Here is a 55,629-nt window from a genome sequence, read left to right as displayed (position 1 = left end):
CTACCTGCACCCGCTCGGCTACGGCGTGCCGCTCAACCCGTACGACCTCGGGGTGCCGGCGCCCTCCGAGGAGGCGCAGAAGATGTTGGAGCGCACGGCGGCCGACCTGGCCGACCGCTGGCCCGGCCTCGACGTCGAGGTACGCCAGGTCGCCGGCGGTCCCGGCGCCACCATGGTCGAGGCGTCCCGGCGTGCCGAACTCGTCGTGGTGGGCAGTCGAGGGCTGGGCGGGTTCGTCGGGCTGCTGCTCGGCTCGGTCGGCGGGCAGGTGGCCGCGCACGCGCACTGCCCGGTGCTGGTGGTCCGCCCCGACGAGCAGCCGATCCCGGTGAACGAGCCGGTGCTGGTCGGCGTGGACGGATCCGAGTCGTCCCGGCTCGCCGCCCAGTACGGCGCCGACGAGGCGGCGCTCCGCGACGTCCCGCTGGTGCTGGTGCATGTCGGCCCGCCGGACGGCGACCGGCCGGTCCCGGACGAGGTCGAGGAGTCACAGGCCGCGTACCACGCGGAGGCGGTGCGGCTGCTGGCCGACGCGTCCACCGCCGTCCGGGCCGACCATCCCGGCCTGGTGGTGCGGGAGCATCCGGTCCGGGCGGCCGGCACGGCCCAGGGGCTCATCGAGGCGAGCGGCGGAGCGTCGCTGCTGGTCGTGGGCACCCGGGGCCGGCGCGGATTCACCGGGCTGTTGCTCGGCTCGGTCAGCCAGGCGGCGATCCAGCACGCGCACTGCCCGGTGCTGGTCGCTCATCCGTACGACCGGGAGGGCTGACCTGGTCGTCGTCGCCCCGGCCGAGCATCTGCAGGAAGTCGGTGGTGAGGGCGAACGGGTCGGCAGGGCCGCTGACCGGCAGCCGACGCTCGACCTGGTCGGCCAACTCCCCGGCGGCGCGCCTGATCCGACCCCGCAACGCGCCGTCCGCGGTGCCACCGGACCAGTCCTCCGGGGCCGCGAAGACCGTGGTGGGGACCACCACCGCCCGCAGGTAGCTGAACATCGGGCGGACGGCGTGCTCCAGGGCCAGCGAGTGTCGGGCGGTGCCCCCGGTGGCGGCGATCAGCACCGGCCGGTCGACCAGCGACTCGGACTCCACCACGTCGAAGAAGGACTTGAACAGCCCGCTGTACGACGCGTTGAAGATCGGGGTGACGGCGATGATCCCGTCGGCCCCGGTCACCGCGTCGAGGGCCCCGCGCAGGGCGGCCGGCGGGAACCCGGTGAGCAGGTTGTTCATGACGTCGTGGGCGTACTCGCGCAGGTCGACGACGCGCAGCTCCACCTCGGCGCCGCGCCGGACCAGCTCGTCGCGGGTCGCCGCGGCGAGCTGGTCGGCGAGCAGCCGGGTGGACGAGGGCTGGCTGAGGCCGGCCGAGATCACGGCGAGGGTGCGGCGGGTCACCGGGCCACCTCGGGCGCCTTACCCGTCACGTCGTCGACGGCGTGGACGGTGCTGTCCTTGGCGCCGCCGGCATTGGCCACCAGCGAGGCGTGCGTGGGCGCCTCCGGCACGTGCGCCGGGCGCAGTGCGGCGAACTCCTTACGCAGCACCGGCACGACCTCCTCGCCGAGCAGGTCGAGCTGCTCGAGCACCGTCTTCAGGGGCAGCCCGGCGTGGTCCATCAGGAACAACTGCCGCTGGTAGTCACCGACGTAGTCGCGGAAGCTGAGCGTCCGGTCGATGACCTGCTGCGGGCTGCCCACGGTCAGCGGGGTCTCCCGGCTGAACTCCTCCAGCGACGGCCCGTGCCCGTAGACCGGCGCGTTGTCGAAGTAGGGCCGGAACTCCCGGACCGCGTCCTGCGAGTTGCGCCGCATGAACACCTGCCCGCCGAGGCCGACGATGGCCTGGTCGGCGGAGCCGTGGCCGTAGTGCGCGTACCGCTCCCGGTAGAGCCCGACCATCCGCTGGGTGTGCTCCTTCGGCCAGAAGATGTGGTTGGCGAAGAAGCCGTCACCGTAGTACGCGGCCTGCTCGGCGATCTCCGGGCTGCGGATCGAGCCGTGCCAGACGAACGGGGGAACCCCGTCGAGCGGGCGCGGCGTCGAGGTGAACGACTGCAGCGGGGTGCGGTGGCGGCCCTTCCAGTCGACCACGTCCTCGCGCCAGAGCCGGCGCAGCAGGTCGTAGTTCTCGATGGCCAGGGGGATGCCGGCGCGGATGTCCTTGCCGAACCACGGGTACACCGGGCCGGTGTTACCCCGGCCCATCATCAGGTCCACCCGGCCGTCGGCCAGGTGCTGGAGCATTGCGTAGTCCTCGGCGATCTTCACCGGATCGTTGGTGGTGATCAGCGTGGTCGCGGTGGACAGCAGCAGCCGCTCGGTACGCGCCGCGATGTAGCCGAGCATCGTGGTCGGCGACGAGGGAACGAACGGCGGGTTGTGGTGCTCGCCGGTGGCGAAGACGTCCAGGCCGACCTCTTCGGCCTTGAGCGCGATGGTGACCATCGCCTTGATCCGCTCATGCTCGGTCGGCTCCCGACCGGTGGTCGGGTCGACCGTGACGTCGCCGACGGTGAAGACTCCGAACTGCATGACCAGCTCCTCAAGTGTCGAACGGGTCCGTGGTATCCGGACACTGCGCCCAACATATTTGACGAGTCAACTATTCCGTCGGCGGTACGCCCCTCGGTGGCGCCGGTCACCCGACAACGGACGTGGGGTGCCGGCTCAGCCCCCCGCGACCGAGGGCAGCACCTGCACCTCGGCACCGTCACCCACCGGGGTGGCCAGCCCGCCGGAATGCCGGCAATCCTCCCCGTCGACGAAGACGTTGACATAACGGCGCAACTCGCCACGCTCGTCGCGGATCCGCCGGGCCAGCCGCGGATGATCGGCGGCCACCTCGTCGAGAACCGCCCGCAGCGTCCCGGCCGCGGTGACGCTCAGCCGACTGGCGCCGCCGGCCTCGCCGCGCAGCGGGCCGGGCAGCAGCACAGTGACCACCTCACACCGCCGCAGCGCGGACGCAGAGCACGTCGGGCAGGTGCGCGGCCACCAACGACCAGGAGTCGCCCTCGTCGCGACTGGCGTAGACCTCGCCGGAGCGGGTGCCGAAGTAGACCCCGCCCGGGGTGGCGTCGTCGGCGCACATCGCGTCGCGCAGCACCGCCGGGTAGAACGGCCCTTCAGGCAGCCCCACCGACAACGGCTCCCACTTGCCGCCGGCGTCAGCCGAGCGGAACACCCGGCAGCGGTGGTCGGTCGGGAACCGCTCGCTGTCGGCCACCAGCGGGAAGGTCCACACCATGCCGGCCCGCGCCGGGTGGGACACCATGGCGAAGCCGAAGTCGCTGGGCAGCCCATCGGCGATCGAGGACCAGGTGCGGCCGTCGTCGTCGGAGCGGTAGACGCCGTGGTGGTTCTGCGCGTACAGCCGCTCGGGGTTGCTGGCGTCCCGGGCGACCTTGTGCACGCACTGGCCGAACTCCGGCCACTCGTCGGGCATGAAGTAGGCACGGATGCCGGTGTTGCCCGGCGCCCAGCTCGCCCCGGCGTCCTCCGAGCGGTAGACCCCGCCGGTCGACATGGCGACCAGCAGCCGAGCCGGGTCACGCGGGTGCGGCAGCACGGTGTGCACGGCCTGACCGCCGAACCCGGCCCCCCACTCGGGCCGGTGCGGGTGGTCCCACAGCGACCGGACCAGCTCGAAGCTGCGACCGCCGTCGGTGGAGCGGAACAGCGCCGAGGGCTCGGTGCCGGCCCAGACCACGTCCGGCTCGTCGGGGCCGGCCGGCATCAGCTGCCAGACCCGCCCCAGCGTCGCGCCGGTGTCGGCCGGGAAGGCGACCGGGGCCTGGTCGGGCTCGTCCCACGAGGCGCCGAGGTCGTCGCTGGTGGCCACGCTGGGCCCGAAGTGTGAGCTGGTCACCCCGGCGAGCAGCCGCGGGGTGGGGCGGCGGGTATCGACCGCGACCGAGTAGACGCCGGTCATCGAAAAATGCGGGCCGGTGATCTCCCAGTTGCGCCGGTCGTCGGCGCTGGTGGCGAGAAACAACCCCTTGGCCGTGCCGATCGCGAGCAGCGTTGTCATGACGTCCTCCGAACCGTCGGCGTGCAGGTGCGGTGATTATGGCCACACCCACCGACAGTTTCACCAGGGCACACGCCGGGGCCGGGCGCTCAGCCCCGGGCGCGGGGCACGTGCCGCCGGTACGCGCTGACCGTCGGGTCGCCGTCGAGCCAGAACCGCCACGGCACGTCGTGCGCGCCGGTCACGCCGACCCGCGGCCCGGCGAGCACCGCCTGGGCCGGCACCGGACGCTCCGGCGGACGCAACCGGACCGGCCCGTCGCCGAGCAGGTACCCGCCGTACGCCGCCCGGTCGATCCCGAGCGCGGCGCAGAGCCGGGCCGGACCACGGGCCAGGTCCACGTCCCGACGTACCGCCGGTCGACGAGCCCGCGCCGTGGCCAGGCCGTCGACCACCTCCCCGGCGCGCAGCAGCACCGCGGCGGCCTCCCCCTCGACCCCGGTGACCACGTTCATGCACCAGTGCATCCCGTAGGTGAAGTAGACGTAGGCGTGCCCGGCCGGCCCGAACATCACCGCGTTGCGCGGGGTGCGCCCCCGATACGCGTGCGAGGCCGGGTCACCGGCCGTCCCGGCGTACGCCTCGACCTCGGTGATCCGGACGGTGACCCCGCCGGCGTCCAGCCGACAGCCCAGCAGCCCGCGGGCGGCCGGCAGCAGCGGGCCGGCGAGCAGGTCCCCCAGCATCGCCAGGTCGGCGTCGACGGCGCGGTCCTCCGGCAGCAGGTCCATAACCCCGACAGTACTGTCGGTTCTCAGTGACGATTTCAGCTGGCCGATAAAGCACCGACCGCATACCGCTACGACGACGTGTCGCGGGGCGCGACCGCACGGGTCATTCACCCGCTGCTGGTGACGACGCTACTCGGCATCGCTCCCGGCCACCGTCGATCGGCTACGCCGCGCTGGCGCTTCTGCACAAGCCTCGATGAGGTGTCGGATCCTCTTGACGCTCCCATCGCTTCGCGTCAAGGCACGAGTTCGCGCGGCAGGATCTGACGGCCGACCGGCGTGCTGTCGAGTCAACGGAACGCGCTTATTTACGGGTCGCTGGTGCCTCGCGGCCGAGGCGGGCCCGGGCTCGGGCCATACGAATGGCGGCGGTCAAGGCCGTGATGTCGTAGGCGCCGTAGTGGCGACGGCCGTTGATGAAGAACGTCGGGGTGCCGGACACTCCGCTGTTGTCGGCCGAGTCGATGTCGCTTTCGATGCGGCCGGCGTGGGCCTGGCTTATCAGATCGTCGTGGAAGCGTTTCTGATCCAGACCGAGGTCGCCGGCGTATTTGATTAGATCAGTGATGTTCAGCTTGTCCTGGTGTTCGAGCAGCAGGTCGTGCATCTGCCAGAACTTGCCCTGAGCGGCCGCTGCTTCGGCGGCCTCGGCTGCTAGCCGGGCTTGCGGGTGCACGTCTGACAGAGGCAGGTGACGCCACACGAAACGCAGGTCGGCGTGGCCCAGCAACTGCCGGACGACTGGCTCGGCCTTCCCGCAGTACGGGCACTGGAAGTCGCCGTACTGCACCAGCGTTACCGACGCACCGGCTGGGCCGCGGACGTGGTCCTGCTTCTCGTCGACTCCTGGGATGAGGTCGATCAGCTCCGTCATGTCGCCGAAGAGCGCCCGGGTGCGCTTGTCCCTGGGCAACATGTTGGTGACGCGGAACGCGTTCCAGGTCAGCGCTGAGGATACGATCGCGGCGCTGAGCACCCCGACTTTGGCCTCGGCCAGTTGGTCGCCGGTGAAGGCCAGGCTGGCGATCAGCAGCGACACCGTGAAGCTGACACCGGCGATCGTGCCGCTGCCGAGCACGCCCGCCCAGCCCACGGCCGGACGGATGCGGCCGTGTGAGATCCAGGTGAGCCCGGCCGAGGTGCCGATCACGGCGAGCGGCTTGCCGACGACATACCCGAGCAGCACGCCCCAGGTGACAGGCGACGTGAACGCCTGGGCCAGGAACGGACCGTCGATGCTGATGCCAGCGTTGGCCAGGCCGAACAGCGGCACGATGGCGTAGCTGGACCAAGGGTGGTAGATGCGCTGAAGGCGGTCGTTGGGCGATAGCGTATTCGCGAGGCCGATCGAAGCCGTACGCGCGAGCGTGGGCGTCGGCTGCTCACGGAACGACCGGAACAGCCCGCTGACCTGCTCGAGCTCAACTCGGCCGGGAGAGTAGGCGAACGCGGTCAACCCGATGGCCAGTCCGGCCACCACCGGGTCGACTCCGCTGACCAGCAGCGCGCCCCACATCACGATGGCGACCGGCACGTACGCCGAGCCACGTCGGACGCCGGCTGCGCGGATGGCCAGCATGACCGCGAACGCCGCTACGGCCACCACGATTGGCATCATCTTGATGTCGTCGCTGTAGACCAGGGCGATGACGATGAGTGCGATCAAGTCGTCGACCACGAACACGGTGAGCAGGAAGATCCGGACCCGGTCGGGCACGCCCCGGCCGAGCAGTGCCAGCAGGCCCAACGCGAGGGCGGTGTCGGTCGACATAGCCACGCCCCAGCCATGCGCGCCCGGCCCGCCGTGGTTGATCACCAGGAAGATCAGCACCGGGATCAGCATGCCGATCACGCCGGCCACGCTGGGCAGCACGAAACGTCGCCGGTCGCGTAGGTCGCCGAGGTCGAACTCGCGCCGCGCCTCAAGGCCGACGACCAGGAAGAACAGAGTCATCAAGCCGCTGTTGATCCAGGTGTGCAGGTCGCGGGAGAGCTCGAGGTGCCCGAGGCGCAGGGACAGTTGGGTGCGCCAGACGGCTTCGTAGGAGCCGAGGTCGATGTTGGCCCAGAGCAGTGCGGCGACGATGGCGGCCACGAGCACGCGGGCGCTGCCGGACTCAGTTCGCAGAAAGGCTCGCAGCGGTGCCGCTAGATTCCGCTTCGAGATCGTTCGGTCGCTCATCTTGGTTTCGGTCACACGTCACCTTCCGACGCGCTGGCCGGGCCAGCATGGATAGCTAGATCACGTGCCGCAAATGCGGGCATGCGACCCCTCGGTTCAGTACTGATCGCGCTGCCCCAGCTGTGGCCGACTGCGCAGAGAGCGACGAGGCCCGCCGATGCCCCTGCAGGATGCGGGCGACTATCAGTGAGTTCATGGTCGGGACGACCGCGCACATGATCGACGCGATGGTGAACCCGGCGATACCCACGAGGAGGATTCGCCTGTGGCCGTAGCGGTCGCCGAGCGCGCCGGCCAGCAGGATCAGCGCGGCCAGGCAGCGACCTGGATCAGCTCGCTGTCGCAGCTCAGCGCGTCAACGTCGAGCTCGGCATGTCCACCGCCTTCCTCGACGAGGCACTGCAACGCTCGCTCGAACCCGGCGCACCGTCCACCATGGCCCGGCCGATCACTGCGAGCCATGCGCGACGCCGGCCTCACCCCATCGTGTTCGTCGCGCCGATCCTGCCCGAACTGACACACAGCACCGAGCAGATCGACGAGTTGATCGGCACCCTGGCCGACGCAGGGGCAGGCAACTTCTCCCGACACCGCTGTACCTGATGCGCGGCGTCACAGACCTGTTCTTCGCCTGGCTGCGCCGCCAGCATCCCGAACTGCTCTCCATGTACGCCGACCTCTACGCGCACGGCTCGTGCACGGCCCGTCATTACCGCGACCTCGTCCGGGCACGCGTGAACCAGGCATTGCAGCGCCACGGGCTGCCGACCCCCGACGAGTTCGCCCTGCTCGGCCGTCACCGAGCTGACCGCACCGACTCAGTCCTGAGCTGCCGGCACGAGTCACCGGCCATCCGCCAGGACCAGGACCTGCGCCGCATGCAAGGCGCCGCATCGCGTTCAAGCTGTCGCGGTCGACGGAAACACTGTCGCCGCCTGGGGCGGAACGACAACCGGTTGATGCTCGGCCGTGATCGCCGAGCAGCAAGCGGCCTGATTTCAGCGCGGCCCGACGAACTCTGTCCTCACGCTCCATGCGAACTGAATCAGCAGGGTCACTGGGGACTTCTCGGCAATGTCATGCATCACCTTCAAGTCGTCGGGGTCAGGTTCTTCACTCAGTGTGATCGTGCGCTGCAGGTAACGCTCTGCGCCTTCCTGGTCGGGTTCGTGGTAGTCGATCTCGACGGTGATGTCACCGGCGGTGTCGTACTTATAGTCGACATACTGCCGCAGCGTCTGAGCAGTGCACGACGCGAGCGCCATCAACAGGTACTCCGTCGGCGTCGGGCCTTCGCCGAGTGCGCCGTTGTGCGGTTCATCGGCGACGAACGTGAAGCCGCGGGTGGTCATGTCCGTGCGCCGGCGCTCAGTGGCCGGAAGGACAGCTCGGGCGGATGCGACGACACGATCCCGATCGGTTTCCATCAGCCGTGCCTTCCTGTAGATCCTGGTAGTGACGGTCCAGATACGCGGGTCCAGCAGCCGAGCCGCAGTCTGAGCGGGGGCTGTGGCCGGGCGTATCACCCCGTGACCGGGTACCTCCGCAGGCTAACCTTCGCGGACTAGATAGTCCAGTTGATCGCTCGTGGCCAGAACCGCTCGGCCCTCGTGAACCATCACCTCGGGGTGCCTTAAGCTGCACTGAGAGGCGATTCGGACCAAGACGCCCCCAGCTGAACTCGCTCGATGCCAAACCCAGATATGGACTCGTCAGTCCGCTAAGGCTAGGATATGCCGTCGTTCACGCATCAGGGCGGCGACCGTCGGCGCCTCCCGCGACTCGGGCCGACTCAAATCCGGACAACATGAGGAACATCGATACTCAGTGATCCGCAGTCGCAGCACGAGGCGATCCAACGACGCGAGGAACGACTCGATGGCAGCTTTCTCACCGCGCCGCTGCGGCGAGTAGAGCGACAGCTTCACGGACGTAGCGCCAGGCGGTGGCGACGCCGATGCCGAACCCGCTGCGAGGCGGGCGTAGGTGTCGCCGTTGCGCAGATGGGCGAGGGTGAGTAGGGCTTGCCGGGCGGGGTCCAGGCGCCGCCACCGGGATCGACGCTGCTGGCGGTGGTTACGGAGGCACTCAGCGAGGTGGTTCAGGGTTCGGCCGGACAGCGGGATCGTGGCGGGGTGAGACAGCACGGCGAGGCTCCCGGTCGGGGCATCGTGGTTCGACTGCTGCCTGACCTGGAGCCTCGCCCTCATCGATCGCCGGGCTGCTCGCACCCGCCGTGACCAGCCTGATCACGATGAAAAGGGCTCAACTAACGGGTCGGCTCGCCGGACGGCTCCAAGAGGAACGATCTGATGTTTTCCAGCGCCATGTCCAGAGCAACTTCCATGGGTGCGACGTTGTGCGCGGCGTTCGCCAGCAAGTAGCCGCCTTGCAAAGCTGCCATCAACCCCGTGGCCAACTTCTCCGGGTCGGCGTCCTGGCGCAGTGCACCGCTGTCCCGCATCCGGTGCAGACCATCACTGATCAGCTTTTCCCATGCCGCAAACGTCTCCGACAGCAGAGATCGAGCCTGCTCATCCTGATCGGACAGCTCGACAGCCATCGACCCAAGGCCGCACCCGTATTTGCCGTTGTTCAGCGAGTTGGCCTGGACCAGCGCGTTACGCCACCGGACCAGCCCTGAGAACGATCTCAGTCGTTCGAGCCCTCCGCGCTCGCGCTGAAGCACAAGCGCGCCTCGATATTTGACCAACGCGCGCACGAGCTCCTGCTTGTCGGCGAAGTGGCGGTAGAGCTGAGACTTGCTCGTCTGGCTGGCCTCGCGGACGTCGTCAAGGGTCGTCGCGTTCACTCCACGCACGAACATTAGCCGGTTCGCCGCCTCGAGGATCCGCTCTCGCGTCGCGATGCCCCGTTGACTGATCCTCCGCTGATTCGTCGGCGCAGCCAGCTGCTCGTCGCTCATCGGTCAAGTGTATCCAGCGCGCCAGATAGCCCATGGAGAATGGGACCTTGGAGTCCATCCGGCGTCATGTCGCATTCGCGTGATGGTGAAGAACGAACGCATGCGCCGACGGCTTGATTGAACGGGTGTCCGTCCGCGAGATCATCGATAGGGCGGGTCTTTTCCTGGACTGCTTGGTCCTCGCTGTGGCAAGTTGCTGCTGCTCAGGAGTTGCTCGGCCGATGCATCGTGCGCGGCGCGCCGCAGGTCAGCGTGTGTCAACCTCTTTGACATGCGTCTGCACGTCACACGCATCACCCGCAGCTGATCCAGGCTGCGGGTGATGAAACAACAAGAGGGAATCACTGTCGCGTGTCCCGCTCCCGGCAGACGAAGACATCCCTGGCCGGCGCGCAGACCCGGGGTCCGCGCGCCGGAGGTGTCAGGCCGCCGCCCGCTTCGGGAGCTTCCACCCGGGGCGGGGGAAGTGGCAGGTGTAACCGTTGGGGTAGGTCTGCAGGTAGTTCTGGTGCTCGGGCTCAGCCTCCCAGAAGTCGCCCGCCGGGGTCACCTCGGTGACGACCTTGCCGGGCCACAGGCCCGAGGCGTCGACGTCGGCGATCGTGTCCTCGGCGACCCGCTTCTGCTCGTCGCTGGCGTAGAAGATCGCCGAGCGGTAGCTGATGCCGATGTCGTTGCCCTGGCGGTTCTTCGTCGAGGGGTCGTGCACCTGGAAGAAGAACTCGAGCAGCGCGCGGAAGTCGGTCTTCTCGGTGTCGTAGACGACCTCGATGGACTCCGCGTGGGTGCCGTGGTCGCGGTAGGTGGCGTTCGGGACGTCGCCACCGCTGTAGCCGACGCGCGTGGACACGACGCCGGGCTGGCGGCGGAACAACTCCTCCATGCCCCAGAAGCAGCCGCCGGCGAGGATCGCCTTTTCGGTGGTCACGTCGTCTCCCTACTTGTCGTCGGTGTCAGTTTTGGTGTCACTCCTGAACAGGGTGCGGTATTCGCCGTACCCTGCGTTCTCCAGGTGGTCGAGGTGGATGAACCGCAACGACGCGGAGTTGATGCAGTAGCGCAGCCCACCCTTGTCGGGGGGACCGTCGTTGAAGACGTGGCCGAGGTGGCTGTCCCCGTGCCGCGAGCGGGCCTCAGTCCGGATCATCCCGTGGCCGGAGTCTTCGCGCTCGACGACGTTCGTCTTGGCGACCGGCTTCGTGAAGCTCGGCCAGCCAGAGTTGCTGTCGTACTTGTCGACCGATGCGAACAGCGGCTCGCCGGACACGACGTCGACGTAGATGCCGGGCTCGTGGTTGTCCCAGTAGGCGTTGGCGAACGCGCGCTCGGTGCCGTCCTGCTGGGTCACGCGGTACTGCTCCGGGTCGAGCCGCGAAACGGCCTCCGGGTTCTTGTGGTACTGGGTCTGCTGGGGCACAGCTCTCCCTTCCCGGCCTTTCGGCGTGAAGCTGAGGAACCAGGCGAAACGCACCTGGACGCGCGAAGGTACAGACACCCTACGGACCGGTTGTATTCCCGCAGCCCTCACCTTTTGTGGACCATAGAGTCCGGACAGAATGCCGGACGTGGCCGACTGGGTGCCGTCGGTACGGTGGTTGACCTGGGGCGCTTCGCCATCACAGTAGCATCCGCTTGACCCAAGAGTGGACTTGACCGACCAGTTCTACCGCGACTAGGTTCGGGGCGTCCGGCTGTGTGCCTCCGCTGGCGACGAACGGTCCGACTTGCCCACCGGCGCCGAGTTCTACGGACGTCGCACCACTCCCGGGGAACCGGTTGCTGCCAAACACAAATCGCCATTCAGTGGGTAAGGAACAACTGTCATGAGTGAGAGTTTCGAGGGCCGTAAGGCCGTGATCGTCGGCGGCAGCAGCGGCATGGGCCTCGCCACGGCCCACCAAGTCGTCGCCGGGGGCGGCACCGGCGTGATCACGGGCCGAGACCAGGACAAGGTCGGGGCCGCGGTCGACGCCTTGTCGCAGAACGGAAAGGCATGGGGCATCACAGCCGAGCTGACCGACCGCGACCAGGTCGACACGTAACGCCGGGATCGCGCCGGCGGGGCCTCGACCCCGACGCCGTCCTACCGACGACTTCGCTGTCGCGCTCGTTCCTCGACACCCTCGCGCCACAACCGCTACCGATCAGCGTGGTAAGACGCCGAGGCCTAGCGCCGCTAATGCTGTTAAAACGAAATTTGCTCCTCGTGACCGTGCAAACGAGGACTGGACAAAAGGAGGTACCAGATGAAGGCGATTGTGGTGACGGACGAGGCTGCGGGAACGGCCGGGATGACGCTGGTGGAGCGGCCCGAGCCGGAACCGGCGCTGAACGACGTCGTCGTTCAGGTCCATGCGTCGGGATTCGTCCCGACTGAGATGGCGTGGCCCTCGACCTGGACCGATCGCCTCGGCCGTGACCGGACGCCGTCGATCCCTGGGCACGAGCTGGCCGGAGTGGTCACCGCTCTCGGCTATGGCACGACGGGACTGTCTGTGGGACAGCGGGTGTTCGGCCTCACGGACTGGACTCGCGACGGCACCCTGGCGGAGTATGTGGCCGTCGAGGCGCGTAACCTCGCGCCGCTGCCCGCCGACGTCGACTTCACGGTGGGCGCGAGCCTGCCGATCTCGGGCCTGACCGCGTGGCAGGGACTGTTCGAGCACGGCCGCCTTCAGGCGGGGCAGAGCGTCCTCGTGCACGGCGCGGCCGGCGCAGTCGGTTCGATGGTGACGCAGCTCGCACGTGAGTTCGGCGCCTACGTCATCGGCACCGGACGCGCTGCCGACCGTCAGACCGCGCTCGACTTCGGCGCGCAGGAGTTCGTCGACCTCGGCAACGACGCCCTGGAAGACGTCGGCGGAGTCGATCTGGTTTTCGATGTCATCGGCGGTGACATCGGGAAGCGGTCCGCAGGCCTGATTCGAGCCGGAGGAACGCTGGTGTCTGCCGTCGGGCCGCCCGAGGCGCGGCCCGCGGACGGCCTGGCGGTCGATTTCGTCGTCGTGTCCGATCGCGCCCAACTGGGCGAGATCGTCCGGCGGGTGCGGGACGGACGACTGCGGACGAACATCGGCAACGTCGCGACCCTCGACGACGCCGTCGCCGCCTTCAACCCGACCGAGCGGATCAAGGGAAAGACGATCATCCGCGTTCGCTCGTAAGGACTCGGCACACCCAAGCACGAGAACGACCCCCGCAGGAGCGAGAAGTACGTCGATGGCTGGGCCTTCACCTCCCGTCGACGACATGCGGCTGGGCGAGTACGACTACCGCCACGACCCGGGAGTGATCTGATGACCATCAACGAAGGCACACCCCGATGACCGACCCAACCGAGCCGACCCGCTACGCCGTCGAGTACCCCGACGAGGCCGGATACCCCGACGAGAAAGGCACCCTCAGCCAGGACCAGGCCGTCCTCATCGACGAGGTAATCGACGATCCCTACGCCCCCGCGTTCGACTTCCAAGTCGTCAACGACGAGAAACTCGGCATCTACGACGCCATCGTCGGGGACCGAGAGGTGGCCGGGCTGACCTACAACGTCGCCGGAGACGACCGACTCGTGCTGGTGGCCACCTCGGTGTTCCCTGAGTTCCGCAAACAGGGCATCGCCACCGAGCTGATCCGACGCGTCCTGGACGACGTGCGTGTGCAAGGCAAGACGGTCACCATCAGGTGCCCGATCGTGCGCACCTTCATCGAGCACAACCCCGAGTACGCCGACCTCATCGACCCCGAGCACCCGGGAGTGACCCAGGGTCACACCCAATTGTCCTAAACCCACCTATTAGCTCCCCCAAGAGAAGTGTGACAATGACGATCAATCTCGAGGCCGAGGCGGCCACCCGGGAAGAGAACAACGCGGCGCTCATCGCTGCTCTGAACGAGACAAGTCTCAGCGAGGTGGAATCCAGCTGGGAGCTCGATGTCATCAACGACGCGGAGCGCGGTCGCTGGATCGCCGCCCTCGGCGCCGAAGCGATCGCCGAGCTCCCGTACCGGTTCGTGGGCGGCCGTGTCGTGTTGCTAACGACCTGGGTCGACCCCGCCTACCGACGCAATCGGGTGGCCACGGAGCTCATCGCTCGCGTGCTGGACGAGATCCGCGAGAGCGGGAAGAAGATCACCGTCATCTGCCTGGTCGTAGGTGAGTTCATTGCCCGCAACCCGGAATACCTCGATCTCATCGACAAGGTCCATCCCGGCGCCGGCGCCTACCCCCAGCACGAACCCGCGGAAGGCGACCACGACGAGGAGCTCACCGCGTTCGAGAACGACATGACGTAGCCGTCCGGCGTTCAGACGTCGTTCGAGTCGTCCAGCGGGTCCGGGATGGGCGACTGCGGACGAACATCGGCCACGTCGCGACCCTCGACGACGCCGTTGCCGCCTTCAACCCGACCGGGCCGGTCAAGGGCAAGACCATCCGGCCGTCGGCGCCGTCGGGGCGTCTTTCAACATTCTGTTGACAAGACTGCGTTGATGAGCTGTGATCGGACCATGACGATCGACGACCCGTTCACCGCGCCGAACCCGGCTCGTGTCCGCGCCCACCGCACCCACGAGGCGCTGCAACGGATCAGCGAGCGACACGCCGGCACCGACGCTCAGCGAGGGCGCTGGGCGCATCCGTACGTGCTGGACCCGTGGGAGGCGGTGGCCCTGGTCACCGCCCTGGCCGCGGGTGGAGCCGAGCGGGAGCCCACGGAGGAGCCGGTCGACGGCGCCGACCTCACGGCCGCGCTGACCCTGCTGCCGCACGTCCGCGCGGAGCTGGACGCCCTGGAAGCCGGGCTGTTGACGCTGGCCCGCGACCGAGGGCTGACCTGGCAGGCCATCGCGTACGGGCTGGGCCTGGGCAGCGCGCAGGCCGCCCGACAGCGCTACGAGCGGGTCGCCGCCCGCTCGGCCGAGCAGACACGCTGACGGCGTGGCGACCCGCCCGGCCGACTGGCATGCCGCACGCCGGCCGGGCGCGCAGACTGTGCGCACGACGATTCCGGGAGGCACCCATGGAGCGCGCGGAGATGCTGGCGTACTGCCTGGCCAAGCCGGGGGCGTGGCTGGACCGGCCATGGGAGGGCGACGAGGTGGTGAAGGTCGGCGGCCGGATCTTCGCCTTCCTCGGCAACGGCGAGGGAAACCCGACGGTCGGGGTGAAGTGCGGCCAGACCCGTGAGGTCGCCGACGAGTGGCTGCACCGCCACCCCGACGACGCCCGGGTGATGGCCTACATCGGCCGGTCCGGGTGGAACACCCTGCGCCTGGACGGCGGGATCGACGAGGACGAGCTCACCGAGGCGGTCGACGCGTCGTACGACATGGTGGTGGCCAAGCTCCCGAAGCGGGAGCGCCCGACGGCCTGAACGGACCGCGGCGCCGGCGGCGAGTCGCGCCGGCGCCACGGTGGGATCAGCGGGGTACGACCCGCTCGGTGGCCCACTCCCGCCAGCCGACCAGCCGGTCCGCGGCGGCGGCCAGTTGGTCGGCGACCGGGCCGGGGCCGGTGGAGCCGGGGGTGGTCCGGGCCGCGAGGGCCGAACGGACCGAGAGCACATCGCGCACCGACGGGTCGAGGTGCTCGCTGACCGCGGCCAGATCGGCGTCGGAGACCTCCTCCAGCTCGCACTCCCGGACCGCGCAGAGCGCCACCAGCCGGCCGGTGATCTCGTGCGCGTCACGGAACGGCACGCCCCTGCGGACCAGCCAGTCGGCCACTTCCGTGGCCAGCGAGAAGCCGACCGGCGCGGCGGCCACCAGCCGGTCCACCCGCACGGTCATCGTGGAGATCATCCCCGCCAGCGCCGGCAGCAGCAGTTCCAGGGTGTCGACCGCGTCGAAGGCCGGCTCCTTGTCCTCCTGCATGTCCCGGTCGTAGGTCATCGGCAGACCCTTGAGCATGGTGAGGACGGCAATCAGGCCGCCGACCAGCCGGCCGGACTTGCCCCGGGCCAGCTCGGCGATGTCCGCGTTCTTCTTCTGCGGCATGATCGACGAGCCGGTGGCGAACGCGTCGTCCAGCTCCACCCAGCCGAACTCGTGCGAGGTCCAGAGCACCACCTCCTCGCCGAGCCGGGACAGGTGCACCCCGATCAGGGCGGTGGTGAAGAGGAACTCGGCGACGAAGTCCCGGTCGGCGACGGCGTCCATCGAGTTGGCGAACGACGTGCGGAAGCCCAACTCCTTGGCCACGGCCACCGGGTCGAGCGGCAGCCCGGAGCCGGCCAGCGCGCCGGCGCCGAGCGGGCTGATCGCCGCCCGGTGGTCCCAGTCACGCAGCCGCTCCAGGTCGCGCAGCAGCGGCTGCACGTGGGCGAGCAGCCAGTGCCCGAAGGTGACCGGCTGGGCGTGCTGCAGGTGGGTCATGCCGGGCGCGGCGGTGTCGACGTGCCGCTCGGCCTGCTCGACCAGCGCCTCGGCCAGCTCGACCAGTCGGCTGGCCACGCCCCGGGCGTGGTCGCGCAGGTAGAGCCGCAGGTCGGTGGCGACCTGGTCGTTGCGGGACCGGCCGGCGCGCAGTTTTCCGCCGAGGCTGCCCAGCCGCTCCAGCAGCCCGCGTTCCAGCGCGGTGTGCACGTCCTCGTCGTCGACCGTGGGACGGAACGCCCCGGAGGCGCAGGCGGCCTCCAGGTCGTCCAGGGCGGCCAGGATCCGGCCCAGCTCGTCGGGGTCGAGCAGGCCGGCGCCCGCCAGCACCCGGGCGTGCGCCCGGGAACCGGCGATGTCGTACGGGGCCAGGCGCCAGTCGAACTGCACGCTCACCGACAGCCGGGCGAGCGCCTCGGCGGGGCCGCCGGCGAACCGACCACCCCACAGGCTCGTCCGGTTGGTGGCGGCGCTGTTCTCGGTCAGGCTCTTGTCGTCCACGCCGCCCATTGTGAGGGTCACTGGCCGGAGCCGCCCAGCCGGGCGTTCCGCGCGGCGGCCATCCGGCTCGGCAGGCCCCACAGCTGCACGAAACCCTTGGCCAGGGACTGGTCGAAGGTGTCGCCGGTGTCGTAGGTGGCCATTCCGAAGTCGTAGAGGCTCGCCTCGGAGCGCCGGCCGGTGACGGTGACCCGGCCGCCGTGCAGGGTCATCCGCACCTCGCCGCTCACGTGCTGCTGCGCGTCGTCGATGAACGCGTCCAGCGAGTCCTTCAGCGGCGAGAACCACAGGCCGTCGTAGACCAGCTCACCCCAGCGCTGGTCGACGCTCTTCTTGAACCGGGCCAGGTCCCGCTCCACGGTGACCGCCTCCAGCTCCTGGTGGGCGGTGATCAGCGCGATCGCGCCGGGAGCCTCGTACACCTCGCGGCTCTTGATGCCGACCAGCCGGTCCTCGACCATGTCGAGCCGGCCCACGCCCTGCGCCCCGGCGCGCCGGTTCAGCTCCAGGATCGCCTGGTACGGGGTGACCGTCTCACCGTCGATGGCCACCGGCACGCCGGCGTCGAAGGTGATCACGACCTCGTCGGCGTCGCGGTCCTGCGCCGGGTCGTCGGTGTAGGAGTAGAGGTCCTCGATCGGGGCGTTCCAGATGTCCTCCAGGAACCCGGTCTCCACCGCGCGACCCCACAGGTTCTGGTCGATGGAGTACGGCGACTTCGCCGAGACGTCGATCGGCAGCCCCTTCTCCTCGGCGAAGGCGATCGCCTTGTCCCGCGTCCAGGCGAAGTCCCGGGCCGGCGCGATGATCTTCAGGTCGGGGGCGAGCGCGTTCAGGCCCACCTCGAACCGGACCTGGTCGTTGCCCTTGCCGGTGCAGCCGTGCGAGACGATGGTCCCGCCGTACTGACGCGCCGCGGCCACCAGGTGCTTGACGATCAGCGGCCGGGACAGCGCCGAGACCAGCGGGTAGCGGTCCATGTAGAGGGCGTTGGCCCGGATGGCCGGCAGGCAGTAGTCGGCGGCGAACTCGTCGCGCGCGTCGACCACCTCGGACTCGGCGGCGCCGCAGTCCAGCGCGCGCTGCCGGATGGCGTCAAGGTCCTCGCCGCCCTGCCCGACGTCGACCGCTACCGCGATCACCTCGGCGCCGGTCTGCTCGGCCAGGTAAGGAATGGCGACGGAGGTGTCCAGCCCTCCGGAGTACGCCAGGACGACCCGCTCGGTCATGGTGTGGTGTTCCCTTCAACGGTGTCTTCCCTGCGGGCCCAGCCGGCGAGCTTCTCGCCGAGTGCGGCCCCGCCGACGGCCTCGCGGGCCACGACGAGGATGGTGTCGTCGCCGGCGATGGTGCCGACGATCTCGGGCAGGCCCGCTCGGTCCAACGCGCTGGCCAGGTATTGGGCTGCACCCGGTGGGGTACGCAGCACGGCGATGTTGCCGCTGGAGTCGACCCCGTTGAGCAGCTCGCGCAGCAGCCGCACCAGCCGGGCGGGGGCCGCCTCGGCGTCGCGCAGCGGCCGGTGGCCGTCCTCGGGGATCAGGTAGACCGCCGGCCCGTCGCCGCCGCGCACCTTGACCGCGCCGAGCTCCTCCAGGTCCCGTGAGAGGGTGGCCTGGGTGACCCCGACGCCGTCGCTGGCCAGCAGGTCGGCCAGTTCGGTCTGCGAGCGGACCACCCGGTCACGGATCAGCTCGACGATCCGGGCGTGCCGGGCGGCGCGGGTCAACGGGGCGGTCATCGGGTCTCCCCGGCTACGCCGTCGGCCCCCAGCAGGAAGGTCAGCAGCGCCTTCTGGGCGTGCAGCCGGTTCTCGGCCTGGTCGAAGACCGCGCTCTGCGGGCCGTCGAACACCTCATCGCTGATCTCCTCGCCCCGGTGCGCGGGCAGGCAGTGCAGCACGATCGCGTCCGGCGCGGCCTGGCCGAGCAGTTCCTTGTTGACCTGGTACGGCAGGAACGGGGTGATCCGGTCCAGCCCGTCGGTTTCCTGCCCCATCGAGGTCCAGGTGTCGGTCGCCACCACGTCGGCGTCACGTACCGCCTGGCCCGGATCGGTCAACACCCGCACCGACCCGCCGGTGCCGGCGGCGATCTCCGCCGCCCGGTCCACCACGGCCGGGTCCGGTGCGAAGCCGGCCGGCCCGCCGATCCGCACGTGCATCCCGGCCGTCACCCCGGCCAGCAGGTACGACTGCGCCATGTTGTTGCCGCCGTCCCCCACGTAGGCCAGCGTGCGGCCGGCCGTGCCACCGCACCGCTCGCGAACGGTCAACAGGTCGGCCAGCAGCTGGCAGGGGTGGAAGCCGTCGGTGAGTGCGTTGATCACCGGCACGCTCGCGCCCGCCGCCACCTCGGCGATCCGGTCGTCGCCGTGGGTGCGCAGCACGATGGCCGCGACGTAGCGGGACAGCACCCGGCCGGCGTCGGCCAGCGTCTCGCCCCGTCCGAAGTGGGTGAGCTGGGTGTCCACGATGAGGGGGTGGCCGCCCAGCTCGGCGATCCCGGCGTCGAACGAGATCCGGGTCCGCAGGCTCTGCTTGTCGAAGAGCACCGCCACCGAGCGCGGCCCGGCCAGCGGCCGGTGGCCGAACCGGTCCGCCTTCATCCGCGCGGCCAGGTCGAGCACCGTGGCCTGCTCGGCGGGCGAGAGGTCGTCGTCGCGCAGGAAGTGCCGGGTCATGGGGTCGTTCCCGTCGTGGCGGTGGCGGTGGTCGGCGCGGAGTTCTTGGAAGCTGCCGACTCCTGGGAGGGCAGGTCCCCTCCGAGATCTGCGGCAGTGGCGGGGGTTGACGCGTTCAGGGCGGTGGGCAGCGCGGCGAGGAAGGCGTCCACCTGGGCGGTGGTGAGGATCAGCGGCGGGGCGAGCCGGACCACGCCCGGCTGCACCGGGTTGACCAGGAAACCGGCCTCGCGCAGCGCCTCGGACAGCACCGGCGCCACCGGCGCGGTGAGCGCCACACCGAGCAGCAGCCCGGCGCCCCGCACCCCGGCGACCAGCGGGTGGTCCAACGCCTCGATCCCGCCGCGCAGCCGCTCGCCGACCCGCTTCACGTGGTCGAGCAGCCCCTCGTTGGCGATGGTCGCCACCACGGCGAGCGCGGCGGCGCAGCTGACCGGGTTGCCACCGAAGGTGGTGCCGTGTGAGCCCGGCGTGAGCAGGTCGGCGGCCCGACCGAAGGCCAGCGTAGCGCCGAGCGGCAGCCCGCCGCCCAGCCCCTTGGCCAGGGTGACCACGTCCGGTTCCACGCCCTCGGCCTGGTGGGCGAACCAGTGCCCGGTACGACCGATGCCGGTCTGCACCTCGTCGAGCACCAGCAGCGCGCCGTGCCGGGCGGTGATCTTCCGCGCCGCGGCGAGGTAGCCGGCCGGCGGTACGACCACGCCGGCCTCGCCCTGGATCGGCTCCAGGATCACCATGGCGGTGGCGTCGGTGACCGCCGCCTCGAGGGCAGCGACGTCGCCGTAGTCGACGTGGGTCACGTCGCCGGGCAGCGGGCGGAACGGGTCGGCCTTGGCCGGCTGGCCGGTCAGCGCGAGGGCCCCCATGGTGCGGCCGTGGAACCCGCCCCGGGTAGCGACCACGTGGCTGCGGCCGGTCCGCCGGGAGAGCTTGAACGCCGCTTCGTTCGCCTCCGCCCCGGAGTTGGCGAAGAAGACCCGGCCGGGCCGGCCGGCGAGCGCCAGCAGCACCTCGGCCAGCGCGACCGGCGGCTCGGCGACGTAGAGGTTGGAGACGTGCCCGAGGGTGGCGACCTGCTTGGAGACGGCGGCCACCACGGCCGGGTGGGCGTGGCCGAGCGCGTTCACCGCGATCCCGCCCACCAGGTCGAGGTACTCCCGGCCGGCGTCGTCGACCACGACCGCACCGGTGCCGGAGACCAGCGCCAGCGGCGGAGTGCCGTAGTTGTCCATCATGGACTGACCCCAGCGCTGCACCAACGTGCTCATGCCGCAATCACCATCGTTCCGAACCCTTCCGAGGTGAAGACCTCGAGCAACGTGGAGTGCGCCACCCGACCATCGACGACGTGTGCGGCAGGCACTCCCCCGCCCACCGCCCGCACGCAGGCCTCCATCTTGGGCACCATCCCCGATTCGAGGCTGGGCAGCAGCTTCGCCAGGTCGTCGGTGTTGATCTCGGAGATCAGGCTGGTGGTGTCCGGCCAGTCGGCGTACAGGCCGGCCACGTCGGTGAGCACGACCAGCTTGCGGGCCTGCAACGCGACGGCCAGCGCGGCGGCGGCGGTGTCCGCGTTGAGGTTGTGCAGCACACCGTCGGCGTCCGGCGCGACCGTGGAGATCACCGGGATCCGGCCGGCCCCGATCAGGTCGGTCACCGCCGACACGTCGACCGACTCGACGTCGCCGACCTGGCCGACGTCGACCGGCAGGCCGTCCACGTACGCCGGGCGGCGTACCGCGGTGAACAGCCGGGCGTCCTCGCCGGAGAGACCCACGGCGAACGGGCCGTGCGAGTTGATCAGCCCGACCAGCTCCCGGCCCACCTGCCCGACCAGGACCATCCGGACCACGTCCATCGCCTCGGCGGTGGTCACCCGCAGCCCACCCCGGAACTCGCTGGCGATGCCGAGCCGGCCCAGCATGGCGGAGATCTGCGGGCCGCCGCCGTGCACCACCACGGGCTTGAGGCCGGCGTAGCGCAGGAAGACCATGTCGGCGGCGAACGCCCGCTGCAGCTCGGGGTCGGTCATGGCGTTGCCGCCGTACTTGACCACCACCGTGGAGCCGGAGAAACGAGCCAGCCAGGGCAGCGCCTCAATCAGCGCCTCCGCCTTGACCTGGGCCCGGGTGAGGTCGGTGCTGAGGCTCATGTGGAGTACGCCGAGTTCTCGTGCACGTAGGCGTGGGACAGGTCGTTGGTCCAGATCGTCGCGGCCGACGTGCCGGCGTGCAGGTCGATCCGGATGGTCACGTCCCGCCCAGTCAGGTCGACCTTCGAGCGGTCCTCGGCGGCGGCGCCGTCCCTGCACACCCACACCTCGTTGACCGCCACGTCCACCCCGTCCGGCTCGAACGCGGCGGTGGTGGTGCCGACGGCGGCGAGGATCCGGCCCCAGTTCGGGTCGTTGCCGAACAGCGCGGTCTTGACCAGGTTGTTGCGGGCCACCGAGCGGCCCACCTCGACCGCGTCGTCCTCGTCGGCCGCACCGACCACGTCGATGGCGATCTGCTTGGTGGCGCCCTCGGCGTCGGCGATCAACTGCTGGGCCAGGTCGTGACAGGCCGCGGTGACCGCGGCGGTCAGCTCGGCCGGGGTCGGCTCGATGCCACTCGCGCCGCTGGCCAGCAGCAGCACCGTGTCATTGGTGGACATGCAGCCGTCGGAGTCGACCCGGTCGAAGCTGACCCGGGTGGCCGCGCGCAGCGCCTCGTCCAGGGTCGCCGGCCCGGCCACCGCGTCGGTGGTCAGCACACAGAGCATGGTGGCCATCCCCGGCGCGAGCATCCCAGCGCCCTTGGCCATACCGCCGACCGTCCAGCCGCTGCCCCGGGCCACCGTGGTCTTCGGCCGGGTGTCCGTGGTCATGATCGCCTCGGCGGCGGCCGGACCGCCGTCACGGGACAGACCCCGGATCGCCGAGCGGACCCCGGGCAGCAGCTTCGGCATCGGCAGCCGCTCACCGATCAGGCCGGTGGAGCAGACCGCCACCTCGCCGGCGCCGAGGATCAACCGTGGGCTGACCGAGGTCAGCGCGGCGGCGGTGTGCTCGGCGGTGGCGTGGGTGTCCTGGAAACCGGCCGGGCCGGTGCAGGCGTTGGCGCCACCGGAGTTGAGCACCACCGCGCGGACCACGCCGCCGTGCACGACCTGCTGGGTCCAGCGCACCGGTGCCGCCTTGACCCGGTTGGTGGTGAAGACCCCGGCGACCCCGGCGTCCGGGCCGTCGTTGACCACCAGCGCGACGTCCGCGCCACCGCTGGCCTTCAGCCCGGCGGCCACCCCGGCCGCCCGGAACCCCCGAGGGGTGGTGACGCTCACGGGGCAACCCCCCAGACGGAAAGCCCTGTCGTCTCCGGCAGGCCGAGCATCAGGTTGGCGTTCTGGACGGCCTGGCCGGCCGCGCCCTTGCCCAGGTTGTCCAACGCGCTGAGCACGATCAGGCGCCCGGAGTCGACGTCGACGGTGGCCTGCAGGTGGCAGGAGTTCGAGCCGAGGGTGGCGCCGGTGTGCGGCCATCGACCCTCCGGCAGCACGTGCACGAACGGCGCGTCCGCGTACGCCTGGGCCAGCACCTGCTGCGGGTCGACGCCGCGCGCCGGCGTCGCGGTGACCGTGGCCAGGATGCCGCGCGACATCGGCGCCAGCACCGGGGTGAGCGAGAGGCCGGTCGCGCCGGCGGCCTGCTTGATCTCCGGTACGTGCTGGTGGGTGCCGACCCGGTACGGCGACAGGTCCCCCATCACCTCGCTGCCCAGCAGGTGCGGCTTGGCGGCCCGCCCGGCGCCGGAGGTGCCGGAGGCGGCGACCACCACCACGTCGGCGGGGCTGGCCGCACCGGCCGCGATCAGCGGCGCGAGCGCCAGGGTGATCGCGGCGGCGTAGCAGCCGGTGTTCGCCACCCGGGTGGAGCCGGCGATCAGCTCCCGCTGGCCGGGCAGCTCGGGCAGGCCGTAGGTCCACTGGCCGGCGTGCGTGCCGCCGTAGTACTGCGCCCAGGCGTACGGGTCGGCGAGCCGGTGGTCGGCGCCGAGGTCCACGATCCGGACATCGGCCGGCAATTGGGCAGCAAGAGCCGCCGACTCACCGTGCGGCAGGGCCAGGAAGACCAGGTCCGCGTCGGCCAGGGTCGCCGGGTCGGTCTCGCCGAGCACCAGGTCCAGACCGGTGAGCTGCGGGTGCACCACGTCAACGCGGTGCCCGGCCTGGCGGTGCGCGGTGGCGGCCACCACGTCGAACTCCGGGTGCCCGGCGACCAGGCGCAGCAATTCGCCCCCGGCGTAGCCGCTCGCTCCGGCGACCGCGACTCGGATTCCCATACTCACCTCCGCATGACTATGCAACGAAGGCTAGCAGCGATGATCAGCCGCTGCAACTTAATGCAGCCGAGTGCATGGAGATGAGAGTGTGACGCGCGGCACACCCCGATACGGACGTGTCCTCCGTCGGACCATGCCGACGGAGGACACGCCAGTGTCAGATCGCCTCAGGCGCCGCGCAGGATCGCCCCCACGCGCTCCGCCGCGACGGCGACCGCCGCGTCGCGGGCGGCCACCGCCTCCTCGACGGTCAGCGTCCGGTCCGGCGCCCGGAAGGTGAGCTTGTAGGCCAGTGACCGGCGACCCGCACCGAGCTGCTCACTGGCGTACACGTCGAACAGCCGCACGTCCTCCAGCAGCTCGCCGGCGCCCGCCTCCAGCGCCCGGCGCACCTGCTCCGCCGGCACCGAGTCGTCCACGACCAGGGCCACGTCGATCAGCGCCGGCGGGAAGCCGGAGACCGCCGGGGCGGGCGTCACCGGCGCGGACGGCAACGCGTCCAGGTCCAGCTCCATGGCACAGGTACGGCGCGGGAGCTCCAGCGCCGCCACCACCACCGGGTGCAGCTCGCCGGCGTGTCCGACGACTGTGCCGTCGACCCGCACCTCGGCGCAGCGGCCCGGGTGCCACGGGGCGTACTCGGCGGCACGTACCTCGACCCGCTCGGCCGGAACGCCGGCAGCGTCCAGCACGTCGCGGGCCGCCTCGATCGCGTCCGCCCAGCCGGCCGGCCGACCCGGACCCCACCAGCCGGCCGGGTCGAGGTCGCCGGTCAGCACCACCGCGACGTGCACCGGCTGCGCCGGCACCACCGCGTCGGCGGCCGCGAACTCCGCGTCGGTGGGACGCCGGTCCACACCCATCGCCGGCGGGCTGCCGGCGTCCACCCGCGGGTGGAAGACCGCACCGATCTCGGAGAGCGCCAGGTCGCGAAGACCCCGGCCGAGGTTGCGCTTGAGGATGCCGAGCAGCGGGCCGAGCAGCGTGGTACGCAGCAGCGGCTCCTCCTCGGACAGCGGGTTGGCCAGCCGCACCGCCTGCCGGCGCGGGTCGTCGGCCGGCAGCCCGAGCAGGTCGGCCAGCTCGGACGACACGAACGGGTGCGCGAGCACCTCCACGTACCCCCGCTCGGCCAGGGACCGGGCGATCGCCCGGCGCCGATGCTGCCCCGGGGTGAGCCCACGGCCGGGAGGCGCGGTCGGCAGCACCGACGGCACCCGGTCGTACCCGTCGAGGCGAACGACCTCCTCGACCAGGTCGGCGGGGTCGGTCAGGTCGGGCCGCCAGCTCGGCGGGGTGACGCTGAGCGCGACCCCGGCGCCGCTGGCCATGCCGACCGAGCCCGGGTCCTCGGCCAACCGGTCCGCACCCTGGGCGACCGTGCAACCGACCCGCTCCAGCAGGGCGACGACCCGCGCCGGCGGGTACTCGACGCCGATCCGCCGGGTGGGCAGGTCCGCCGGCAGGCTGATCGGGGTACGCGGCCGGACGTGATCGATGTCCAGGATCTCCGCGCCGGGCGTGCCGCCGCCGTGCTCGGTGAGCAGCCGCACCGCCCGCTCCAGCGCGACCAGTGGCAGGGCCGGGTCGACGCCACGCTCCCAGCGCTTCGCGGCCTCGCTGAACAGCTTGTGCCGGCGGGCGGTCCGCCCGACCATCGCCGGGTCCCAGTGCGCCGCCTCGAAGAGCACGTCGGTGGTGCCGGCGATGACCTCGCTGGTCTCACCGCCCATCACCGCGGCGAGCGAGATCGGGATGCCGGCACCCTCGCCCGCGCCGGGGTTGGGCAGCCCAGCGTCGCAGATGACCATGTCGTCGGAGGCGAGCACCCGCAGGACCCCGTCCAGGGTGGTCAGCTTCTCCCCCGGCTCGGCCCGGCGCACCACCAGCGCCCCCACGATCCGGTCGGCGTCGAAGGCGTGCATCGGCTGGCCCAGCTCCAGCATCACGTAGTTGGTGATGTCGACCGGCAGCGAGATGCTGCGGATGCCGGCGGTGACGAGCCGCTGCTGCATCCAGGACGGTGTGGGCGCGGTCGGGTCGACGCCACGGACCAGGCGGGCGGCGAACCGGTCGCAGCCGATCGTGTCGCGCACCTCCACCGGGTACGCCGGTTCGGGCGTGCCGCCCGGCGCGGGCACCAGGGCCGGGTCACGCAGCGGCACGTCGAACGCGTGCGACAACTCGCGGGCCAGGCCGCGCAGGCTCAGCGCGTACCCCCGGTCCGGGGTGATCTCCAGCTCCAGCACCACGTCGTCGAGACCGACCACCGGCCGCGCGTCGTCGCCGGGCTTGGCCGCCACGTCCGGCGGCAGCACGATGATGCCGGAGTGGTCGTCGCCCAGGCCCAACTCCTTCGCCGAGCAGATCATGCCGGCGGAGTTGTGCCCGTACGTCTTGCGGGCGCCGATGGCGAAGCCGCCGGGCAGCACACCGCCGGGCAGGATCACCACCACCCGGTCGCCAGGGGCGAAGTTGCGCGCTCCGCAGACGATCTCCTGCGGCTCGCCGGTGCCGTTGGCGTCGCCCACGTCGACCCGGCAGAACCGGATCGGCTTCTTGAAGCCGGTGAGCTCCTCGATCTCGCGCACCTCGCCGACGACCAACTGGCCGGTGACGGTCTCCCGCAGGTCCACCACGGACTCGACCTCGATGCCGAGGTCGACCAGGGCCTGCTCCAGGTCGCCGGTGGGCAGGTCGGCGGGGAGGTCGACGTACTCCCGCAGCCAACTGACAGAAACTCGCATGACTTCAGACCACCGTTCCCGTGTCTCGTACCCGCATCGCCTACGCCCCGGTCCCGAGCGCGCGGCTGAACCGCACGTCGCCCTCGAAGAGATGGCGGATGTCGCTGACCCCGTGCCGGATCATCAGGGTCCGGTCGATGCCCATGCCGAACGCGAATCCGGAGTAGACCTCCGGGTCCACGCCGCAGGCGCGCAGCACCCGCGGGTTGACCATCCCGCAGCCGCCCCACTCGACCCACTGGGGGCCGTCGCGGTGCTCCGGGAACCAGACGTCGAACTCCGCCGACGGCTCGGTGAACGGGAAGTAGTGCGGCCGCCACCGGGTCTTCGCCTCCGGGCCGAAGATCGCCCGGGCGAAATGGTCGAGGGTGCCGCGCAGGTGGGCCATCGTGATGCCCTTGTCCACGACGAGACCCTCGGCCTGGTGGAAGACCGGGCTGTGGGTGGCGTCCACCTCGTCGGTGCGGTAGACCCGGCCCGGGCAGATCACGTAGATCGGCGGCTTGCGGCTGAGCATGGTGCGGGTCTGCACGTTCGAGGTGTGCGTCCGCAGCACCAGGCCGGAACCCTCCGGTGCGATGTGGAAGGTGTCCATCAGCCCGCGCGCCGGGTGGTCGGCGGGGATGTTCAACGCGTCGAAGTTGACCCACTCCAGGTCGACCTCGGGGCCCTCGGCCACCTCGTAGCCCATCCCGACGAACAGGTCGCTGACCGACTCCATCAGGGTGTTCAGCGGGTGCCGGGCGCCGCGCGGACGGCGGTCGTACGGCAGGGTGACGTCCACCCGCTCCTCGACCAACACCCGCTCGGCCTGCTCGCGCTCCACGACCTCGGCGCGGTCGGCGTAGGCGGTCTCGATTGCCCGGCGGGCCTCGTTGACCCGCTTGCCGGCGTCGGACTTCGCGGCCGGTGGCAGCGCGCCGATCTCCCGGCGGGCCAGCGAGACCGGAGACCGGTCACCGAGGTGCGCGGGGCGTAGCGCGGTCAGCGCGTCCGGGTCGGCGGCGGCCGTGAACGCCTTCGCGGCGTCGGCGACGGCCTCGGCCAGGGCGGCCGGGTCGAGCAGGGCGACCTGCTTCGGGTCGTACGGATCGTTGCGGTAGCTCATGGCGTACGGGCACTCCCTCACGGCGGCGCCAGCCCTCACCGGGGCGGCTAAGCGAGTCTACGGACGCGCGGCTGCGCCGCAGCCCGCCGGTAGGAGTTGCGCAGGGAGCAGGTCAGACCCGCCGCCCACCGACACCGGCGGGCTGGCTAAACGAACGCCGTGGCGCGTCCATCGACGGAGACTCTCCCCTGCTGATCTGTCGCGCCGGGTGAGGCCACCATCAGCGCTGTGCTCTCGCCGAAGCGTACAGGCAGACCGCGGCGGCCGCAGCCAGGTTCAGGCTCTCCGCGCGCCCGTGCAGCGGCACCCGGACCCGGGCGTCGGCCGCGGCGGTCAACTCCTCGGGCAGCCCGTGCGCCTCGGAGCCGAACAGCCAGGCGGTGGGCTCGGCGAGCCGCCCGGAGTCGGCCAGGTCGTCCAGGTCGCTGTCGCCGTAGCCCGTGGTGGCCAGCACGGTCAGCCCGGCGGCGCGTAGTGCGCCGACCACCTCGACCGGGTCGGCGGCGCGAACCACGTCAACGTGGAAGAGGCTGCCGGCGGAGGCCCGCACGCACTTGCCGTTGTACGGGTCGACGGCGTCGCCGGCGAAGACCACCGCGCCCGCCCCGGCGGCGTCGGCGGTGCGCAGCACGGTGCCGGCGTTGCCCGGATCACGGATCTCGGCGAGCACCGCCACCAGACGGGGCCCGCCCGCGAGCGCCTGCTCCAGCGGCACATCCAGGTGCCGGCAGACGGCGACCAGCCCCTGGGGGGCGACCGTCTCGGCCAGCGCGGCCAGCGCCTCGTCGGTCACCTCGGAGACCGGCACGTCGGCTCGGGCCGCGGCAGTGGCCAGCTCCGCGTACCGGTCGAGGGCGGTGGGCGTACCGAACAGCTCGGTGACCACCCCGGGCCGGGCCAGCGCCTCGCGGACGGCCTGTGGTCCCTCGGCCAGGAAGCGGCCGGTGGCCTCGCGGTCCCGGCGGCGCTGCAACCGGCGGGCGGCGACAACCCTGGGTGTACGCGGGGTGAAGGCCATGGTGTGTGGTCCTCCGGCACGATTGAGGCGCCCCCCGGACGGCGGTGCCGACACGGGAGACGCCTCGCTCTTGTGCGCGGGGATCAGGCGGCCTGGGCCGCCGCGCCGCCGGTGCCCTCGGCCGCGACCGCGGCCCGGGCCAGCTCGACGATCGCCGCGAAGGCGGCGGCGTCGTTGACGGCCAGGTCGGCCAGGATCTTGCGGTCGACCTCGATACCGGCCAGACGCAGGCCCTGGATCAGGCGGTTGTAGGTCATCCCGTTGGCCCGGGCACCCGCGTTGATCCGCTGGATCCACAGCTGCCGGAAGTCGCCCTTGCGGTCACGACGGTCCCGGTAGGCGTACTGCATCGAGTGCAGCACCTGCTCCTTGGCCTTGCGGTACAGCCGCGAGCGCTGACCGCGATAACCACTCGCGGACTCCAGCAGGGTACGACGCTTCTTCTGGGCGTTTACAGCCCGCTTGACGCGTGCCATCTCAACTCCTTCTTACGTAAAGGTGGCGCGCGTCAGCGGCCGAGCAGCTTCTTGATGCGCTTGACGTCGGCCTTGGCAAGCACGACCGTGCCGGTCAGCCGGCGGGTGTGGGTGGAGGGCTTCTTCTCCAGGTTGTGGCGGAGGCCGGCCTGCTGGGCAACGATCTTGCCCTTGCCGGTGACCTTGACCCGCTTACCCATACCCGTGTGGCTCTTCATCTTCGGCATGTGGAACGTCTTCTCCCCTGTTACTCGCCGCTGGTGTCGGCGGCGGTGCCGGTATTACCGGCTGCTGCGGTCTCGCCGGCCGCCGCGGTCTCATCGGCTTCCGGAGCGGCGGACTCGTCCGCTGCCCGGTCCCGAGGTGCACCGCGGGACGCCGTAGCGGCAACCGCGGAGGCCTTGACGGCCCGATGCGGAGCGAGAACCATGATCATGTTTCGACCGTCCTGCTTCGGAGCGGCCTCGACGTATCCCAGTTCCGTGATCTCGGATTCGAGCCGGCGCAGGAGCCGGTAGCCCAGCTCCGGGCGGCTCTGCTCGCGACCGCGGAACATGATCGTCACCTTGACCTTGTCGCCCGCCTTGAGGAACCGCACCACGTGACCCTTTTTGGTCTCGTAGTCGTGCGGGTCGATCTTCGGCCGAAGCTTCATTTCCTTGATGACGGTCTGCTGCTGGTTACGCCGCGCTTCGCGCGCCTTCAGTGCGCTCTCGTACTTGAACTTGCCGAAGTCCATGAGCTTGCACACCGGCGGGCGCGCCATCGGCGCAACCTCGACCAGGTCCAGATCGACGTCCGCGGCCAGCTGAAGGGCGCGCTCCAGTGGGACGATGCCCACCTGCTCACCCTCGGGGCCGACCAGTCGGACCTCACGTGCCCGGATCTGCTCGTTCACGCGTGGTTCGACGCTGATGGGGCCTCCTCGAGTCGTTTCTGCTTTCGTGCCGACCCCGCGGCTCCCGGGTGGGAACCGACCCGGAAAGCAGAAGGCCCCGGCATACGCCAGGGCCCGCTCGACCGGCCGGCACGATCATATGATCGCGCATCCGGCACCGGGACATGCCCGGAACCGGGGACCGGACCCGGCCACCGTAGCGGCGACTCGGGTGGGAGCAGGCGCTCCGCTTTCGTGGCTGCCTGCTCGCACGCGGAGACAGCCTGGTCGACTCGATAACACTACACCCCCGACCCGGTCGCCCCCAAACCGGACACCACCCACCGCCGCCTGCCGCTCCACCGCCCGCCCGAAGGTCGACCGATCACCGCCCTGTCCCCCGGCGGTGCGACGCCGTGGGCAGGTGCAACGCCACCAACCCGCTGCGCGGGTTGGTGCGGGGCGGCGCGGGTTAGCGGCCGGTGGCGCGCTCGGCTAGGCGAGCCTGGTGCGCTTCGTGCAGCCGGCGCAGCGAGCGGACCCCCTCGACGGCCAACTCCTTGTCGGCGGCCTGTAGGGCGACCATCGGCATCAGGTCGTCGTCGTACAACTCGAGGCTGGCCCACGGCGCGCCCCGGTCGAACCGGACTCCCCGGACGACCTCCCAGGGCAGCTCGTACGAGCTGATCACGTTGCGCACCCGGACACCGCGCGCGTCGGCCTCGACCCGGGGGCGGGTGAACAGAAGGAAGGCCAGCGCACCGAAGATGCCCAGACCGATCATGGCCAACTGGTCGCCGCGCTGGAAGCTGCCGTAGCCGTTGCCGGTCGGGCCGCTCAGCGATGTGGCCACCAGACTGAACACCACCACGAGCGCGACCGCCGCAGACCAGCAGACCACCCGGATGCGGCGGGGCTTCAGGCGGACCAGTTCGGTGTCACTCACCCCACCAGTCTGCCATCCGCCCTCGCCCGGCGACCGCACCACCCGCCGAGCCACCGCCACCGCAGCCGGACCACCCGCCGCGCCGGAGCCGGGCCGCGCCGAGGCCGCCGAGCCGACCGCGCGGCGCTGCGGAAGATCACGCTCAATCCGGGATCTAGTGGCCTCGGCCGCGCCGGAGGCCACTACTTCCATGTTCGAGCGTGATCGTCGCGCGGCCACTCACGCCGGCAGGTGCCGCGCGGGCGGTAGATCGACTCGAGATCGGCGATGTGGGGGTGTCCCGCGCGTGCCGACACCCCACATCGGCGATCCCGAGTCGATCAAGCAGGTCGACCGCCCGAGTGCGCTGCGCAGGCGGTCAGGCAGCGCTGCGCCGGCGGCCCGGCAGCGGACCGGCGGTCGGGCAGCGGTCAGAGTCGGCAGGCGTGGATGTTGGTGACCAGGATGGCCCGGGCGCCCAGCTCGTACAGCTCGTCCATGATCCGGTGCACGTCATCGCGGAGCACCATGGCCTGCACCGCCACCCAGCCCTCGCGGTGCAGCGGCGACACGGTGGGCGACTCGATGCCCGGGGTGAGCCCGCTGGCCCGGTCCAGCAGGCCTGCCGGCACGTCGTAGGCGAGCATCACGTAGCGGCGGGCCACCAGCACGCCGTGCAGGCGGCGCAGCAACTGCTCGGCCTGCGGGTGCGCCGGTGCGGCGGCCCGACGGACCAGCACCGCGGAGGAGCGCAGCAGCGGCTCGCCGAAGACGACCAGGCCGGCCTGGCGCAGGGTGGCGCCGGTCTCCACCACGTCGGCGATCACGTCGGCGACGCCGAGCCGGACGGCGTTCTCCACCGCGCCGTCGAGGCGGATCACGTCGGCCTTGACCCCTACCTCGCCGAGGTGCCGCTCGACCAGGCCCGGGTACGCGGTGGCGATCCGGTGCCCGCCCAGGTCCTGCACGGAGGCGATGTCGTCGGGGCGGGCGGCGAAGCGGAAGGTGGCCCGGCCGAAGGCGAGGTCGACGACCTCCTCGGCCGGCGCGGCCGAGTCGATCAGCAGGTCCCGGCCGGTGATACCGAGGTCGAGGTCACCGGAGCCGACGTAGGTGGCGATGTCCTTGGGGCGCAGGTAGAAGAATTCGACGTCGTTGGCCTCGTCCCGGCAGATGAGGTCCTTGAGGTCGGTGCGCTGGCGGTAGCCCGCCTCGCGCAGCATCTGGGCGGCCGGCTCGGCCAGGGTGCCCTTGTTGGGAATGGCGACACGCAGCATGACGGAGTGCTCCTTCGATCGCGGCTCTGATCAACGGGTGGGGGCACTCACAGATGTCGGTAGACGTCCTTGAGCTCGAGACCGCTGGCGAGCATCAGCACCTGGACCTGGTAGAGCAGCTGGGAGATCTCCTCGGCGGTGCGCTGCGGCCCCTCGTGCTCGGCGGCCATCCACGACTCGGCCGCCTCCTCGACGACCTTCTTGCCGATGAAGTGCACCCCCTTGTCCAGGGCGGCGACGGTGCCCGAGCCCGGGGTGCCGGCGGCGGCCTTGGCCTGCAGCTCGGCGAACAACTCCTCGAACGTCTTCACGGAACCCGATTCTTCCAGTCGGCCGGTCAGCCGCCGAAGCCGACCCGCTGACCGTTGCTGGCCAGCGTCCGGACGGCCAGCGCGGCGTCCAGCGCGGCGACGGTGGCCGACCAGCCCTTGTCCTCCGCCGAGCCGGGCAGCCCGGCCCGGTCCCGGGCCTGCTCGATGGTCTCCACGGTGAGCACACCGTGCGCCACCGGCTTGCCCTCGTCCAGCGCCACCCGGGTGAGCCCGTCGGTGACCGAACGGCAGACGTAGTCGAAGTGTGCCGTGGCGCCACGGACCACCACGCCGAGTGCGACCACCACGTCGCAGCGGCGCGCGAGGGCCTGGGCGACCACCGGCAGCTCGACCGACCCGGCGACCCGGGCCACCACGGCCCGCGCGCCACACGCCTCGGCGGCGGCGACGGCCCGCTCCAGCATGTGGTCGGTCAACTCACCGTGCCAACGGGCGGCCACCACCCCGACGGTCATCCCGGCCGCGTCCACCGCGTCGACGCCCGGCTCCCCGAAACCCGCCATGTTTATGCTCCGATCTCGTCGCTGGCAACCGCACGCCCCGTGGGAGCCTCGGTCACCTCGTCCAACTCGTCCAGCAGGTGACCCATCCGGTCCCGCTTGGTGCGCAGGTAGCGCAGGTTCTCCGGGTGCGCGCCGGCCGGCAGTCCCTCCCGGCCGGTGATGGTCAGCCCGTAGCCCTCCAGCCCGGCGCGCTTGGCCGGGTTGTTGGTGAGCAGCCGCATCGAGCGCACGCCCAGGTCGTACAGGATCTGCGCGCCGGTGCCGTAGTCGCGGGCGTCCGCCGGCAGGCCCAGGTCGAGGTTGGCGTCCACGGTGTCCCGGCCCAGGTCCTGCAGCTGGTACGCCTGCAGCTTGTGCAGCAGCCCGATGCCGCGCCCCTCGTGCCCGCGCACGTAGAGCACCACGCCCCGGCCCTCCTGCCCGACGCGGGCCAGCGCGGCGTCCAGTTGCGGCCCACAGTCGCAGCGCAGTGAGCCGAACACGTCCCCGGTGAGGCACTCGGAGTGCACCCGGACCAGCACGTCCTGGCCGTCACCGAGGTCGCCCAGCACCATCGCGATGTGTTCGGCCGGGTCGTGCTCGGCGCGGTAGCCGAGCGCCCGGAACACCCCGTGCCGGGTCGGCATCCGGGCGTCGGCGACCAGCTCGACCTGCTTCTCGGTCCGCCGCCGGTAGGCGATCAGGTCGGCGATGGTGATCAGCGTGAGGCCGTGCTCGGCGCAGAACTTCTCCAGGTCCGGCACGCGCATCATGGTGCCGTCGTCGTTGACCAGCTCACAGAGCACGCCCGCCGGGCGCAGCCCGGCCAGCCGGGTCAGGTCGACCGCCGCCTCGGTGTGCCCGGGCCGGCGCAGCACCCCGCCCTCGCGGGCCCGCAGCGGCACCACGTGCCCGGGTCGGGCCAGGTCCGTGGGGTCGGTGGTCGGGTCGGCGAGCAGCCGGATGGTGTGCGCGCGGTCGGCCGCCGAGATGCCGGTGCTGACCCCCTCCCGGGCGTCCACGGTCACGGTGTACGCGGTGCCGCGCCGGTCCTGGTTGGTGTGGTGCATCGGCGGCAGGTCGAGCCGGTCGCACTCGCTCTCGGTCAACGGCACGCAGACGTAGCCGGAGGTGTGCCGCACCATGAAGGCCAGCAGTTCCGGCGTGGCCAGCTCGGCCGCGAAGATCAGATCGCCCTCGTTCTCCCGGTCGGCGTCGTCGACCACGACGACCGGCCGACCGGCCGCGATCTCGGCGACCGCCTGCTCGATGCTCGCGAAGGTGCTCATGCCGGCACCACGGCGCTGGACCTGATGATTCGCTCGCTCATGCGACAGCCTCCGTGTAGGTGGGCGGGATCGAGGCGACCGGACGGACGGCGCGCGAGGTGCGCCACCAGGCGGCGAAGCCCCAGGCGCAGAAGGCGCCATAGATCAGGTACATGACCGCCGACGGGTAGAACCCGCCGCGCAGCAGCAGTGGCACGCCGACCGCGTCCACCGCGATCCAGACCAGCCAGAACTCCACCCAGCCGCGGGCCATGCCGTAGGTGGCCAGCAGGCTGCCGGTGAGGATCCAGGCGTCCGGTAGCGGGCCCCAGGAGCCCAGCGCGGCGAGCACCGGGTACGCCACGGCGGTGCCGACGGCGGCGGCCAGCAGCATCGCCAGCCGCTCCCGCCCGGTGGCCCAGCGCGGGAGCACCGCGGCGTGCCCGGCGCCGGCGCTGCGGTTGCGCTGCCAGCGCCACCAGCCGTAGACGCTGACCGCGAAGAAGAACACCTGCCGGCCGGCCTGCCCGTACAGGTCGTGCGCCTGCGGGGTGGCGAACGCCCCGCCGAGGAAGACGGTGAACAGCAGCGCGTTGCCGATCATGCCGACCGGCCAGGCCCAGACCAGCCGACGCAGCCCGAGCAGCGCGGAGACCAGCCCGAACACGTTGCCGACGATCTCCCGGACCAGGACCGGCGAGCCGGCGATCTGCACCTGGGCGTCCAGCAGCCAGCCGAGCGGGCCCATCAGGCCACCCCGTCCAGGGCGGCGACGCCGCCGACCGGGCCGGTCGGGCCGTCGGTCAGCCGGGCGCCGAGCAGCCGCTCGACGTACTTGGCCAGCACGTCGACTTCCAGGTTGACCGGGTCGCCGACGCCCTTCGCGCCGAGCGTGGTCAGCTTGAGCGTGGTCGGGATCAGCCCGACGGCGAACTGGTCCGCGCCCACCTCGGCGACGGTCAGCGAGACGCCGTCAATGGTGATCGAGCCCTTCTCCACCACGTACCGGGACAGGGCGGCGGGCAGCCGGAACCGGACCGTCTCCCACTGCTCGGCCGGCTCCCGGGAGATCAGCTCACCGACCCCGTCCACGTGCCCCTGCACCAGGTGCCCGCCGAGCCGGCTGCCCAGCGCGGCGGCCCGCTCCAGGTTGACCGGGTCGCCGGGGCGCAGTGCGCCGAGCGCGGAGCGGCGCAGCGTCTCGCCCATCACGTCGGCGGTGAAGGTCCCGTCGGCCACCTCCACCACGGTCAGGCAGACCCCGTTGACCGCGATGGAGTCCCCGTGTCGGGCGTCGGAGGTGACCAGCGGGCCGCGTACGGCGACCAGCGCCGAATCGCCCGCCGTCGCCGTCACCCGGACGATCTCGCCCAGCTCCTCGACAATGCCGGTGAACATGTCAGCCCTCCCTCTTCCGAGGCAACGCGGTGATCCGCAGATCCGGACCGATCTGCGTAACGTCGACGTACTCCAGATCGATGGCCTCAGCGATGGTGGTCACGCCTGCGTCGATCAGGGCGGTCGGGCCGGCGCCGAGCAGCCGGGGCGCGACGTAACCGACGATCTTGTCGACCAGGCCGGCGGCCAGGAACGCGCCGGCCAGCCGGGGGCCGCCCTCCAGCAGCACCGCGCGGACGCCGCGCTGGTGCAGCGCCGCGAGCAGCGCCGGCAGATCGACGCGGCCGTCGGGGCCTGCGCCAACCTCGGCGGCGGTCGCGATCCAGGTCCGCGCGGCGCCGTCGCGGACCCGGGCGTCGGCCGGGGTACGCCCTGCGCTGTCCACCACGACCCGCAGCGGCTGCCGGATGGCGAGGCTGCCGTCGCGCAGGTTGCGGGCGGTCAGCCGGGGATCATCGGCGAGCACGGTGCCGACCCCGGCGAGGACCGCGTCGACCGTGCCGCGCAGCGCGTGCACGTCGATCCGGGCCGCCTCCGAGGTGATCCACATGCTGGTTCCGTCCGCCGCAGCGGACCGGCCGTCCAGGGTGGCGGCGTACTTCCAGATCACGTACGGCCAGCCCCGGCGCATCGAGGTCAGCCAGGCGACGTTGCCGGCCTCGGCCTCGTCGCCGCGTACCCCCAGGTCCACACGGACCCCGGCGGAGCGCAGCGTGGCCGCGCCACCGGTGGCCACCGGGTTGGGGTCGGGCACGGCGATCACCACCCGGCCCACACCGGCCTGGACCAGCGCGTTGCTGCAGGGGCCGGTGCGACCGGTGTGGTTACAGGGCTCCAGGGTGACCACTGCGGTGCCGCCGCGGGCCCGCTCCCCGGCCTGGGCCAGCGCGACGATCTCGGCGTGCGGGCCGCCGGCGTAGGCGTGGAAGCCCTCCCCGACGACCTGGCCGTCCGCGTCGAGCAGCACGCAGCCGACCACCGGGTTGGGGCTGGTTGTGCCCAGCCCGCGCGCCGCCAGTTCGATCGCACGCCGCATCGCCTCATCGACGGAGACGCTGGCCATCGCCTTGCCCCTGCCCTCTCACTCGCCGGTCCGCGCGCGGGCGGTCAGGGAGGCGGCATGGGGCCGCGGGCAGGCGGCGGCGGATTCCGGGTACGGCGCAGCCGCCCCGGGGGGTCGACACGGCACGCTGAAGCCAGCGGCCGGCTCGGACCCGTCCGTCCCGCGCGCTGTCTCCCATCCGGACTGTCTGGGCGCGGACGAACCGCCCCCAACCGTCGGCCCCGGATTTTCACCAGGTCCACCGGGCAGCAGAGCCGTCCGGGTCGCGGGCTGACCACGGTTGGACCGTGGATCACCGCCGGTTCGGAATTTCACCGAGTCCCGCCAGCGCGTGGTGGGTACAACGGCAGTCTTACACGCTGACGGGGGTGTGCCGCCACCGAGGCGAGCTACTTCACAGCGGTATCACGCTCAGGTGACGCCACGGCGCCGGTCCACCGCCACGTACGATCCCGGTTGACTCTTGGCCACCGTCTTCATCTCCGAGGCCACCGCGATCACCTCAAGGGGGTCGGTGAACCGCTTGCCGTCGTCGGAGAGGGAGACCCCGATGGAGAGGGTGACCAGGGCGGCCCGGCGGATGTTGCCACGCCGGTCCTTCAGTTCGACGAAGCCGCGCTCCCGGTCGGTCGGGTCGTAGAGCGTGTCGGCGGCCTTCTCGAAGTCGACCACCGCCCTGGAGGTCAGCGGGCGGACCTGGTCCGGGGCGCAGACGATGACGAAGTCGTCGCCGCCGACGTGGCCGAGGAAGGCCGGTGGCAGACCCACCGCCACCACCGCCCGGTGCAGGCTGCGGGCCAGCGCGGAGATGAAGTCGTCGCCACGGACGAAGCCGTACCGGTCGTTGACGCTCTTGAACCGGTCGATGTCGACGTAGCCGACCGCGTAGTCCACCCCGTGCCGGACCCGGTCGCTGATCTCCCGACGGATCCGGCTGTTGCCGGGCAGCCCGGTCAGCGGGGAGACCTCCCGGAACTCCTTGTTGCGCCGCAGCGTCGACGAGACCCGGGCCACCAGTTCGGCGGTGTCGAACGGCTTGACCAGGTAGTCGTCGGCGCCGGCGCTGAGCCCGTGCACCTTGTCCACGGTCATCCCCTTGGCCGTCAACATGATCACCGGCAGGGCGGAGGTCATCGGGTCGGCCCGCAGCCGCCGGGTCAGCTCCAACCCGTCGATCCGGGGCATCATCAGGTCGACCACGGCCAGGTCCGGCCGCTGCCGCTCGATGACCTCCAACGCCTCCTGGCCGTCGCTGGCGTGGATCACCTCGAAGCCGTGCAGCCGCAGGTTGAACTCGACGAAACGGGCGATGTCCTCGTCGTCGTCGACGACGAGGATGATGTCCTTGCGATCGCCGTCGGGGTCCATCTCAGGCCCCGGGAGCCGCGCGTTCCGCCAGCGCCCGCAGGTGCCGTACCGCCTCCGCCGGGTCGGCGGCGCCGTAGACGGCGGTGCCGGCCACGAACGCGTCGGCGCCAGCGGCGGCGGCCTGCTCGATGGTGTCGGCGGCGATCCCGCCGTCCACCTCGATGCGCAGCTCCAGATGCCCGGCGGCGACGTGCCGGCGGGCGGCACGGACCTTGTCCAGCAACTGCGGGATGAACCGCTGCCCACCGAAGCCGGCCTTGATGGTCATGATCAGCAGGGTGTCGAAGCTGGGCAGCAGGTCCAGGTACGGCTCGATCGGGGTGTCCCGGTCGATGGCCAGCCCGGCCTTCGCGCCGGCCGAGCGCAGGTCCTTGGCCAGCGCCACCGGGTCGTCGCACGCCTCGGCGTGGAAGGTGACGTTGTACGCCCCGGCGTCGGCGTAGCCGGGGGCCCACCGACGTGGGTCCTCGATCATCAGGTGCACGTCGAACGGCATGGCGGTGACGGCCCGCAGGCTCTGCACCACGGGCAGCCCGATGGTCAGGTTCGGCACGAAATGGTTGTCCATCACGTCTACGTGCAACCAGTCCGCGGCGTCCTCGACGGCACGGACTTCTTCGGCGAGGTGGGCGAAATCGGCGGCCAGAATGCTCGGCGCGACGATCGGCGGCGGTACGGTCACGGGGTCAGTGTACGAACGCGGCCACCCGCCGCCCGCAGCGCGGCACCATGGCCGACGCGCTGTGATCCGGCGGTGACCAGTGGTGCAGAATTGGCCGGTCCGGACCGCCGAATCCGGACGAACAGACATCAGCGGCTGGCCGATCGACGGAAACGCGACGACACTCCAACCGGGACGGTGCCAGAGGTTGCACGCCCGCCGGGGTCTCGCCGCGGGGCGCGGTCACCGGCCGCCAGCTCCCGGGGAGGGCGGACGATGCGACGGTGGCTCGGAACGCTGGCGCTGGCCGGCGTCACGACGATGCTGCTGGCCGGCTGCGGGCCGGCGCGGGGCGCGGACGGTGATCTCACCGACGACTGGCCGGCGCTCGCGGCCCCGAAGCCGTTCACCCCCGCCACCGACACCTGCCTGCCCCGGATCACCTCGATCGTGCAGGCCAGCACGTACGAGACGGTGGACTGCGCGCGCAACCACCTGGCCGAGGCCATCCACGTCGGTGCCTTCACCGGCCCGGTCGCGCTGGCCGACACCCGACCGGAGCCCGGTTCGTCTGCGCTGCGCACCGCCCGCGCCGAATGCGACCAGCGGGCCCGGGAGGTGCTCGGCGGCGACTGGCACACGGCACGTCTCACCCTGTCCATCTCGCTGCCCACCGTCCCGGCGTGGGCCGGTGGCGCGCGTTGGTTCCGCTGCGACCTCAGCGAGACCGACAGCATCGACAACACCAGGGCGGTGAACCGCACCGGCAGCCTGCGCGGCGCGTTGATCGGCGACACCCCCCTGACCCACCGCTGCTTCGACCCCAAGCTGATCGGCGACAACCTCAACTACATGGCGCCGGTGCTCTGCACCGAGCCGCACCGCGCCGAGTTCGTCGGCGTCTACGGGGAACGGGAGATGACCTGGGCGGAGTTCGCCCGCTCCGCCGAGCAGGCACACCGGCGCTGCATGGCGTTGATCGCCGCGTACGCCGCCGTACCGAACAACAGCGACCTGCCGTACCGGGCCGGGTCCATCTACTACCCACCGTCGCAGCGGGAGTGGGAGGAGGGCGACCGCGGCGTGCGCTGTTTCCTGTGGAGCGACGACCGCAAACTCACCCGCTCGATGCGCGGTGCCGGCCCGGAGGGACTACCCGCGATCTGAGTACCGGTGCCGTATGCTGCTGCGCCGTGGCGCTACCGACCGGCTGGGGGCCGGCCGGAGACCACCAGCGGCAGGAGGTCGGGGATGCGACGGTGGTTGGCGGCGGTCGCCGTGGGCGCGGCGGTGACCCTGGCGCTGGCCGGGTGCGGCGCACCCGCCGGAGTCGACCGGGACCTCATCGATGACTGGCCGGCGCCCGTCGCGGCGCAGCAGTTCGTTCCCGCCGCCGATGTCTGCCACCACTCCTCCCAGCAGGTCGGCTTCCTGACCGGCTACAACCCGGTGGCGTGCACCGAAGCACACCGGGTGGAGACCGTGCACGTCGGCACGCTCACCGGCCCGGGCGCGGAACGCGGCACGCCCCCGCCGGCCGGCTCGGCCGGCATGCGGACCGCGCAGGCCGGCTGCGAGACGGAGGTCAGCAAGGCGGTGGGTGCCGACTGGCGCTCCGGTCGCCTCGGCCTGACCGTCGTGCTGCCCTCGCCGCCCGCCTGGGCCGGCGGAGCCCGCTGGTACCGCTGTGACGTCACCGAGCTCGCCAGCATCGACGACACCGCCGTCGACCTGCGCACCGGCAGCCTCCGGGGTGCGCTGACCGGCGCCGCGCCGCTGGCGTACCGCTGCTTCAACCCGAAGCTGGTCAAGGACGACATCGACGCCATGGAGCCGGTCTCCTGCACCGCCAAGCACCACGCCGAGTTCGTCGGGATCTGGCGGGCACCGGACATCAGCTACGCCGAGTTCAACCGCACGACCAAGCGGACCCACCGGGCCTGCCAGACGATGACCGCGAAGTACGTGAAGGTGCCGGACAACGCCGAGCTCGACTTCCGCGCCGGGACGATCTACTACCAGCCGTACGAGCAGGAGTGGAAGAACGGCAACCGTGGCGTGCAGTGCTTCCTCTGGGTCAGCGACCGGAACCTGACCCGCTCGCTGAAGGGCGCTGGCACCAAGGGCCTCCCGGTCACCTGACCGGCCGGGCACCCCGCACCCGGCCGGGCGGCCGGGTGCGGTGCGCGTCGCCGGGACGGCTCAGCCCCGGCGTGGAACGACTCAGCCCCGGCGCAGGACGGCGAGGAACATCGCGTCGGTGCCGTGCCGGTGCGGCCAGAGCTGCACGGTGGGCCCGTCGCCCAGACCGGGCATGCCGGCCGGCAGCAGCGGCCGGGCGTCGACGAAGTCCACCGGCACCCCGCTACGGCGAGCCGCCTCGGTCACCGTCACGTGCGTCTCCACGGTGTGCGGCGAGCAGGTGACGTAGGCGACCAGGCCACCCGGACGGACTGCGCGCAGCGCAGCGCCGAGCAACTCCCGCTGCAACCGGGTCAACGGTGGCAGATCGGAGGGCTGGCGACGCCACCGCGACTCGGGCCGGCGGCGCAGCGACCCCAGCCCGGTGCACGGCGCATCCACCAGCACCCGGTCGAAGTGCCCCTCCGGGAGCTCCGGGTCCGCGCCGACCTCACGGCCGTCGATTGCCAGCACGGTCACCGGCAGGCCCCTGGTCGCCTGAGAAACCAGCCGGGCCCGGTGCTCGGCCACCTCCACCGCGGTCACCCGGGCGCCACGCTGCACGGCCAGCGCGCCGAGCAGCCCGGCCTTGCCGCCGGGACCAGCGCACAGATCCAGCCAGCGCCCGTCCGGGCCGTCCAGCGGCGCGTCGGCGAGTGCGCTGGCCACCAGCTGGGAGCCCTCGTCCTGGACGTGGGCGCGGCCGTCGACCACCGCCGGCACGTCGCCCGGCGCGCCGCCGGGCAGGTAGACGGCGTACGGCGAGAAGGCGCCGGGCGCCCCACCGACCTGGTCGGCCAACTCGATCGGATCGATCAGACCGGGCCGGGCGCACAGGTGCACCGGTGGGCGCTCATTGTCCTCGATCAGCAACCGGGCCGTCTCGCCCAGGTCGCCGCCGAGCGCCTCGGAGAAGGCCCGGACGATCCACTGCGGATGGCTGTACGCCAGCGACAGGTGCCCGACCGGGTCGGTCTCCATCGGCGGGGCGAGCTTCGCCACCCAGCCGTCCACGTCGAGGGTGGACACCTCGCGCAGCACGGCGTTGGCGAACCCGGTGGCACCCGGCGCGACGGCGCGGACCAGGTCCACGGTCGACGAGACGGCGGCGTGCGCCGGCACCCGGGTGTGCAGCAACTGGTACGCCCCGATCCGCAGGGCGTCACGCACCGGCGGGTCGATCCGGGCCACGTCCCGGCCCGCCGCGTCGGTCAGGATCGCGTCCAGGGTGCCCAGGTGACGCAGAGTGCCGTAGGTCAGCTCGGTGGCGAACGCCGCGTCCCGGCCGTACAGCCCCTCCTCGCGCAGGATGATGGGCAGCACCAGGTTGGCGAACGCGTCGTCGCGGTGCACCGCGGCGACCGCCTCGTACGCCGCGCGCCGTGGCCGGTCCAACGGCGGCCGGACCGGCCGGCGGTCACCGCCGCGACCAGTCGACGGGCCACCGCGCGTCGGGCGCGTCCCCTCCGGGGCCGTCACGCGAAGTCCTCGCCGGTGCTGACCCGGACGCCGCGCGCCCAGTCGGTCGCCGGCATGGCCCGCTTGCCCGCGGCCCGGACCTCGCCCAGCCGCACCGGCACGGTAGCCGTGCCGGCCAGCACCCGGGCCTTCTCCACCAGCAGCTCCCCCGGCTTCAGGTCGGGGCCGTCGGCCGCCGCCACGACCGGGCCGAGCTTCACCCGCTCGCCCCGGAAGGTCGTCCAGGCGCCCGGAGCCGGGGTACAGGCCCGGACCCGTCGGTCCACCGCGAAAGCAGGGTCGGTCCAGCGCACGCGGGCGTCCTCTACGGTCAGTTTCGGTGCCAACGTCACCCCGTCGGCCGGCTGCGGCTCGGCCCGCGCGGTGCCGTCGGCGATCGCGTCGAGCACCGCCACCAGCAGCCCTGCGCCGGATTCGGCGAGCCGTTCCAGCAGGTCACCGGAGGTGTCGCCGGCGCGGATCTCGTCGGTCAGGGTGCCGAAGACCGGGCCCGTGTCCAGGCCCTGCTCCAGTTGGAAGACGCTGGCCCCGGTCAGCTCGTCGCCGTGCAGCACGGCGTGCTGCACGGGCGCGGCGCCGCGCCAGGCGGGCAGCAGCGAGAAGTGCAGGTTGATCCAGCCGTACCGGGGGATCTCCAGTGCGGCCGGCGGCACCAGCGCGCCGTAGGCGACCACCGGTACGCAGTCCGGTGCGAGCTCGCGTAGCCGGTTGAGGAACTCCGGGTCACGGGGGCGGGCCGGGGTGAGCACCTCGACGCCGTGCTCGTCGGCCCACTCGCCGACCGGGGAACGGGACAGGCCGCGCCCGCGTCCGGCGGGCGCGTCGGGCCGGGTGACGACGCCGACCAGCTCGTGCCGGGAGGCGGCGACGGCGGCCAGGGCGGGCACAGCGACGGCCGGCGTACCGGCGAAGATCACACGCATCGCGGTCACCGGCCCAGGCCGAACGGGTCGGAGATGTGCGGGCTCAGCTTGACCACCGGCGGAGCTGCCGCGTCGTACCACTCGGCCTGGCGGATCGCCTTCATCGCTTCCTTGCGCCCCTCCGGGTCCAGCCGGTCGAGGAAGAGCACACCGTCGAGGTGGTCGGTCTCGTGCTGCACGCAGCGCGCCATCAGGCCGGTGCCGACGATCTGCACCGGGTCGCCGAACGAGCTGAAGCCCTTGGCGATGACGTTCTGCCGGCGCTTGGTGTCGAAGTAGAGCCCGGGGATGGACAGGCAGCCCTCGGGGCCGTCCTGCTCCTCCTCGTCGGGGAATTCGAGCACCGGGTTGATCAGGTGCCCGAGCACGTCGTCGACGTCGAAGGTGAACACCCGCAGGCTCACACCGAGCTGCGGGGCGGCCAGGCCGGCACCGTTCTGCTCACGCATCGTGTCGGTCAGGTCGGCGACGAGCCTACGCAGCTCGGCGTCGAAGTCGACCACCGGATCGGCCGGCGTGCGCAGCACCGGATCCCCAAACAGACGGATGGGCTGAACGGTCACGCGGGAGGGCTCCTTCATGGGTGGGACGAGCGGTGCCGTACCAGTCTACGGAGTGCTCGGGCCGGCACCGGCCGGCGTACCTCGATCGGCCGCCGCCGGTGTGCCCAGCGTCACCGGCAGGCTCTGGTAGCCGCGCAGGGTCAGCCGGGTCCGGTGCTGGGGCGTCCCGGCCAGGGCCAATTCGGGCAGCCGGCGCAGCAGCAACGGGAAGGCCAGCTGCGCCTCCAGCCGGGCCAGCCCGGCGCCGAGACAGTAGTGCGGGCCGGCGCCGAAGGAGAGCGGGTGCGCCTGGTCGCGGGTCGGGTCGAAGCGCTGCGGGTCGGGGAACCGGCGCGGGTCCCGGTTGGCCGCGCCGAGCAGCAGCAGCGTCACGCTGCCGGCCGGTAGGTCGAGCCCGCCGCAGCGCACCGGCGCGCTGCTGGTCCGGGTGGTCAGCTGCACCGGCGAGTCGTAGCGCAGCAGCTCCTCGACGTACGCCGGGGCGAGCCCGGGGTCGGCGCGCAGCGCGGCGGCGGCCTCGGGGTGCCCCAGCAGTACCACCAGCCCGTTGCCGAGCAGGTTGGTGGTGGTCTCGAAGCCGGCGACGAGCAGCACCACCAGGTTGGCCAGCAGCTCGTGGCCGGTGAGCCGATCGCCGTCGGCGTCGTGCACCTGGACCAGCGCCGTGGTCAGGTCGTCGGCCGGGGCGTTGCGCCGGGCGACGACCAGCTCGACGAAGTAGTCGCGCAGTTCGGTGGCGCCGGCGTCGGCGACGGCCAGCTCCTCAAGGGTGATCTCCGGCTCCAGCACCCCGGTCAGGTCGCTGGCCCAGCGGCGGAACAGCGGTCGGTCGGCCTCCGGTACGCCGAGCAGCGCGCAGATCACCCCCACTGGCAGGGGGTACGCGAAGTCGGACAGCATGTCGACCGGTGCGCCGTCCCCGGCCCGGTGGCACATCGCGTCGAGGAGATCCTCGGCCTGGGCGCGCACCACGTCGCGCATGCTGGCGATCCGGCGCGGGGTGAACGCGCCGGCGGCGAGCCGGCGCATCCGGCTGTGGTCGGGCGGGTTGGTCCGCAGCATGGACCGGGCGATCGACGCCACCGCCGGGCTCTCCCGCCAGTCCGGCCAGACCTCGTCCCGCAGCGCGTCGTCCAGCACCACGAGCCGGGGGTCGCGCAGCAGCTCGTCGGCCTCCGCGTAGCCGGTCACCACGTACATGCCCGGCAGCGCCTCCACCACCGGCCCGTGCGCGCGCAGCCGCTCGTACGTCGGGTACGGATCGATCCGCCCCTGCGGTGACATGAGCAGTGTGAGCGCCTCGGCAGCCTCCATGGCCGGCCTCCCCCGTCGATGCGTCGGAGGCTCCATCATCCCGATGGCGTCCACGATCGGCAGCCCCCCGGCCGGGGTGACGACGCCGATCCGGCCCGCTGCGGGCTCAGGCTCCAGTGGTCAGGACGCCCCTGCGGGCTCACATGCCGACGTCGGGCCCCGCCTTCGTGGGCTCAGACGCTGGCGCCCGGGTCCCCGGCGAGGACCGCGTCGCCGGCGAGCAGCGCGGGTTCCGGCAGCGGCAGCTGGATCTTGTGGGCCGCCTCCCAGTCGTACACCAGGCCGGGGCGCACCTGCGCGGCGAAGTAGTCGATGGCGCTCATCCCGCCCACCACCGGCTCGTCGACCTCCGCGACGAGCTGGGCGGGGACCATCGAGAAGCCGTTCTGCAGGGCGGCGCTGAGCCGGCGGTGCCCGTCGACGACGAAGAAGTACTCGCCGGTGAACCCGATCTTCAGCGGCTCCAGCCCCTCGTCGCCGGCCTCGGCCACGTCGCCGACGAACTCGGTGTCCCACAGCCCCCGCAGGGTGGCGATGTCCTCGGTCGGGTAGACCCGGGCCGGGTCCAGCAGCAGCAGCGGTGGGCCGTCGCGCAGCACCTCGGCGCCGAGCTTCCCCTCGTACGCGGCGATGATGTGCTCGATCACCTCGGCGGCGGAGGCCCGGGTGGTGTCACAGATCAGGTCGTAGTTGCGCAGCCGTGCCTTGTCCACCCCGTACCGGATGATGAACCGGCTGCGCTCGCTCTCACTGCGCTCGCGCAGCTTGGCGGTGGCCTCCTCCAGCGAGGCGTAGCTCTCCGCCGGGCCGGACGGACGGGCCAGCACCCGGCGGGCCGCCTCACCCGGCTCGGTGATCATGTGCACCTTGAGCGCGTCGGTGAAGAAGTGCCAGGCCAGCCGCGAGTCCATGACGAGGCGCTCGCCGGAGGCGGCGATGTCGCGCTGGAGTTGGTCGACGTAGCCGTCGACGGCCTGGTCAAGCTCGGCGTGCAGGTTGAGCTGCAGGGCGGTCATCTGCCGCTGCTGCGCCATCTCGCGGTAGAGGTCACCCACGCTGACCCGGCGCATGCCCAGCCGCTTGGCGATCTCGACCGACACGGTGCTCTTGCCGCTGCCGAGGTCGCCGTTGAAGACGATCGATTGTCCAACGGTCACGACTGGTCCACCCCTGATCACCGGCTCATTGAAGACATCATCGACCTCGCGCCCGACCGACGCGTTCCCGCCATCCTGCGAGGGCCCCAGCTCGGCGCGTCTGACGCCCCGTCGCGACCTGGAGCCGTCGTACGCCTTGGCATGACGGGCGATGCTACCACTCCGGCGCCACCGCTTTGCCGGACGCGGTGTGCGAGGACCATCGTCCCGGACCAGGTCCGGCGGCCTTCGACGCCGGCCGACACGGTCAGAACATGCTCAACGGATCGACCTGAAGGCGGACCGGATCGGCGGCCTTCCGGGCGGCGCGCACCCCGGCGGCCGAGTGCAGCGCCTCGGCCAGCGCGGCAGCCCGGGCCCGGGGTACCCGCACCAGCATCCGCTCCCGGCCCTCCTCGGCCGGCACCGGCCCGAGCACCTCGGCGTCGTCGGGCAGCCGGGCCGCGGCGAGCAGGTCGGCCACGGCCTCGGCCGGGCCGGTGACGCTGGCCATCCGCACCGCCGGCGGAAAGCCCAGCTCACGGCGCTCGGCCAGCTCACGGCCAGCGAACCAGCCGGCGTCCCAGCGCAGCAGCGCCTGCACCGGGGCGAGCGCGCCGTCGGCGACCACCACCACCCGGCCGGCCGGTGCCGGGCGGGCCAGTGCCGCGGCGGCCAGCCAGCGGCGCAGCGCCTCCTCCCCGGCACGCAGGTCGGCCCGGGTCAGCAGGGCCCACGAGTCGAGCAGCAGCACCGCGCCGTAGCCGCCCTCGGCGACCGGCTCGGCGCCCGGGGTGGCGACCACCAGGGCCGCCCCGCCGGGCACGTCGGTCAGCACCTCCTCCCGTCCCGAGGTGCGCACCGGCACACCGGGAAACGCCCGGCCCAGCTCCTCGGCGGTACGCCGGGCGCCGGTCACCGCGGCCCGCAGGCGCCGTCCGCCGCACTGCGGGCAGGCGTACGCGGCGGCCACCCGGGCGCACCAGCGGCAGGCCGGGGTGCCGCCGGCCGAGGGCAGCGCGAGCGGTCCGGCGCAGTGCGCGCAGCGGGCCGGGGTGCGACAGTCCGCGCAGGAGATCGAGGGCAGGTAGCCGCGCCGGGGCACCTGCACCAGCACCGGCAGGTCCGCCCGGACGGCGTCGCGGGCGGCCGTCCAGGCCAGGCTGGGCAGCCGGGCGGTGGCCGCCCCGGGATCGCGGGCCAGCTGCGGGTCGTCGCCGGTCGGCGCGATGGCCGGGATACGGGCCCGCACGGTCGCCCGGTCAGCGACCACCTCCCGGGCCCAACCGGTCTCCAGCAGCAGCTGCGCCTCGGCGGTACGGGCGTACCCGCCGACCAGCGCGCCGGCCTCGGCGAGCTGGGCGCGGGTGAGCAGCACGTCGCGGGCGTGCGGATAGGGCGCCCGGGGCTCGGAGAGCAGATCGTCCCCGTCGTCCCAGACGGCGACCAGACCGAGCCGGTCCACCGGGGCGAACATCGCCGCCCGGGTACCGATCACCACCGGCACCTCCCCGCGCCGGGCGGCGAGGAACGCCCGGTAGCGCCGGGCCGGACCGAGCGCGGCGGAGAGGCTGACGTGCCGACCCGGGCCGAGCACAGCGGTGAGCGCGGCGTCCAGCCGATCGAGGTCGCGGGCGTCAGCCACCACGACCACCGCGCCGCGTCCCCCGGCGACGGTCGCGGCGACCGCGTCGGCGTAGCGGGCGGCCCAGTCCTCGCCGGGCAGCGCCGACCAGACCGCGCGAGGTGCCCGGCCGTCGGTGAGCGCGCGCAGCAGGGCCGGCCCGGTCGGGTAGTCCCGCCACCCGCGCGGGTCGACCGCTCCCCCGACCCCGGCGGGCTCGACGGTCGCCGGGTCGACGGTCCCGGGCCGCACGGTCGCGGGCCGCACGGTCGCGGGCCGCACGGTCGCGGGCTCGACGGCCGCCGGGTCGATGGTCCCGGGCTGCACGGTCGCGGGGTCAGCGGTCGCCGGGTCGACGGTCCCGGGCTGCACGGTCGCGGGGTCAGCGGTCGCGGGCTGCACGTCCGCGGGGTCGGCGGGCGCGGCGGCGGCCCGGTCGGGGGCGGCTTCTGGCGGGGTGGACGCGCCGCCGCCACGGGGCTCCTTCTCGACCCGGGCGTGCCGGGGTGGCACGGCCAGCCGGAGCACGTCGGCGAGGCTGCCCGCGTACCGGTCGGCGACCGCCCGGGCCAGCCGGGCGATCTCGGGCGCCAGCACCGGCTCCGGCGAGACCACCTTCTCCAGGTAGGCGAGCCGACCGGTGTGCCCGGAGTCGTCGGCGCGGGCCAGCAGCCAGCCGTCGACGAGTTGCCCGGCGAAGCGCACCTTCACCCGGGTGCCGGGCACCGCCACGTCGTCCAGCTCGGCGGGCACCAGGTAGTCGAACGGCCGGTCCAGGTGCGCCAGCGGAACATCCACGCAGACGCGAGCGACCGGCGACCCATCCGCGGGTCGCCGGTCGCTGCGCCTGGTGGCGGTCAGGCTCCCGCGGCCGACTTGAGGTCGGCGGCCCGGTCGGTGCTCTCCCAGGTCAGGTCCGGCAGCTCCCGGCCGAAGTGGCCGTACGCGGCGGTCTGCTGGTAGATCGGGCGGAGCAGGTTGAGGTCCCGGATGATCGCGGCCGGGCGCAGGTCGAACACCTCGTTGACGGCCTTCTCGATCGAGGCGACCGGCACGGTCTCGGTGCCGAACGTCTCGATGAACAGGCTCACCGGGTGGGCCTTGCCGATGGCGTACGCGACCTGGGCCTCGCACCGCTCGGCCAGGCCGGCGGCGACCACGTTCTTGGCCACCCAGCGCATCGCGTACGCGGCCGACCGGTCCACCTTGGACGGGTCCTTGCCGGAGAACGCGCCGCCACCGTGCCGGGCGTACCCGCCGTAGGTGTCGACGATGATCTTGCGGCCGGTCAGGCCGGCGTCACCCATCGGCCCGCCGATCTCGAACCGGCCGGTCGGGTTGACCAGCAGCCGGTAGCCGTCGGTGTCCAGACCGAGGCTCTCCAGCTCCGGGGCGATGACGTGGTCGCGCACGTCCGGGGTGAGCAGCGACTCCAACGAGATGTCCGCGGCGTGCTGGCTGGACACGACCACGGTGTTCAGCCGGACCGGGCGCAGCCCCTCGTACTCGATGGTCACCTGGGTCTTGCCGTCGGGCCGCAGGTACGGGATGGTCCCGTCCTTGCGCACCGCGGCCAGTCGGCGGGCCAGCCGGTGCGCCAGCGCGATCGGCAGCGGCATCAGCTCGGGCGTCTCGGAGCAGGCGAAGCCGAACATCATGCCCTGGTCCCCGGCGCCCTGCGCGTCCAGCGCGCTCTCCGACGCCCCGGTACGCAGCTCGAAGGCGTTGTCCACGCCCTGCGCGATGTCCTCGGACTGCGCGCCGATGGAGACGCTGACCCCGCAGGACGCGCCGTCGAACCCCTTCTTCGAGGAGTCGTAGCCGATGTCGAGGATGGTCCGGCGCACGATGGTGGGGATGTCGGCGTAGGCCTTGGTGGTCACCTCACCGGCGATGTGGACCTGGCCGGTGGTGATCATGGTCTCGACCGCCACCCGGCTGTGCGGGTCTTCGGTGAGTAGCGCGTCGAGGATGCCATCGCTGATCTGGTCGGCGATCTTGTCCGGGTGGCCTTCCGTGACCGATTCGGACGTAAAGAGGCGGCGTGTCACGGCACTCCTAAGCGTGTGAAGTCATTCCGCGGCAGTGTAGTCACCACTGCGGCGGGTGTCGGGGTCGGTCGCGCCTTGTTCCACCCGTCAGGAGCGGCCGGGCAGCCGCGCCACGACGAGATCCCATACGATGTCGGCCACGTCCTCCTTGGCCTGCTCGGGCAGTCGGCTGACCGAGCCGTCCGCGCCGATCACCGTCACCGTGTTGGTGTCGGCGCCGAAGACCTTGTCCGGCCCTACCTCGTTGACCACGATCAGGTCGGCCCGCTTCCGGGCGAGTTTCGCCCGTCCGTTGGCCTCGGCCTCGCCGGTCTCGGCGGCGAACACCACCAGCAGCTGCTCCGGTCGTTTGCGCTGGCCGAGCTCCGCCGCGATGTCCGGGTTCGTGACGAGCTCGATGGTGGGTGCGACGCCATCGTCCGACTTCTTGATTTTGCCAGCCGCGTACGTCGCCGGCCGGAAATCGGCCGGAGCCGCCGCCATCACCACCGCGTCGGCCTCGACGGCGGCCTTCAGCGTGGCCTCCCGCAACTCGGCGGTGGTGCCCACCCGGACCAGGTCGACCCCGGCGGGGTCGGTGAGGGAGACGTTCGCCGCGATCAGAGTGACCCGGGCGCCCCGGGCGACCGCCGCCCGGGCGAAGGCGTAGCCCTGCTTGCCGGAGGAGCGGTTGCCCAGGAAGCGGACCGGGTCCAGCGGCTCGCGGGTGCCCCCCGCGGTGACCACCACCCGGCGGCCGACCAGGTCAGCGGGGGCGTGCCCGCCCCGGGCGAGGACCCGACGGGCGACCGCGAAGATCTCCGCCGGGTCGGGCAGGCGGCCCTTGCCGGTGTCGACGCCGGTGAGTCGGCCGACGGCCGGCTCGATGACCCGGACACCCCGGGCGCGCAGGGTGGCGACGTTGGCCACGGTGGCCGGGTGCTCCCACATCTCGGTGTGCATGGCCGGGGCCAGCACCACCGGGCAGCGCGCGGTCAGCAGCGTGTTGGTCAGCAGGTCGTCGGCGAGCCCGTGGGCGGCCTTGGCGAGCAGGTCGGCGGTGGTCGGCGCGACCACCACCAGGTCGGCCTGCTGGCCGAGCCGGACGTGCGGCACCTCGTGCACGTCGGACCAGACGTCGTCGGCGACCGGTTGGCCGGAGAGCGCCGCCCAGGTCGGCGCTCCGACGAACCGGAGCGCCGACGCGGTCGGCACGACACGAACCCGGTGGCCCGATTCGGTGAAGAGCCGCAGCAGCTCACAGGCCTTGTAGGCGGCGATGCCGCCGCCGACCCCGAGGACGATCCCGGCGGACATCGACGTGTGCGGGCTTACGGCTGGTCGGTCGGCTCGGCGGTGAGCAGGCCCCCGTTGATCTCGCGCATGGCGATGGAGAGGGGCTTCTCCTGCGGGGTGGTCTCGACGAGCGGGCCGACGTACTCCAGGAGGCCCTCACCGAGCTGGCTGTAGTAGGCGTTCACCTGGCGCGCGCGCTTGGCGGCGAAGATGACCAGCGCGTACTTCGACGTCGTCTTCTCGAGGAGCTCGTCGATCGGCGGGTTGGTGATGCCTTCGGGGTTGGCGATGGATCCCACGAATTAACCTCTGCGTCTTTCGAGCCGCGCGGACGCGGTGCTGAGTCTCAACGGCGGTCGGCCGTCAGCCACGCACGCGTGACCAGGCCGGATCCGGATAAGAAGAACCGAGTAAGCCTACCAGCTCGTCGACCGCCCGATCGGTGCGGTCGTGGGCCACGGTGTGGTCGAAGGCCGCCGCCACAGCGGGGTCGGGGCGGTGCCCGGGCGGGCTCAGCAGCACCAGCCGGGCGTTGGGTAGCCGCGCCCGGACCAACTGGGCGCCCGCCAGGTCCAGCGGGAGCAACACCGGCTGCCCGGCGTCGAGCCGGGCGCGCAGCGGCAGGTACGGGGTGCCGCGGCGGTGCGGGCCCATCCGGGACCACTCCAGCAGCTCGCCGACGGCCACCCGGCGGTCGAACTCGGCGGGGGCGAGGAAGACCCGGTCGACCCCGTCCACCTCCGTCTCCCGGCGCGGCCGGGTGGTGGCCGGCACCGGGATCCACACGGACGGAGAACGCGCCCGGACAAGCTCGACGACACTCTCCGTGCCCGAACCCGAAGGTCCAGACAGGACAGTGAGCCGAGCCGCCGGGCGCGCCTCGTCATCCGTGCTCACTGCTTGTTTCTACACGCTGCCAGGTTCAGTTGGCGGCGAACTCTCCAAGCAGTGCCTTGCGCTGCTGCTCGCCGAGGCCGCGCAGGCGACGGCTGTCGGCGATCTTGAGCTTCTCCATGATCTGGGTCGCCCGGATCTTGCCGATGCCCGGCATTGCCTGCAGGACGGCCGAAACCTTGAGCTTGCCCACGACGTCGTCGCCTTCGGCGCGCTCGAGGACGGCACCGAGGGTGGTCTTGCCCTGCTTGAGCTGCTCCTTCAGCTCGGCACGGGCCTTGCGGATCTCCGCGGCCTTCTCGAGCGCGGCAGCGCGCTGTTCGGGGGTCAGTGACGGGAGCGGCACCAGTTCTCCTCAGGTCCCTATCGCGGCGGGCGGGGCGCACCGCCGCATCTGTGAAACGTGGTGTCGCTGTGAACCAAGGGGTCCGTGGTTCCCAGCGCGGGGAAAACTAGCGGTCAACGGAGCTTTCGGCAACGTGGACGCGCAGTGATCATCGCAGAGTGACCGAGCCGTCAGTCAGTCACGGGCAGCCAGAACGGCCCGGCACTCGGCCAGCACCCGGTCCGCGGCGGCCCGCAGGGCGACGGCGTCGGGGCCCGCCGAGAGCACCTCACGGGAGTACGAGGGCAGCACGTTTGCCAGGCTCGGACCGAAGACGGTGCGCAGATCCGCCGCGCCGGCACCCTGCGCGCCGAGCCCCGGGGCGAGCAGCGGACCCCCCACGCCGGAAAGGTCGTGACCGGTGTCTCCGATGGTCGCGCCGACCACCAGACCGAAGCTGCCGAGTGGGGTCGCACCCCTGTTGAGCTGGGAAATCTCGTCGATCACGGTCTGCGCGACGGTGCGTCCGTCGGCCGTGCGGGCCTGCTGCACGGCGGCGCCCTCGGGGTTGGAGGTGAGGGCCAGCACGAAGACCCCGCCGCCGTGCTCGGCGGCCAGCTCGAACATCGGCGCCAGCGAACCCACCCCCAGGTAGGGGCTCGCGGTGACCGCGTCGACATACAGCGGGCTGGATGGATCGAGGTACGCGGCGGCGTACGCGCTGACCGTCGAGCCGATGTCGCCGCGCTTGACGTCCAGCAGAACGAGCGAGCCGGCATCCCGTAACTGTCGGATAGTTGACTCAAGAATCGCCACTCCGCGGGATCCGAATCGCTCGAAAAAGGCCGACTGAGGCTTGACCACCGCAACCCGGTCACCGAGCGCGTCCGCGACGGTCCGGGCGAACCGGTCAAGCCCTTGAAGGTCGTCGGCGAGCCCCCAGCGGGCCAGCAGACCGGGATGCGGGTCGATGCCGACACACAGCGGCCCCCGCTCGGTGACGGCACGGTGCAACCGGGTGCCGAAGCTCTCCATCCGGTACTTCCCCTCTCCTCGTCCGGACGGCTGCCCCGCCCGGCGTACCCCTGAGCCGTTGGTCAGGGTGGCTCAGCCGGCCGCCACGGCCGCCGCCACCCCGGCTGCGATCCGGGCCAGGTCGGCGTCGTCGGTGACGTACGGCGGCATCGTGTAGATCAGGTCGCGGAACGGCCGCAGCCAGACCCCCTGGTCGGCCGCCGCCACGGTGGCCGCGCCGAGGTCGACCTCGTGGTCGAGCTGGACCACCCCGATCGCGCCGAGCACCCGCACGTCGGTCACGCCCGGCGCGCCGCGCAGCGGCTCCAGCCCGGCGCGGAGGCCGCCGCCGACCCTTTCCACCTGCGCCGCCCAGTCCCCGGCCCGCAGCAGCCCGATGGAGGCGTTGGCGGCCGCGCAGGCCAACGGGTTGCCCATGAAGGTGGGTCCGTGCGCCAGCACGCCCGCGGCGGAGATGGCCCGGGCGACCCGCGGGGTGCAGAGCGTCGCCGCCAGGGTCAGGTAGCCGCCGGTGAGCGCCTTGCCCACGCACATCACGTCCGGGGTCACCCCGGCGTGCTCGGCGGCGAACATCGTCCCGGTACGGCCGAAGCCGGTGGCGATCTCGTCGAAGATCAGCAGCACTCCGTGCGCGCGGGTCACCTCGCGCAGCACGCGCAGGTACCCCGGATGGTGGAAGCGCATCCCGCCGGCACCCTGCACCACTGGCTCGACGATCACCGCGGCCAGTTCGTCGGCGTGCCGCTCGACCGCGTCCACCAGCTCCGCCACGTACGCCTCGTCGGGCGGGTCGCCGAAGCCGCCCGGCGGGACCGGGGCGAAGACCTGCCGGGGCAGTACGTCGCCCCAGAGGTGGTGCATCCCGCCCTCCGGGTCGCAGACGCTCATGGGGTGGAACGTGTCGCCGTGGTAGCCGCCCCGCCAGGTGGCCAGCCGGCGCCGCTGCGGTTGGCCGACGGCCCGCTGGTACTGCAGGCACATCTTCACCGCCACCTCGACGCTGACCGAGCCGGAGTCGGCCAGGAACACGTGCTCCAGGCCGTCCGGGCTCAGCTCGACCAGGGTCCGGGCGAGCTGGACCGCGGGTTCGTGGGTGAGCCCGCCGAACATCACGTGGCTCATCCGGCCGAGCTGGTCGGTCACCGCCGCGTCCAACGCCGGGTGCCGGTAGCCGTGGATCGCCGCCCACCAGGACGACATCCCGTCCACCAGCTCCCGCCCGTCGGCCAGCCGCAGCCGTACCCCCTCGGCGCTCTGCACCACGTACGGCGGGTTCGCCGACGGCAGCGCGGTGTACGGATGCCAGACGTGCGCCCGGTCGGCGGTCAGGATCTCCTCGGGCGTCACGCGCGTTCCTTCCAGTCCTGGGCGGGCAGGGCAGCCGTACGCCCCACGCCGGGTCCGGTCACCGCCCGGCGACCGCGTCCGGCGCCGGGGACGCGGCCGTCGCGCGGGCGACGGCACGGACCAGGGCGGGGCCCCGGTAGATGAAGCCGGTGTAGAGCTGCACCAGGGCGGCGCCGGCGTCGAACATCCGCGCCGCGTCGTCCGGGTCCAGCACTCCGCCGACCCCGATGATCGGCAGCCGGCCACCGGTCTCCCGGTGCACGAAGGAGACCACCTCCCGGGCCCGGCCGGTGAGCGGCCGGCCGGACAGGCCGCCGGCCTGCGCGCCACGCTCGGCGTCCACCGGGGCGAGCCCGTCCCGGGCCAGGGTGGTGTTGGTGGCGATCACCCCGGCCGCGCCCCGGGCCAGGCAGACCTCCAACAGCTCGGCGATCGCCGCCTCGGTCAGATCAGGGGCGATCTTGACCAACACCGGCTTCTCCCCGACCAGCGCGACGAGCAGCGCGTCCAGGTGTGCCCGATCCTGCAACGAGCGCAGCCCGGGGGTGTTCGGTGAGGAGACGTTCACCGCGAAGTAGTCGCCGTGCCCGCGCAGCGCCCGGTACGAGGCGAGGTAGTCCTCGACCGCCTCGTCCAGCGGGGTCACCTTGGACTTGCCCAACGAGATGCCCAGCGGCACGCCGATCGGCCGCGGCAGCGCGGTCAGCCGGGCGGCCAGTGCGGCGGCGCCGGCGTTGT

At 72.0% G+C, this 55,629-nt stretch carries 59 protein-coding genes, 1 pseudogene and 1 riboswitch (2 of these 61 only partly in view); of the genes and pseudogenes, 10 read left to right on the top strand and 50 right to left on the bottom strand.

The window, feature by feature from the left end; genetic code table 11:
- Positions 1-769, top strand: partial view of a universal stress protein gene (locus ABZV00_RS14830; RefSeq protein WP_355605911.1) — the 3' portion only. Its footprint begins 119 nt before the window's first position; 769 of the gene's 888 nt are visible here — the last part of the coding sequence; the start codon falls outside the window, past its left edge; the stop codon is at positions 767-769.
- Here the strand turns inward: ABZV00_RS14830 and ABZV00_RS14825 are convergent.
- The 7 genes from ABZV00_RS14825 to ABZV00_RS14795 all read right to left on the bottom strand — a co-directional run bounded on the left by ABZV00_RS14825 (position 699) and on the right by ABZV00_RS14795 (position 7,245).
- The gene (locus ABZV00_RS14825) at positions 699-1,397 is read right to left on the bottom strand and encodes an FMN reductase (RefSeq protein ID WP_328414194.1); all 699 of its coding nucleotides are present in this window, start codon (positions 1,395-1,397) and stop codon (positions 699-701) included. The two genes, ABZV00_RS14830 and ABZV00_RS14825, sit on opposite strands and share 71 nt — an antisense overlap.
- Positions 1,394-2,533, bottom strand: coding sequence for an LLM class flavin-dependent oxidoreductase (locus ABZV00_RS14820; RefSeq protein ID WP_328414192.1), 1,140 nt, complete (start codon positions 2,531-2,533; stop codon positions 1,394-1,396). The genes ABZV00_RS14825 and ABZV00_RS14820 overlap by 4 nt, the downstream gene beginning before the upstream one ends.
- 135 nt (positions 2,534-2,668) lie before the next feature.
- Positions 2,669-2,935: a ubiquitin-like small modifier protein 1 gene (locus ABZV00_RS14815; protein WP_328414190.1), complete on the bottom strand. Its 267-nt coding sequence runs from the start codon at positions 2,933-2,935 to the stop codon at positions 2,669-2,671.
- Positions 2,936-2,945: 10 nt separating this feature from the next.
- Positions 2,946-4,031 (bottom strand): exo-alpha-sialidase, encoded by a 1,086-nt coding sequence (locus tag ABZV00_RS14810; RefSeq protein ID WP_355605906.1) that lies wholly within the window; start codon positions 4,029-4,031, stop codon positions 2,946-2,948.
- A gap of 89 nt (positions 4,032-4,120) precedes the next feature.
- Entirely contained in the window at positions 4,121-4,762 is a 642-nt protein-coding gene (locus ABZV00_RS14805; RefSeq protein ID WP_355605903.1) for a DNA-3-methyladenine glycosylase, read from the bottom strand.
- Between the two features lie 304 nt (positions 4,763-5,066).
- Entirely contained in the window at positions 5,067-6,944 is a 1,878-nt protein-coding gene (gene nhaA / locus ABZV00_RS14800; RefSeq protein WP_355605982.1) for a Na+/H+ antiporter NhaA, read from the bottom strand.
- A 55-nt stretch (positions 6,945-6,999) separates the two neighbouring features.
- Positions 7,000-7,245, bottom strand: coding sequence for an MFS transporter (locus ABZV00_RS14795; RefSeq protein WP_355605980.1), 246 nt, complete (start codon positions 7,243-7,245; stop codon positions 7,000-7,002).
- Positions 7,246-7,316: 71 nt separating this feature from the next.
- On the opposite strand from ABZV00_RS14795, the gene ABZV00_RS14790 reads away from it, so the two are divergent.
- Positions 7,317-7,547 (top strand): hypothetical protein, encoded by a 231-nt coding sequence (locus ABZV00_RS14790; RefSeq protein WP_355605900.1) that lies wholly within the window; start codon positions 7,317-7,319, stop codon positions 7,545-7,547.
- Between the two features lie 395 nt (positions 7,548-7,942).
- On the opposite strand, the gene ABZV00_RS14785 is transcribed toward ABZV00_RS14790, so the two are convergent.
- From ABZV00_RS14785 to msrB, 5 genes and pseudogenes are all read right to left on the bottom strand, one after another.
- Positions 7,943-8,371 (bottom strand): OsmC family protein, encoded by a 429-nt coding sequence (locus ABZV00_RS14785; RefSeq protein ID WP_328414182.1) that lies wholly within the window; start codon positions 8,369-8,371, stop codon positions 7,943-7,945.
- Positions 8,372-8,840: 469 nt separating this feature from the next.
- Positions 8,841-9,091: pseudogene (locus ABZV00_RS14780) on the bottom strand (transposase family protein); the annotation flags it as partial.
- A 122-nt stretch (positions 9,092-9,213) separates the two neighbouring features.
- Positions 9,214-9,870: a TetR/AcrR family transcriptional regulator gene (locus ABZV00_RS14775; protein ID WP_355605897.1), complete on the bottom strand. Its 657-nt coding sequence runs from the start codon at positions 9,868-9,870 to the stop codon at positions 9,214-9,216.
- A 421-nt stretch (positions 9,871-10,291) separates the two neighbouring features.
- Positions 10,292-10,798, bottom strand: coding sequence for a peptide-methionine (S)-S-oxide reductase MsrA (gene msrA, locus ABZV00_RS14770; RefSeq protein WP_328414178.1), 507 nt, complete (start codon positions 10,796-10,798; stop codon positions 10,292-10,294).
- A gap of 9 nt (positions 10,799-10,807) precedes the next feature.
- Positions 10,808-11,287 (bottom strand): peptide-methionine (R)-S-oxide reductase MsrB, encoded by a 480-nt coding sequence (msrB, locus tag ABZV00_RS14765; protein ID WP_355605894.1) that lies wholly within the window; start codon positions 11,285-11,287, stop codon positions 10,808-10,810.
- Positions 11,288-11,693: 406 nt separating this feature from the next.
- Between msrB and ABZV00_RS14760 the strand changes: the two genes are divergently transcribed.
- The 6 genes from ABZV00_RS14760 to ABZV00_RS14735 all read left to right on the top strand — a co-directional run bounded on the left by ABZV00_RS14760 (position 11,694) and on the right by ABZV00_RS14735 (position 15,242).
- Positions 11,694-11,912 carry an SDR family NAD(P)-dependent oxidoreductase gene (locus ABZV00_RS14760; RefSeq protein ID WP_355605892.1) on the top strand — a complete coding sequence of 73 codons (219 nt, stop codon included), beginning with the start codon at positions 11,694-11,696 and terminating at the stop codon, positions 11,910-11,912.
- 204 nt (positions 11,913-12,116) lie between these two features.
- Positions 12,117-13,034, top strand: coding sequence for an NADP-dependent oxidoreductase (locus tag ABZV00_RS14755; RefSeq protein WP_355605889.1), 918 nt, complete (start codon positions 12,117-12,119; stop codon positions 13,032-13,034).
- 158 nt (positions 13,035-13,192) lie between these two features.
- Complete coding sequence (locus ABZV00_RS14750; protein ID WP_355605887.1) at positions 13,193-13,654, top strand: GNAT family N-acetyltransferase; 462 nt, start codon at positions 13,193-13,195, stop codon at positions 13,652-13,654.
- A gap of 35 nt (positions 13,655-13,689) precedes the next feature.
- Entirely contained in the window at positions 13,690-14,163 is a 474-nt protein-coding gene (locus ABZV00_RS14745) for a GNAT family N-acetyltransferase (RefSeq protein ID WP_355605884.1), read from the top strand.
- Between the two features lie 213 nt (positions 14,164-14,376).
- On the top strand, positions 14,377-14,802 hold the full coding sequence (locus ABZV00_RS14740; RefSeq protein WP_355605881.1) for a DNA-binding protein: 426 nt from the start codon (positions 14,377-14,379) through the stop codon (positions 14,800-14,802).
- A gap of 86 nt (positions 14,803-14,888) precedes the next feature.
- A complete protein-coding gene (locus ABZV00_RS14735; RefSeq protein WP_355605879.1) occupies positions 14,889-15,242 on the top strand; it encodes an MmcQ/YjbR family DNA-binding protein in 354 nt (117 codons plus the stop codon).
- Between the two features lie 46 nt (positions 15,243-15,288).
- Here ABZV00_RS14735 and argH read toward each other — a convergent pair whose 3' ends face one another.
- The 24 genes from argH to rpe form a co-directional block, all read right to left on the bottom strand.
- On the bottom strand, positions 15,289-16,752 hold the full coding sequence (gene argH / locus ABZV00_RS14730) for an argininosuccinate lyase (RefSeq protein WP_355605977.1): 1,464 nt from the start codon (positions 16,750-16,752) through the stop codon (positions 15,289-15,291).
- An 8-nt stretch (positions 16,753-16,760) separates the two neighbouring features.
- Complete coding sequence (locus ABZV00_RS14725) at positions 16,761-17,972, bottom strand: argininosuccinate synthase (protein WP_355605876.1); 1,212 nt, start codon at positions 17,970-17,972, stop codon at positions 16,761-16,763.
- Positions 17,969-18,484 (bottom strand): arginine repressor, encoded by a 516-nt coding sequence (locus ABZV00_RS14720; RefSeq protein ID WP_355605873.1) that lies wholly within the window; start codon positions 18,482-18,484, stop codon positions 17,969-17,971. The genes ABZV00_RS14725 and ABZV00_RS14720 overlap by 4 nt, the downstream gene beginning before the upstream one ends.
- Positions 18,481-19,425, bottom strand: coding sequence for an ornithine carbamoyltransferase (gene argF, locus ABZV00_RS14715; protein WP_355605870.1), 945 nt, complete (start codon positions 19,423-19,425; stop codon positions 18,481-18,483). Before argF ends, ABZV00_RS14720 begins: the two co-directional genes overlap by 4 nt.
- Entirely contained in the window at positions 19,422-20,693 is a 1,272-nt protein-coding gene (locus ABZV00_RS14710) for an acetylornithine transaminase (RefSeq protein WP_355605868.1), read from the bottom strand. Before ABZV00_RS14710 ends, argF begins: the two co-directional genes overlap by 4 nt.
- A complete protein-coding gene (gene argB, locus ABZV00_RS14705) occupies positions 20,690-21,577 on the bottom strand; it encodes an acetylglutamate kinase (RefSeq protein WP_355605865.1) in 888 nt (295 codons plus the stop codon). Before argB ends, ABZV00_RS14710 begins: the two co-directional genes overlap by 4 nt.
- Positions 21,574-22,746, bottom strand: a complete 1,173-nt coding sequence (gene argJ, locus ABZV00_RS14700) for a bifunctional glutamate N-acetyltransferase/amino-acid acetyltransferase ArgJ (protein WP_355605863.1) — start codon at positions 22,744-22,746, stop codon at positions 21,574-21,576. Before argJ ends, argB begins: the two co-directional genes overlap by 4 nt.
- Positions 22,743-23,744 (bottom strand): N-acetyl-gamma-glutamyl-phosphate reductase, encoded by a 1,002-nt coding sequence (argC, locus tag ABZV00_RS14695; protein WP_355605861.1) that lies wholly within the window; start codon positions 23,742-23,744, stop codon positions 22,743-22,745. Before argC ends, argJ begins: the two co-directional genes overlap by 4 nt.
- Before the next feature lie 167 nt (positions 23,745-23,911).
- The gene (gene pheT / locus ABZV00_RS14690; RefSeq protein ID WP_355605858.1) at positions 23,912-26,491 is read right to left on the bottom strand and encodes a phenylalanine--tRNA ligase subunit beta; all 2,580 of its coding nucleotides are present in this window, start codon (positions 26,489-26,491) and stop codon (positions 23,912-23,914) included.
- Between the two features lie 40 nt (positions 26,492-26,531).
- Positions 26,532-27,599 carry a phenylalanine--tRNA ligase subunit alpha gene (gene pheS / locus ABZV00_RS14685; RefSeq protein WP_355605855.1) on the bottom strand — a complete coding sequence of 356 codons (1,068 nt, stop codon included), beginning with the start codon at positions 27,597-27,599 and terminating at the stop codon, positions 26,532-26,534.
- Between the two features lie 220 nt (positions 27,600-27,819).
- Positions 27,820-28,671 (bottom strand): RNA methyltransferase, encoded by an 852-nt coding sequence (locus ABZV00_RS14680; protein ID WP_355605852.1) that lies wholly within the window; start codon positions 28,669-28,671, stop codon positions 27,820-27,822.
- Positions 28,672-28,700: 29 nt separating this feature from the next.
- On the bottom strand, positions 28,701-29,093 hold the full coding sequence (gene rplT / locus ABZV00_RS14675) for a 50S ribosomal protein L20 (RefSeq protein ID WP_281583696.1): 393 nt from the start codon (positions 29,091-29,093) through the stop codon (positions 28,701-28,703).
- A 32-nt stretch (positions 29,094-29,125) separates the two neighbouring features.
- The gene (gene rpmI / locus ABZV00_RS14670) at positions 29,126-29,320 is read right to left on the bottom strand and encodes a 50S ribosomal protein L35 (protein ID WP_328414139.1); all 195 of its coding nucleotides are present in this window, start codon (positions 29,318-29,320) and stop codon (positions 29,126-29,128) included.
- Between the two features lie 20 nt (positions 29,321-29,340).
- Positions 29,341-29,991 carry a translation initiation factor IF-3 gene (gene infC, locus ABZV00_RS14665; protein WP_328414137.1) on the bottom strand — a complete coding sequence of 217 codons (651 nt, stop codon included), beginning with the start codon at positions 29,989-29,991 and terminating at the stop codon, positions 29,341-29,343.
- A 451-nt stretch (positions 29,992-30,442) separates the two neighbouring features.
- Entirely contained in the window at positions 30,443-30,916 is a 474-nt protein-coding gene (locus ABZV00_RS14660) for a PH domain-containing protein (RefSeq protein WP_355605847.1), read from the bottom strand.
- Between the two features lie 410 nt (positions 30,917-31,326).
- Entirely contained in the window at positions 31,327-32,172 is an 846-nt protein-coding gene (hisG, locus tag ABZV00_RS14655) for an ATP phosphoribosyltransferase (RefSeq protein WP_355605844.1), read from the bottom strand.
- 47 nt (positions 32,173-32,219) lie between these two features.
- Complete coding sequence (locus ABZV00_RS14650) at positions 32,220-32,501, bottom strand: phosphoribosyl-ATP diphosphatase (RefSeq protein ID WP_328426468.1); 282 nt, start codon at positions 32,499-32,501, stop codon at positions 32,220-32,222.
- Positions 32,502-32,509: 8 nt separating this feature from the next.
- Complete coding sequence (gene ribH / locus ABZV00_RS14645; protein WP_328414128.1) at positions 32,510-33,007, bottom strand: 6,7-dimethyl-8-ribityllumazine synthase; 498 nt, start codon at positions 33,005-33,007, stop codon at positions 32,510-32,512.
- A gap of 2 nt (positions 33,008-33,009) precedes the next feature.
- Complete coding sequence (locus ABZV00_RS14640) at positions 33,010-34,275, bottom strand: bifunctional 3,4-dihydroxy-2-butanone-4-phosphate synthase/GTP cyclohydrolase II (RefSeq protein ID WP_328414126.1); 1,266 nt, start codon at positions 34,273-34,275, stop codon at positions 33,010-33,012.
- Between the two features lie 37 nt (positions 34,276-34,312).
- Entirely contained in the window at positions 34,313-35,002 is a 690-nt protein-coding gene (pnuC, locus tag ABZV00_RS14635) for a nicotinamide riboside transporter PnuC (RefSeq protein WP_328414124.1), read from the bottom strand.
- Positions 35,002-35,652, bottom strand: a complete 651-nt coding sequence (locus ABZV00_RS14630; RefSeq protein ID WP_328414122.1) for a riboflavin synthase — start codon at positions 35,650-35,652, stop codon at positions 35,002-35,004. Before ABZV00_RS14630 ends, pnuC begins: the two co-directional genes overlap by 1 nt.
- A gap of 1 nt (position 35,653) precedes the next feature.
- Positions 35,654-36,715: a bifunctional diaminohydroxyphosphoribosylaminopyrimidine deaminase/5-amino-6-(5-phosphoribosylamino)uracil reductase RibD gene (gene ribD / locus ABZV00_RS14625; protein ID WP_328426466.1), complete on the bottom strand. Its 1,062-nt coding sequence runs from the start codon at positions 36,713-36,715 to the stop codon at positions 35,654-35,656.
- 162 nt (positions 36,716-36,877) lie between these two features.
- Positions 36,878-37,048: riboswitch (FMN riboswitch) on the bottom strand.
- 78 nt (positions 37,049-37,126) lie between these two features.
- Positions 37,127-38,083: a response regulator gene (locus tag ABZV00_RS14620; protein ID WP_328414120.1), complete on the bottom strand. Its 957-nt coding sequence runs from the start codon at positions 38,081-38,083 to the stop codon at positions 37,127-37,129.
- Between the two features lies 1 nt (position 38,084).
- On the bottom strand, positions 38,085-38,765 hold the full coding sequence (gene rpe, locus ABZV00_RS14615) for a ribulose-phosphate 3-epimerase (protein WP_328414119.1): 681 nt from the start codon (positions 38,763-38,765) through the stop codon (positions 38,085-38,087).
- A gap of 255 nt (positions 38,766-39,020) precedes the next feature.
- Between rpe and ABZV00_RS14610 the strand changes: the two genes are divergently transcribed.
- Together ABZV00_RS14610 and ABZV00_RS14605 are read left to right on the top strand one after the other, a co-directional pair.
- Positions 39,021-39,911, top strand: a complete 891-nt coding sequence (locus ABZV00_RS14610; protein ID WP_355605838.1) for a septum formation family protein — start codon at positions 39,021-39,023, stop codon at positions 39,909-39,911.
- Between the two features lie 84 nt (positions 39,912-39,995).
- Complete coding sequence (locus ABZV00_RS14605; protein ID WP_355605835.1) at positions 39,996-40,886, top strand: septum formation family protein; 891 nt, start codon at positions 39,996-39,998, stop codon at positions 40,884-40,886.
- An 81-nt stretch (positions 40,887-40,967) separates the two neighbouring features.
- On the opposite strand, the gene ABZV00_RS14600 is transcribed toward ABZV00_RS14605, so the two are convergent.
- From ABZV00_RS14600 to ABZV00_RS14535, 14 genes are all read right to left on the bottom strand, one after another.
- A complete protein-coding gene (locus ABZV00_RS14600) occupies positions 40,968-42,446 on the bottom strand; it encodes a transcription antitermination factor NusB (RefSeq protein WP_355605974.1) in 1,479 nt (492 codons plus the stop codon).
- Complete coding sequence (gene fmt, locus ABZV00_RS14595) at positions 42,401-43,327, bottom strand: methionyl-tRNA formyltransferase (protein ID WP_355605971.1); 927 nt, start codon at positions 43,325-43,327, stop codon at positions 42,401-42,403. Before fmt ends, ABZV00_RS14600 begins: the two co-directional genes overlap by 46 nt.
- A 5-nt stretch (positions 43,328-43,332) precedes the next feature.
- The gene (gene def, locus ABZV00_RS14590) at positions 43,333-43,890 is read right to left on the bottom strand and encodes a peptide deformylase (RefSeq protein WP_328414115.1); all 558 of its coding nucleotides are present in this window, start codon (positions 43,888-43,890) and stop codon (positions 43,333-43,335) included.
- Positions 43,891-43,935: 45 nt separating this feature from the next.
- On the bottom strand, positions 43,936-45,204 hold the full coding sequence (locus ABZV00_RS14585; RefSeq protein WP_355605832.1) for a cytochrome P450: 1,269 nt from the start codon (positions 45,202-45,204) through the stop codon (positions 43,936-43,938).
- A 173-nt stretch (positions 45,205-45,377) separates the two neighbouring features.
- Positions 45,378-46,361: an AAA family ATPase gene (locus tag ABZV00_RS14580; RefSeq protein ID WP_328414112.1), complete on the bottom strand. Its 984-nt coding sequence runs from the start codon at positions 46,359-46,361 to the stop codon at positions 45,378-45,380.
- A 247-nt stretch (positions 46,362-46,608) separates the two neighbouring features.
- Positions 46,609-48,762 carry a primosome assembly protein PriA gene (locus ABZV00_RS14575; RefSeq protein ID WP_355605829.1) on the bottom strand — a complete coding sequence of 718 codons (2,154 nt, stop codon included), beginning with the start codon at positions 48,760-48,762 and terminating at the stop codon, positions 46,609-46,611.
- 59 nt (positions 48,763-48,821) lie between these two features.
- A complete protein-coding gene (gene metK / locus ABZV00_RS14570; protein ID WP_355605826.1) occupies positions 48,822-50,015 on the bottom strand; it encodes a methionine adenosyltransferase in 1,194 nt (397 codons plus the stop codon).
- 87 nt (positions 50,016-50,102) lie between these two features.
- A complete protein-coding gene (gene coaBC, locus ABZV00_RS14565; protein ID WP_355605824.1) occupies positions 50,103-51,311 on the bottom strand; it encodes a bifunctional phosphopantothenoylcysteine decarboxylase/phosphopantothenate--cysteine ligase CoaBC in 1,209 nt (402 codons plus the stop codon).
- Positions 51,312-51,325: 14 nt separating this feature from the next.
- Positions 51,326-51,589, bottom strand: a complete 264-nt coding sequence (rpoZ, locus tag ABZV00_RS14560; protein WP_074318577.1) for a DNA-directed RNA polymerase subunit omega — start codon at positions 51,587-51,589, stop codon at positions 51,326-51,328.
- Between the two features lie 64 nt (positions 51,590-51,653).
- Positions 51,654-52,187 (bottom strand): guanylate kinase, encoded by a 534-nt coding sequence (locus tag ABZV00_RS14555; protein ID WP_355605821.1) that lies wholly within the window; start codon positions 52,185-52,187, stop codon positions 51,654-51,656.
- Between the two features lie 25 nt (positions 52,188-52,212).
- On the bottom strand, positions 52,213-52,530 hold the full coding sequence (mihF, locus tag ABZV00_RS14550) for an integration host factor, actinobacterial type (protein WP_053655462.1): 318 nt from the start codon (positions 52,528-52,530) through the stop codon (positions 52,213-52,215).
- A 174-nt stretch (positions 52,531-52,704) separates the two neighbouring features.
- Positions 52,705-53,544, bottom strand: a complete 840-nt coding sequence (pyrF, locus tag ABZV00_RS14545; protein WP_355605818.1) for an orotidine-5'-phosphate decarboxylase — start codon at positions 53,542-53,544, stop codon at positions 52,705-52,707.
- A 72-nt stretch (positions 53,545-53,616) separates the two neighbouring features.
- Positions 53,617-54,891, bottom strand: coding sequence for an adenosylmethionine--8-amino-7-oxononanoate transaminase (locus tag ABZV00_RS14540; protein WP_355605815.1), 1,275 nt, complete (start codon positions 54,889-54,891; stop codon positions 53,617-53,619).
- A 58-nt stretch (positions 54,892-54,949) separates the two neighbouring features.
- A protein-coding gene (locus tag ABZV00_RS14535) for a quinone-dependent dihydroorotate dehydrogenase (RefSeq protein ID WP_355605812.1) crosses the window boundary here: on the bottom strand, positions 54,950-55,629 show its 3' portion. The gene runs 367 nt beyond the window's last position; only the last 680 of its 1,047 coding nucleotides appear in the window; its start codon lies beyond the right edge, outside the window — the gene reads right to left on this strand; it ends in the stop codon at positions 54,950-54,952.

The sequence above is a fragment of the Micromonospora sp. NPDC005173 genome, from assembly GCF_040608515.1.
In the GTDB taxonomy this organism is placed as follows: domain Bacteria; phylum Actinomycetota; class Actinomycetes; order Mycobacteriales; family Micromonosporaceae; genus Micromonospora.
The sequence above is the reverse complement of the archived record's forward strand: the minus strand, read 5'-3'. Positions and strand labels throughout refer to the sequence as shown.

Excerpts from the sequence above, each read along its gene's own strand:
- ABZV00_RS14820 (WP_328414192.1), bottom strand. The coding sequence starts at position 2,533 with ATGCAGTTCGGAGTCTTCACCGTCGGCGACGTCACGGTCGACCCGACC.
- ABZV00_RS14810 (WP_355605906.1), bottom strand. The coding sequence starts at position 4,031 with ATGACAACGCTGCTCGCGATCGGCACGGCCAAGGGGTTGTTTCTCGCC.
- ABZV00_RS14805 (WP_355605903.1), bottom strand. The coding sequence starts at position 4,762 with ATGGACCTGCTGCCGGAGGACCGCGCCGTCGACGCCGACCTGGCGATG.
- nhaA (WP_355605982.1), bottom strand. The coding sequence starts at position 6,944 with ATGAGCGACCGAACGATCTCGAAGCGGAATCTAGCGGCACCGCTGCGA.
- ABZV00_RS14790 (WP_355605900.1), top strand. The coding sequence starts at position 7,317 with ATGTCCACCGCCTTCCTCGACGAGGCACTGCAACGCTCGCTCGAACCC.
- ABZV00_RS14785 (WP_328414182.1), bottom strand. The coding sequence starts at position 8,371 with ATGGAAACCGATCGGGATCGTGTCGTCGCATCCGCCCGAGCTGTCCTT.
- ABZV00_RS14775 (WP_355605897.1), bottom strand. The coding sequence starts at position 9,870 with ATGAGCGACGAGCAGCTGGCTGCGCCGACGAATCAGCGGAGGATCAGT.
- ABZV00_RS14760 (WP_355605892.1), top strand. The coding sequence starts at position 11,694 with ATGAGTGAGAGTTTCGAGGGCCGTAAGGCCGTGATCGTCGGCGGCAGC.
- ABZV00_RS14755 (WP_355605889.1), top strand. The coding sequence starts at position 12,117 with ATGAAGGCGATTGTGGTGACGGACGAGGCTGCGGGAACGGCCGGGATG.
- ABZV00_RS14750 (WP_355605887.1), top strand. The coding sequence starts at position 13,193 with ATGACCGACCCAACCGAGCCGACCCGCTACGCCGTCGAGTACCCCGAC.
- ABZV00_RS14745 (WP_355605884.1), top strand. The coding sequence starts at position 13,690 with ATGACGATCAATCTCGAGGCCGAGGCGGCCACCCGGGAAGAGAACAAC.
- ABZV00_RS14740 (WP_355605881.1), top strand. The coding sequence starts at position 14,377 with ATGACGATCGACGACCCGTTCACCGCGCCGAACCCGGCTCGTGTCCGC.
- ABZV00_RS14735 (WP_355605879.1), top strand. The coding sequence starts at position 14,889 with ATGGAGCGCGCGGAGATGCTGGCGTACTGCCTGGCCAAGCCGGGGGCG.
- argH (WP_355605977.1), bottom strand. The coding sequence starts at position 16,752 with ATGGGCGGCGTGGACGACAAGAGCCTGACCGAGAACAGCGCCGCCACC.
- ABZV00_RS14725 (WP_355605876.1), bottom strand. The coding sequence starts at position 17,972 with ATGACCGAGCGGGTCGTCCTGGCGTACTCCGGAGGGCTGGACACCTCC.
- ABZV00_RS14720 (WP_355605873.1), bottom strand. The coding sequence starts at position 18,484 with ATGACCGCCCCGTTGACCCGCGCCGCCCGGCACGCCCGGATCGTCGAG.
- argF (WP_355605870.1), bottom strand. The coding sequence starts at position 19,425 with ATGACCCGGCACTTCCTGCGCGACGACGACCTCTCGCCCGCCGAGCAG.
- ABZV00_RS14710 (WP_355605868.1), bottom strand. The coding sequence starts at position 20,693 with ATGAGCACGTTGGTGCAGCGCTGGGGTCAGTCCATGATGGACAACTAC.
- argB (WP_355605865.1), bottom strand. The coding sequence starts at position 21,577 with ATGAGCCTCAGCACCGACCTCACCCGGGCCCAGGTCAAGGCGGAGGCG.
- argC (WP_355605861.1), bottom strand. The coding sequence starts at position 23,744 with ATGGGAATCCGAGTCGCGGTCGCCGGAGCGAGCGGCTACGCCGGGGGC.
- pheT (WP_355605858.1), bottom strand. The coding sequence starts at position 26,491 with ATGCGAGTTTCTGTCAGTTGGCTGCGGGAGTACGTCGACCTCCCCGCC.
- pheS (WP_355605855.1), bottom strand. The coding sequence starts at position 27,599 with ATGAGCTACCGCAACGATCCGTACGACCCGAAGCAGGTCGCCCTGCTC.
- rplT (WP_281583696.1), bottom strand. The coding sequence starts at position 29,093 with ATGGCACGCGTCAAGCGGGCTGTAAACGCCCAGAAGAAGCGTCGTACC.
- rpmI (WP_328414139.1), bottom strand. The coding sequence starts at position 29,320 with ATGCCGAAGATGAAGAGCCACACGGGTATGGGTAAGCGGGTCAAGGTC.
- hisG (WP_355605844.1), bottom strand. The coding sequence starts at position 32,172 with ATGCTGCGTGTCGCCATTCCCAACAAGGGCACCCTGGCCGAGCCGGCC.
- ribH (WP_328414128.1), bottom strand. The coding sequence starts at position 33,007 with ATGGCGGGTTTCGGGGAGCCGGGCGTCGACGCGGTGGACGCGGCCGGG.
- ABZV00_RS14640 (WP_328414126.1), bottom strand. The coding sequence starts at position 34,275 with ATGAGCACCTTCGCGAGCATCGAGCAGGCGGTCGCCGAGATCGCGGCC.
- pnuC (WP_328414124.1), bottom strand. The coding sequence starts at position 35,002 with ATGGGCCCGCTCGGCTGGCTGCTGGACGCCCAGGTGCAGATCGCCGGC.
- ABZV00_RS14630 (WP_328414122.1), bottom strand. The coding sequence starts at position 35,652 with ATGTTCACCGGCATTGTCGAGGAGCTGGGCGAGATCGTCCGGGTGACG.
- ribD (WP_328426466.1), bottom strand. The coding sequence starts at position 36,715 with ATGGCCAGCGTCTCCGTCGATGAGGCGATGCGGCGTGCGATCGAACTG.
- ABZV00_RS14620 (WP_328414120.1), bottom strand. The coding sequence starts at position 38,083 with ATGGACCCCGACGGCGATCGCAAGGACATCATCCTCGTCGTCGACGAC.
- ABZV00_RS14610 (WP_355605838.1), top strand. The coding sequence starts at position 39,021 with ATGCGACGGTGGCTCGGAACGCTGGCGCTGGCCGGCGTCACGACGATG.
- ABZV00_RS14605 (WP_355605835.1), top strand. The coding sequence starts at position 39,996 with ATGCGACGGTGGTTGGCGGCGGTCGCCGTGGGCGCGGCGGTGACCCTG.
- fmt (WP_355605971.1), bottom strand. The coding sequence starts at position 43,327 with ATGCGTGTGATCTTCGCCGGTACGCCGGCCGTCGCTGTGCCCGCCCTG.
- ABZV00_RS14585 (WP_355605832.1), bottom strand. The coding sequence starts at position 45,204 with ATGGAGGCTGCCGAGGCGCTCACACTGCTCATGTCACCGCAGGGGCGG.
- coaBC (WP_355605824.1), bottom strand. The coding sequence starts at position 51,311 with ATGTCCGCCGGGATCGTCCTCGGGGTCGGCGGCGGCATCGCCGCCTAC.
- pyrF (WP_355605818.1), bottom strand. The coding sequence starts at position 53,544 with ATGGAGAGCTTCGGCACCCGGTTGCACCGTGCCGTCACCGAGCGGGGG.